Genomic DNA, 57,233 nt, shown 5'->3' on the forward strand with positions numbered 1-57,233 from the left:
AAGGCGGGGAATACGCCAACTTGTGGGAGCGTCAGACGGGTGCCTACCTGGAATAATGTTGTCCCTCGGATGCTTTCTCCGGTATTGCGCAAAACTTAGTATCCTGTTTGGATTTCATGGTTGAGCGATCGCGCGGTAATGCTGCGCCCTTTTTACCTGTGCGGTTCCTTATAGTGTGGAATCTATGAATATGGGAGAGACAGACAGATGTAGCGTTCTCGAGCGAAAGCCTTCGCCTGCCCTCGGTGCGGTGTTCGGCGCCAACGTTCGTTGCCTTCGTGTGGCCTCGCTGATCACGAAGGTGGATTTCGCCAAACGTTGCGGGGTGGGGCGCCCTTACCTCGACAAAGTCGAGCGCGGGGAGGCGAACCCGACGCTTGAATACCTTGAGCGTTTCGCGGTGGCTCTTGGCGTGGACCCCCTCTGTCTGCTCACGTCACAGCCTGTGCGTTGCCGCGATGACGCGAACTCTGCAGATTACGTACGAGAATGACACTTGCGTGTTCGGATGAACTTGCGAATCAACTTTTCCCTGCCGTCTATCGTGATTTTGGGAAACCGTGCGCTGTGCCAATTACCGAGCCTTCTTCTTGGCTTATAATCTTGTGGTTTGACGGATGGCGCATTCGTGCGCTTTGCATAGGAACCGATCGGGAAAGGCTGGGCCGCTTTTATGGCGAGCAATTACAAGAAAACGATGAACCTGCCTACTACCGACTTCGCGATGAGGGGCAATCTCCCGAAAAACGAGCCCAAGCGCCTCGCGGAGTGGGAAGAGGATCATGTATACGAGAAGCTGCAGGAGAAGAACAAGGACGCTAAGCCCTTCGTCCTGCACGACGGCCCCCCGTACGCAAACGGACCCATTCATCTTGGCCACGCGCAGAACAAGATTTCGAAGGACATCATCAACCGCTACAAGGCGATGCGCGGTTTCCGCACTCCCTATGTGCCCGGCTGGGACTGCCACGGTCAGCCGATCGAGCACAAGGTCGAGACCATGCTCGGTACCGAGAAGTTCAACCAGCTGCCCACCGAGAAGGTCCGCGAGCTCTGCCGTAAAATGGCTGTCGAACAGGTCGACACGCAGCGCCAGGGCTTCAAGCGCCTGGGCGTGCTCGCCGAGTGGGATAACCCCTATCTCACCTATGTGAACGACTACGATGCCACCGACGTCGAGATCTTCAAGGCCATCTTCGATCGCGGCGCAATCTATCGCGGTCGCAAGCCAGTCCACTGGTGTTCGCACTGTCACACGGCGCTCGCCGAGGCGGAAATCGAGTACGGCGACGAGGTCAGCCCCGCCATCTTCGTTCGCTTCGAGATGACAACGGTGCCTGCGGGCCTCGAGGCCTGGGAAGGCAAGCTCTGGGTCGACATCTGGACCACCACCCCCTGGACTCTGCCCGCCGACGACATCGTCATCCTGCATCCCGAGGCCGATTACGTCGCGGTCGTCCATGACGGCAAGGCGGAGATCATGGCACGCGCGCTCGTGGAGAAGGATTGCGCGAAGTTCGGCTACGGCGAGGTCGAGCTTGTGCGCGGCGCCGACGGTGAGCCTTGGAGCATGACCGGCATCGAGCTGGCACACAACAAGTACAAGCAGCCCATCTTCGGCGATCAGGGCGTTGAGGGCGAGTTCGTCTACGCCGATTACGTCACCTTGGACGACGGCACCGGCATCGTCCATGGTGCTCCCGGGCACGGCGTCGACGACTATCTTGTCGGCATGAAGTTCGACATTCCCGTGGTCATGCCCGTCGACGACGACGGTCGCTTCTACAAAGGCGACGAGATGGGCACGGGCGGCCCCTGGTCCGGCATGGAGGTCAACGAGGCCAACCCGAAGATCATCGAGTGGCTGCGCGAGCGCGGCACGCTCATCCTTCACGAGGACATCAACCACAGCTATCCGCACTGCTGGCGCTGCAAGCAGCCTGTCATCTTCCGCGCCACGAGTCAGTGGTTCGTCTCGATGGACAAAGCGCTCGACGACGGCCGCACGCTGCGCGAGGAGGCGCTCGAGGAGCTCTCGAAGGTCGCGTTCTACCCGCCCCATGCCGTGAAGCGCATCGGGTCGATGGTGGAGGGCCGTCCCGACTGGTGCATCTCCCGTCAGCGCAATTGGGGCGTTCCCATTCCTGCTTTCACCTGCGAGGACTGTGGCGAAACGGTCGTGAACGACTCGACTCTCGACGCCGTTATCGCACTGTTCCGCAGCAAGGGCTCCGACTGTTGGTTCACCGACGACCCCGCAAGCTACCTTGGCGACGCGTGCGTCTGCCCCAAGTGCGGCGGCCATCACCTGAAGGTGAACAAGGACATCCTCGACGTGTGGTGGGACTCGGGCGTTTCGCACACCGCCGTGTGCAAACATCGCGACAACCTCGAGTTCCCGGCAGATATGTACCTCGAAGGCTCCGACCAGCACCGCGGTTGGTTCATGAGCTCGCTCATGACCTCGGTGGGCGCGTACGGCACAGCTCCCTACAAGGCGGTCGTCTCGCAGGGCTTCACGCTTGACGGCCAAGGCCGCAAGATGTCCAAGTCGCTCGGCAACGTTATCGACCCGAACAAGGAATGCGACACCCGCGGTGCCGACGTCATGCGCCTGTGGGTCTCCTCTGTCGATACCTCCAACGACGTCACGTGCGATGGCGAGATCCTCTCCCACGTCGGTGAGGCGTATCGCAAGATCCGCAACACGCTTCGCTTCCTGCTCGGCGAGATCGAGGGCCGCTTTGACCCCGCGACCGATGCCGTGGCGACCGAAGAGCTGGCCGGCTACGACAAGCTCGCGCTTGCCCGCCTGTGCCAGGTGCACGAGATCGTGACGGAAGCCTACGAGGGCTATCGCTTCAACGTGGTGTACCGCAACCTCTACGATTACGTGACCGAGCTTTCCAACGGTTACTTGAACGCCACCAAAGACCGCGTCTACTGCGGCCAGGCGGACGGTCAGGAACGTCGCAGCGCTCTTACCGTTTGGGCTCAGATTCTCTCGATGCTCGTGCACGATTTGCAGCCGATTCTCGCGTTCACCTGCGACGAGGTTATGGCGTTTTTGCCCGAGTCTCTTCGCGACGGTCAGACCCGCGCGGCGCTGCTCGACTGGTACGAGGCTCCTTGGTCCGCCGAGGAAGCCTCTGCGATGCTTTCCGCCTACAACCAGCTCGCAACGGCGCGCGACGTCTTCACCAAGGCTTTTGAGGAAGCGAAGGAAGCGGGCGTCGTGACGGAGGGCACGAGCCAGGCGGCTTTCGCCACGCTCACCCTTCCCGCCGATGCCGCCACTGCATTGGCCGATGTCGACCTCGCCGAGGTCTTCGTCTGCGCGGCGGTGGAAGTCGTCTCGGGCGAGGGCTTCTCCTGTGCCGTCGCTCCTGCGGTAGGCGAGAAGTGCCCGCGCTGCTGGAACGTGCGCGAGCTCGGTGGCAACGCCAATCATCCGCATGTCTGTGAGCGCTGCGGCGACGTGCTCGACTCGATCGGCTTTTCCGAGGAGGACTAGCGCTTGAGCGCCGACAAAGATTTCGAGAACGGGCGGACCGTGCGCGCAGTTGCGCGGCGGTTCGCCGTGTTTATCCCCATCGTGGTGGTGTGGCTTGTCCTTGACCAGGCATCGAAGTTGTTCTTCAACGGCTCATACCATGCGGGACAGGTGATTTCCGACCCGATTCTCGGCATATTCCGCTTCCATCTCGTTTACAACACGGGCGGTGCCTGGAGCATCTTCTCGGGCGCCACCTGGGCTCTTGGCGCGTTCTCGCTCGTGGTTTGCATCGCGCTCACAGCCTATCTTGCGCTTACCCCGCAGCGCCCGAACTCTGGCGAGCTCATCGGGATCTCGCTTGTCGTCGCGGGCGGCATCGGCAACGCGATCGACCGCTTCACGCTTGGCTTCGTCGTCGACTTCATCGAGCCGACGTTTATCGATTTCCCTATCTTCAACGTTGCGGATATTGGTGTGACCTGCGGAATCATATTGTTCATCGTGTCGCTTCTCGTCCATGAGCGCACCGAGGCGAAGCGCGCGGTGCGTGGAAGCGAAAATGGGGGTGGGGAATAGATGGCGCGCATGCTGAGTTATTCCGCCACGGCGCTCGATGCGGGGGAGCGGCTCGACTCGCTTCTCGCCGCGCGCGCATGCTTTGCGAGCCGCAGCGCCGCCGCGCGGGCAATCGAGTCGGGCAACGTCTTCGTGAACGGGGCCAACGTTGCCAAGAAGTACGCAGTCGCTGCGGGTGACATGATCGTGTACCAGGAAGAGGAAGAGGTCGAGGCGGGCCCGGTAACAGGACAGCCAATCGACCTTGACATCCGCTTCGAGGACGACGACCTTATCGTGCTGTCCAAGCAGGTCGGGCTTGTGTGCCATCCGTCTGTCGACCACACCGATGGGACGCTCGTGAACGCGCTCATCTACCATTGTGGGGTCGACCACCTCTGCAACGTGCAGGGCGAGGACGACCGCCTCGGCATTGTGCACCGGCTCGATCGCGACACGTCGGGGCTTATGCTCGCCGCGAAGACCGATGCGGCTGGTTATGCCCTTATGGAGGATATCCGCGATCGCGCGGTCGATCGCCATTACCTCGCGCTCGTTCACGGCGTGATCGCACCGGACACGGGTATGATCGACGCGCCGATCGCTCGAAGCGCCAACGAGCGAACGCGCATGGCCGTGCGTGATGTGCCTTCTGCCCGCGACGCCGTCACCACGTTTCGCGTACTCGAGCGCTTCGAGCCGCGCCAGCACGACGACGGGTACACGTTGATCGATTGCAAACTGTTCACGGGGCGCACGCACCAGATTCGCGTTCACATGCAGTATGCGAAGCACCCGCTCGTGGGCGACCCTGTCTACACGGCGAATGGGCCGAAGGATACGCGTGCTCAGCTTGGGCTCAAGCGGCAGTTCCTCCATTCGTTTAAGATCCGCTTCACCCACCCCGAGACCTCCGAGGTGCTCGAGTTCGCAGATAACCTGCCGCGCGACTTGGCAGAGGTGCTCAGTGTCCTGGCCGACCGAAGTCGCGGCTTGACCGATGCCGGCCATGAAGTGGCCGCCCTCTTGGCGGACGCCCCTCACCCCTCGATCGAGGGCGAGCTACCCGAATAGGAGTGATGCGTTATGGCGTTGCATGGCAAAGAGAAAGTTGGCGTGCTTCTCGTGAACACCGGGACGCCGTCGGCGCCTGAGCCGAAGGCCGTCAAGCGCTACCTAGCACAATTTCTCATGGACAAGCGCATCGCGCCCATGAATCGTTTCATCTGGTGGTTCATCCTCCATTTGGCGATCCTGCCGAAGCGAAGCGTCGCATCGGCCGAGAAGTACCGACAGATTTGGACGCCCGAGGGGTCGCCCTTGCTCGTAACGCACACGGCGCTCGCCGCAGCGCTCGAGGCGCGCCTTGAAAGCGAGGGCTTCGACGCTCCCGTTCGCATCGCGATGAGTTACGGCGAGCCGCCCGTCAAGAAGGCTCTCCGTGAGTTTCGCGAGCTCGAATGCGACAGCATCGTCGTGCTGCCGCTTTACCCGCAAACCGCGCACAGCACGACGCTCTCCGTGAAGGACTCGGTCGCTCGCGCGGTGCGCCGTGCGCACTGGAAGGGCGACACGACGGTCGTGGAGGGATATGCCGAGCATCCGAGCTATATTCGCGCGCTCGCCGCCTCGATCAAGCATGCCGGGTTCGGCCAGCAGCCAGGCGACCGCCTCGTGTTCTCGTTCCACTCCATTCCGCTTGTCGACATCGAAGACGGGGACACCTACGAGCTGCAAACGGGGTCTACAAGCTTACATGTTGCCGATGAGCTGGGCCTCGATCGAAAAACATGGACGATAAGCTACCATTGCCGCTTCGACAACGCGCGCACGTGGCTGTCTCCCTTCACGAAGGACACGCTCGCTCGTCTGGCCGAGGTCGATGATGGGCGCACATTCATCGTCTGCCCTGGTTTCTCGGTCGACTGTCTGGAGACGCGCTTCGATGTGGAAATCGAGTTCGGCGACTTGTATCGCGAGAGCTTGCTCGCGGCGGGCCATCCGGCGGACGACTCCCGCTTCGTGTACGTCCCTTGCTTGAACCGGAGCCGCGCGCACGTGCGGGCTCTCTGCGATGTTTTGAAACCGTATCTTGGGGAAGGAGAGTGACATCATGAATGATACCTGCCAAGCGAAGACAGACGATAGGAAGCCCGAAGACGCCGCAGCGCCGTTGGTGCTCCTCGGTGTCACGGGATGCATTGCCGCCTATAAATCCTGCGAGGTTTTGCGCGGGCTTCAAAAGGCGGGCGTGCGCGTGAAAGTCGTGATGACGAAGAACGCCTGCGAGTTCGTTGGGCCGACCACCTTCCGCGCCCTGACGCACGAGCCTGTCGCCATCGATACCTTCGGTGACGGTCCGGGGGACCCAATCCATCACGTCTCGCTTGCCGAGGAGTGCGATTTGTTCCTTATCGCCCCTTGCACGGCCAATGTGCTTGCGAAGATGGCGGCAGGAATCGCCGATGATTTGCTCTCGACGACCGCGCTTGCCTGCACGGCGCCGATTACTGTGGCGCCCGCGATGAACGTGCATATGTACGAGGCTGTGGCGACGCAGCACAACATGCAGGTGCTCGCCTCGCGAGGGGTGCACTTCATCGAGCCCGGCGAAGGCTATCTCGCCTGCGGAGACGTTGGTCGTGGCCGCCTGGCCGACCCTGCCGACATCGTCGCGAGCGTTCTTGGTATGCTCGGGCGCAAAAAGGATTTGGAAGGGAGGCACGTCGTTGTGACAGCCGGCCCTACCGTCGAGCCGATCGACGCCGTGCGGTTCATTTCTAATCCCTCGACGGGCAAGATGGGCTTCGCGATTGCCGAGGCTGCCCTTGAGCGCGGTGCCGTGGTCACGCTTGTTACGGGTCCTGTTTCCCTTGCGGACGTTCCTGGTGCGAAGATGGTGCGCGTGGGCACGGCCTGCGAGATGAAAGCTGCCGTCGACGAGGCGTTCCCGTCTGCCGATATCGCCATTTTCTCCGCGGCGGTGTCCGATTTCCGCCCGCGCACGGTATCCGACCGCAAGCTCAAGAAGGGCGCCGACGATGAGGCGCTCGCGCATATCGAGCTTGTCGAGAACACTGATATCCTCGCCTCGTGCGGGGCTGCGAAGCGCGAAGGCCAGGTGGTCGTGGGGTTCGCTGCTGAGACGAACGACGTTGTTGGCAACGCACGCAGCAAGCTTTCCCGCAAGAAGGCCGATTTCATCGTGGCGAACGATGTTTCGCGCGGCCAGGGCTTCGGTGCCGATTCGGACGAGGTGGCTTTTGTCTCGGCTTCGGGGGAGGATCATCTTCCTGAAATGGGCAAACGCGAACTCGCCGATCGAATTCTCGATAAAGCCCTAGAATTCTTGAAATAGGGGCTTGAAACCTATCGAAGGTAACGGTATTATAAACAAGCTGTCTTAAGCGGATGGCAAACAAATGAATCGGGTTGTGGCGCAGTTTGGTAGCGCACTTGACTGGGGGTCAAGGGGTCGCAGGTTCAAATCCTGTCAACCCGACCAGCTTACACAAGCGGGTCAGAGGATAAGTCTTCTGGCCCGCTTTTTTCCATTTCTGCAATTGCTACCTCAGCGATAGCCCTTTTACCGACTGATTTCGACCTGCACTCCAAAGGTGCAGGTCGAATAGCCTCCTTTTTACTAGAGTAGACGTCACGCGAGTCTCGCGTTCGCCTTCCCCGTTTGCGCTTGGAGCAGGAAGGTCACTATTCAAGTAAAGGAGTATGCGATGGAGCTAATTGCCTCCCTCATTGTGGTGCCCGTAGTTGCGGCATTGCTGCTTCTCGTGATCAAGAACGACCGCGCGCGCGATGCGATCGCCATTGCCTTCGCCGCGCTCATTGCGGTGCTCTCGATCGCGTTTGCGGTGGTGTTCGCAGGCCCCGGTACCTATGAGTTCGCCCTGCCCGCCGAATGGGGGCATCCGCTTTCCCTGGTGAACCTTGCCATCGACCTGACTGTCGCTATCTTCGTCGTGTGCTATGCGGTTCGCTACAAGCGCCCGTTCGCACTGGGCTTGGCGGCGCTGCAGATCGTCGTGGCGCTGTGGTTCGAGTTTGCCGTTCAGGCAGGGGCCGAGTTCTCCATGACGATGCGCGTCGATGCGCTCGGCGTGATTATGGTGCTTATCATCGGCATCGTTGGCTCGGGTATATGCGTGTATGCTCTGGGCTACATGAAGGACTTCCAAGCTCACGAACTGCACGAGAACCCCCAGGCGCGCGATCGTCGCCCGTGGTTTTTCGCCATCATGTTCGCATTCCTTTCCGCCATGTTCAATATCGTGCTTGTTGACAACATGGCGTGGATGTACACGGCTTGGGAGGTCACCACTCTGTGCTCCTTCCTGCTCATTGGTTTCACGAAGTCCGAAGAGGCCATCAACAACGCCTTCCGCCAGATCGTGATGAACCTGCTTGGTGGCGTTGCGTTTCAGTTCTCCCTTGTCTATCTGGGCGTTTTCGGCCTGCCGCTTTCGTTCTCGATGTTCGTCGAGCTCGGTGCCGCCTTCCCTGCGCTCGTCATGCTCCCAGTCACCTTGCTCGCGTTCGCGGGCATCACGAAGGCGGCGCAGATGCCCTTCCATACGTGGCTTCTCGGCGCGATGGTGGCTCCGACACCGACCTCTGCGCTTCTGCACTCATCGACCATGGTCAAAGCGGGCGTGTTTCTGCTCGTGAAGCTCTCGCCGATCTTCGCGGTGAGCTTGGTACCCTCCGTGATGGTGGTGCTCGTCGGCGGCCTCACGTTCGCGCTGTGCTCGTTCATGGCTATCTCACAGAGCAATGCCAAGCGTGTGCTCGCGTATTCCACCATTGCTAACCTCGGCCTCATCACCGCATGCGCGGGTGTGGGAACCCCCGAGGCCGTTTGGGCGGCAATCCTGCTCATCATCTTCCATGCAGTTGCGAAGAGCCTGCTGTTCCTGTGCGTCGGCACCGCCGAGCACCATATCGGCAGCCGCAACATCGAGGATATGGACCTACTCTTCGAGCGCATGCCGCGCCTTGCCCGCTTCATGATGCTCGGCATCATGTGCATGTTCGTGGCGCCTTTCGGCATGCTTATCGCGAAGTGGGCGACACTCGTGTCCTTCGTTGAAACGGGCAACGTCGCGCTCATCATCCTGCTCGCATTCGGTTCCGCTGCAACGTTCATGTTCTGGGCGAAGTGGCTCGGCAAGCTCTCGGGAATCGCGGGCGAGCCGCAAAACGTCGAGCTTTCGGTGCATAAATCCGAGTGGGCGGCGCTGCTGTTGATGGCGGGGCTGGTATGCGTGACGTGTGTTCTGCTCCCAGTCATGTCGTCGGGGCTCGTCGTTCCCTATATCCAGACCGCGTTCCACTACGGTGGGCAGGACATCTCCGACGGGAACCTTTGGATTGCTGCGATCTGCGCGGTGCTCGTCATCCTTATGCTCTTCGCGGGGCTTGGCCGTTCTTCTAAGCAGAAGAAGGTTGACGTCTACCTTGCGGGTGCTTCGGCGGACAACGCGGCGCGCACGTTCCGCGGGTCTCTCTCCGCTCCGGTTGAGGCCACGTCGCGCAATATGTACCTCGACGGCGTCTTCGGCGAGGCTCGCATCGCCCCGATCGGGTCGGGCGCATGCATCGTGATCATGGTTGCGGCGATTGCTTGGGCGGCTGCTATGCTGCCTGGCTTGTTGTAGGAAGGCGAGGCTTCTCATGACGATCATCGTTACGGTCATCGGCATCATCGCATTTGCGATTGCGGGCCCTATCATCGGTTGTTTGCTCGCGGGACTCGACCGCATCATCTCCGCGCGCATGCAGGGACGCGTCGGGCCGCCGCTTTTGCAGCCCTATTACGACGTGCGCAAGCTTTTCTCCAAGGAAAACGCTTCCGTGAACACGTCCGAGCACGCCTACATCCTGTTCGCGTTCATCTTCACCCTGGTGGCGGGCGGCGTGTTCTTCTCGGGCGGAAACCTGCTTCTGAGCGTGTTCCTCGTGACGCTCTCCTCGCTGCTCTTCATCGTGGCTGCTTATTCGTCGCGCTCGCCGTACTCTGAAGTGGGCGCCGCGCGAGAGACGCTGCAGGCGATGGCGTACGAGCCGATGCTCTATCTCATGTGCGTCGCGTTCTTCATGGCGTCGGGGTGGTTCGACGTGGCGGGCGTCTTCTTCCTCGATGCTCCCGCGATTACGACGGCATGGCTCGCGTTTCTTGGTTTTTTGTTCGTGCTCACGATCAAGCTGCGCAAGTCGCCTTTCGATATCTCCATGTCGCACCATGCGCACCAGGAAATCGTTCGTGGTGTCACGACCGAGATGAGCGGCCCTACGCTGGGTTTGGTGGAAGTGATGCACTGGTGCGAGAACGTGCTGTTCATGGGTTGGGTCGCGATGTTCTTCGTCTGGTCGAACCCGCTCTCGATTATCCTTGCGATCGTTGTCGTTCTCGCGGTGTACTTCCTCGAGATCTGGATCGATAACAACTTCGCCCGCGTGAAGTGGCAGCTCATGCTGAAGTCCGCATGGCTTGTCGCGCTCGTCGCCGGCGGCTTGAACGTGGCCGTTCTGGCCTACCTGTAAGGAGGCTCACTTATGGCTTACAACTCGAAATCACCTTGGGTCATCCACTACGATGCCTCAAGCTGCAACGGCTGCGACATCGAGGTGCTCGCGGCGCTCTGCCCGGGCTTCGACGTCGAGCGCTTCGGCATCATCAACACCGGCAACCCCAAGCATGCCGACATCTTCCTCGTCACCGGCAGCGTGAACGAGCAGAACATCAAGGTTGTCCAGGAGATTTACGACCAGATGCTCGAGCCGAAGGCGGTCGTTGCCTGCGGCATCTGCGCGTGCTCGGGCGGCGTCTTCCACGACTGCTACAACGTGCTCGGTGGCGTTGATAAGGCGATCCCCGTCGACGTGTACGTGCCGGGCTGCGCCGTCCGCCCTGAGGCGATAATCGACGGCGTTGTGCAGGCGATCGGCATCCTCGACGAGAAGGCGAAGGCTATGGCGCAACAGAAGAAGGGGGCGTAGGACCCATGGAATTCTCCTCTGAGTTCATTCCGCTCAAGCTGGCAGACGTGCCGGCGCTTTCCGACCGCATGAAAAGCGAGCACGCGCGCTTCGTGCAGATCCTCGCGGTAAACACCGATGCGGGCGTCGATCTGGTCTACTCGTTCATGAAAGACGATGGCGCGCTCAGCAACTACGAGGTCAAGGGCGTGAAGAAGGCTGATGTGGTGCCCTCCATCACCGGCAACTTCCTCGCGGCCTTCGTGTTCGAGAACGAAATCCACGACCTGTTCGGCGTGACGATTGAAGGCATCGCCATCGATTTCGGCGGCAAGTTCTACCAGCTTGCGCAATCCGAGCCGATGACTATCATCTCGCCTGCTCAGAAGGCTGCTCGCGAGAAGGCCGCCAAGGCTGCGGAAGCCAAGCGCGCCCGCGCTGCGAAGGTGGCCGAGACCGAGTACGCAGCCGATCACCCCGATGCCATGAAGCAGATGAAGCAGAAGGTCTCGGGTATCGACCCTGCGCAGATGGCCGATTTCGAGGAACGCTTCGCGGGCACCGACCCCGAGAAGCTCGCGCGCATCAAAGCGGCGTTCGCGGCAAAAGCGGCAAAGGCTGCCGAGGTTGAGCAGTCCCGCGAGAGCAAGCGCGCCACCCGCGCGGCGGAGCTCGAGAACCTCGATCCCGAGAAGGCCGCCAAGGTCCGTGCGGCCCTCGAGCGCAAGAAGAAGGCTGCCGAGGCGAAGCGTGCCGTGGGTTCCACCAACGTCGAGCGCGACGCCGAAATCGAGGCCAAGCTCGCACAGCTCGATCCCGAGCGGGCGGCAAAGGTCCGCGCTGCCCTCGATGCGAAGGCACGCCAGGAAACCGCCGAGCGTGCGGCGAATACCGGAAAGGACGGTGAATAGCGATGGGCAAGGCAACCGTCATCCCCTTCGGTCCGCAGCATCCCGTGCTGCCCGAGCCGCTTCACCTCGATCTCGTTGTTGAGGACGAGAAGGTGCTCGAGGCGATTCCACAAATCGGCTTCGTCCATCGTGGCCTCGAAAAGCTCGTCGAGACCCGCGATTACAACCAGTTCATTTTCATTGCGGAGCGCATCTGCGGCATCTGCGCGTTCGGCCACTCCATGGGCTACGCCGAAACGGTTGAGAGCCTTATGGGCGTCGAGATTCCCAAACGCGCCGAGTACCTGCGTGTTATCTGGCACGAGCTCTCGCGTATCCACTCGCATATTCTGTGGCTCGGCCTTGCCGCCGACGCCTTCGGCTTCGAGAGCCTGTTCATGCATTGCTGGCGCCTGCGCGAGCGTGTCCTCGATATCTTCGAGAAGACGACGGGAGGCCGCGTCATCTTCTCGGTCGTGAAGGTCGGCGGCGTCGTGCGCGACATCGATGCGGCGCAGTTTGCTGAGATCAAGCGCGTGCTCGAGGGCATCAAAGACGACTATCGCCAAATTATGAACGCCTTCCTGAAGGACTCGTCGGTCAAGAACCGCACCGTCGGGGTGGGGCATGTGAGCCACGAGGACGCCCTCGCGCTTTCCATGGTGGGACCTTTCGCCCGCGCTTCGAACGTGAACTACGATGTGCGCATGCTCGGCCGCGGCGGTTACGCGGAGCTCGCCGACTTCTGTCCTATCCTCGACGACCAGGGCGATTGCTACGCTCGCTGCAAGGTTCGCGCGCTTGAGGTGCTCCAGTCGATCGACATCATCGAGGAGATGATCTCCAAGATTCCCGAGGGCGACATCTCGGTTGCCGTGAAGGGTTCTCCGGTTGCCGGCTCCGAGGCGTCCAACGTCGTCGAGCAGCCGCGCGGCGAGTGCTACTACTACGCCCGCGGCAACGGCACGAAGAACCTCGAGCGTATGCGCATGCGCACTCCGACCTCGCAAAACCTTGCGGGAATGACCGCAGCGCTCAAGGGCTGCGATCTGGCTGACGTGAACAACATCATCCTCACCATCGACCCCTGCATCAGCTGCACGGAAAGGTAGAAGAACATGGGTGGATTCAAACTGGGAAAGATAACGCTCGGCTCGCTGTTCAAAAAGCCTGAGACCGTGCTGTATCCTGTGGAGAAGAAGGAAACCCCCGCAGGACTTAAGGGCCATATCGTCAACGATGTCGATGTCTGCATCCTGTGCGGCATCTGCCAGCGCCGCTGCCCCTGCGCTGCCATCGTAGTGGAGAAGCCCAACCGCAAATGGACCATCGACAAGTTCCGCTGCGTCCAGTGCGGCACCTGCGTGCTCGAGTGTCCGAAGCACTGCCTGTCGATGGAGCCCGGATGGCCGGCGCCTTCGAAGGAGATGTACATCGAGTCCTTCGATGTTCCCGAACATGCCAAGCCGGTGAAGAAGGTAAGCTAAGAGCAGCATTCTCGTCCCGCTCATCGGGCGAAGGCTTCCGACTGCTCGCCTCGAAGGGACCCTGAGGGGTCCCTTCTCGTTTTGCGTTGATTCCGCTGTTCTCGGGGCTTATCCGTGAACCGAGCGGTATAGTCGGGCCTGTCGGCAAGAACGGCGCGCGATGCGCTACGGACAGTGGAAGGTTGCGAAACGATGGGTTTCTTCGATAGCGCGCAGGACGTGATAGACAAGGGAGTTTCGGCCGCGAAGGGCGTCGTCTCGGGTGTCGCCGTGGAACAGCAGCCGTTCATGAAGGGCTTTGCGCGCCTGTGCGCCGATGGCTGGGAGCAAGGTTGGCACGAGCGCAACGGCGGAAACCTCACGTACCGCATGACCGATGGGGAAGTGGCGGACTGCCGCCCGTTCTTCTACGAGAACCCTTGCAATTGGATCCCCTTGGGCGTTCAGGCCGACAACCTTCGCGGTGCGTTCTTCGCCGTGACGGGCGCGGGGCGCTATATGCGCAACGTTCCCCTCGACATCGCTCGCAATGTGGGGATCGTCGAGATCAACGCCGAAGGAGACGCGTGCCGTATCGTGTGGGGCCTCAAAGATGGCGGCATGCCTTCCTCGGAATTCCCCTCGCATTTCATGATTCATTCGGTTCGCGTGGACGTGACCGCAGGCTCGTCCCGCGTGCTCTACCATGCCCACCCGGTAAACGTGGTCGCGCTCACCTCCGTAATGCCGCTCGACGCTCGCGCTATCACGCGTGCACTCTGGAAAGTCATGACGGAGTGCATCATCGCTTTTCCGAAAGGCGTTGGCGTAGTTCCGTGGATGGTGCCGGGAGGATCTGAGATCGCGATGGCGACAGCAAAGCTCATGGAGACTTTCGATGCGGTCATTTGGGCACAGCACGGTCTGTTCTGCTCGGGCGCTGATTTCGATTCCGCGTTCGGTCTCATGCACACCATCGAGAAGGCGGCGGATATCTATGTGAGGGCGCGCCTGCTCAACGGGGGCGGCGATTTTGCGAACACCATATCCGACGACGGGCTTCGCGCCATCGCCCGGGATTTGAGGCTGGATGTAAACGAGACGTTCCTCGATTAGGCTTTTTCCAGCCGGGCTTTGGCGCACAGTGAGCAATTCGCGATCGAATAAACGTGCTGGCAACATCTCCGTGGGGAATCGGCGAAGTGTTTCGCTTCAGATAATGCAGGGCGCTATAATAATTCGCTGCAATTAACACGACTGACCCGCTGGGGCTTTATTTACTGGGGGCTTGGCTTATATGGCGAAGATGATAGACAAGGCCGCGAAGAACGACCTGACACCCGAGGAAGACGAGGTGCTCGACACCATCTTCACCATTCCAAATCTCATTTCGACGATTCGCCTGTGCATGGTTCCGTGCTTCATTGTTTTGCTTCTGACCGGCTACGACATCCTTGCGACGGTTCTTTTCGCCGTGGCGGCGGGAACCGACTGGATCGACGGGCAAATCGCTCGCCGCACGCACACGGTCTCGAAGCTTGGCCGACTGCTTGATCCCGCCGTCGATCGCATCCTCATGATCTCAGGCGTTGTGTGCCTACTTGCCGTCGGGCGCCTGCCGCTCTGGGTCGTCGTCTTGGTCCTTGGCCGTGATTTGCTGCTTCTCATCGGCGGGGCGTATCTGCTCAAGAAGTGGCGCATTCGCGTTGCGGTTATCTATCCTGGGAAGGTGGCGACAACGTTTTTGTTCGTCGGATTTGCAGCGCTCCTTCTCAACTGGCCGGTGCTCGCCGGCATGGGGGTCGTTCCCTTCTCGTGGCTTCCCGGCTTCTCCTCGGACCCCTACTCGTGGGGTATCTGGTTCGTCTACGCAGGCCTTATCGTCGGTGCGTTCACTACGATCTATTACGTCGCGGCGGGGTTGCTCAAGCTATCTGCTGCGAAGCGTGAAATGCGTGCCGAATAACGCTTTGAGGCGCAGGAAATCTAGTTTTGCCGCCCTTTTCCTATGACGGGGTAGGCACAAACGCTACACTGTACGAGTTAACCCTAGCTATCGGGTCAAATTTGCATCCAATAGCTTGGTGGCGTGGGCAAGGGCGCGTATGCGCTAGGCAAGACAAGGAAGGACTTGAGGTGTTTTTTCAAGAAGAAATCGAGACTATGCCGCGCGAACAGCTGCGCGAGCTTCAGCTCGAGCGAATGAAGAAATCGATCCGTCACGCGTACGACAATGTCGATTTCTATAAGAAGTCCTTCGCCGAGGCAGGTGTCACGCCCGACGACCTGACCTGCCTCGAGGATCTCGCGAAGTTCCCGTTCGTCGTCAAGCAAGATATGCGCGACGCCTACCCGTTCGGCTTGTTCGCCGTTCCGAAGAAAGACGTCGCCCGCATCCACGCATCCTCCGGCACCACCGGCCAGGCGACGGTCGTGGGGCATACCGCAAATGACATTAAGAACTGGGGCGACTGCTTCGCCCGCGGCATCTACATGGTAGGTGGCACCGCGGATTCGACCGTTCAGGTGTCCTACGGCTATGGCCTGTTTACGGGCGGTCTCGGCGCGCATTATGGCGCGGAGGCGGCAGGTTGCTCGGTTATCCCGACCTCTTCGGGCAACACGAAGCGCCAGATCCAGATGATGGTCGATCTCGGCACCGACATCCTGTGCTGCACGCCTTCCTATGCGCTTTATTTGGCCGATACGGCTATCAACATGGGCTATGATCCTGTAAAGGATTTCAAGCTCTCCGCCGGCATCTTCGGCGCCGAGCCTGCCTCCGAGAATATGCGACAGGAAATCCGCGACAAGCTCGGCATCCGCTACTGCGATGTGTACGGCCTGTCCGAGGTCATGGGTCCGGGCGTCGCGATGGAATGCTCCGAGTCCCATGGCTTGCATCTGGCGGAAGATCATTTCTTCGCCGAGATCATCGACCCTGAGACGCTCCAGCCGGTGCCTGACGGCACGTATGGCGAGCTTGTGTTCACCACGCTTACGCGCGAGTGCTGCCCGCTTGTGCGCTATCGCACGCGCGACATCACCCGCATCATCAACGAGGAGTGCGCATGCGGGCGCACCCATCGCAAGATCGACCGCATCATCGGCCGCTCTGATGATATGATGATTATCCGCGGTGTGAACGTGTTCCCGTCGCAGATCGAGCAGATCATCACCGGCTTCGACGAGATCACGGCCCACTATCAAATTGTGCTCACCGACAACGGACCGCTTGACAAGGTCACGCTGAACGTCGAGACGGTGCCCGAGTTCCCGATCGACGAGATCCGCAAGCTCGAGGATTTGAAGGCGCGCCTTGGTGCCGAGCTCAAGAGCAACCTGCAGATTAAGGTCGATATCAAGATCGTCGAGCCGAAGTCTATCGAGCGCAGCGAAGGCAAAGCCAAGCGTGTCATCGACTTGAGAGAAGGGAAGCACTAATGATTTCTCAGCTGACTGTTTTCCTGGAGAACGACAAGGGTCGCCTCGCTTCTGCATGTCGCGTGCTGAGCGATGCGGGCGTGAACCTGCATGCCTTAAACCTCGCCGACACAGCTGACTTCGGCGTCGCCCGCGTGCTCGCCGATACGCCCAACGCCGCCGCCGAAGCGCTTCGCGCGGCTGGTTATCGCGCGACGGTCACCCCGGTTCTCGCTGTTCGCGTTCCCAACGTGAAGGGTGGGCTTGCGACGCTGCTCGAGTTTTTGGACCAGCAGTCCGTCAACATCGAGTACGGCTACTGCTTCTCCGTCAATCCCGAAATGGCGATCGATGTGCTGAAAATTGGTGAAGCGGAAGGCATCGAGGCCAAGCTCGAAGCGGCTGGCTTCGCAACCGTATCCCCGGAAGAGGTTTACCAGCTTGATTGCTAGCTCTCGTCATATCGCGCGCAGCGCCCGTGCCTCCTTCGGGGCGCGGGCGCTTTCCGCGCTTTGCGCCTGCGTTCTCGCAGTCTCGCTCTCGTTCGCCCTCATGCCCGCCACCGCTTTCGCCGGCGTCGCGAAAACCGATGTTGTCGCTGGCGAGACCGTTGAGTCGCGCGGGCTTGCCGTCTCTCAGTGCCCAAGCATCGATGCGACGTATGCCTATGTTGTCGACGGCAACGGCACGGTGTATTTCGAGCGTAACCCGGACACACAGACGCATATCGCATCGGTGACTAAGATTATGACGGCGATTGTTGCTCTGGAGAACTCCCAGCTCACCGACCAGGTGACGGTTAGTGCTCAGGCAGCCTCCATCGGCGAGTCCTCCGCGTCGCTCAAAGAGGGCGACGTGCTTTCCATGGAGGACGCCATCAAGGCGCTTCTCACCTCGTCGGGCAACGACGCGGCGATCGCTATTGCGGACACTGTCGGTGCGAAGCTTGGAGGCGAGGGCGGCGCACAGGCGGCATTCGTTGCCGCGATGAACGCCAAGGCGGCGGCTCTCGGATGCGCGAACACACTGTTCGCGAATCCCCATGGGCTCGACTTCAACCAGTATGCGGGCGATATGCACAGTACGGCCCGCGATGTGGCAACGATGTCCGCCTACGCGATGAAAAGCCAGACGTTCCGCGATATCGTCTCGAAGGACAAGGCGACGATCACGGTCACGCGCGGGGGAGTAGCAACTCCGCTCGAGCTGGAATCGACCGATGAGCTTATCGGCGTCTACGAGGGTGCTTGCGGCATAAAGACGGGATTCACCTCGCTCGCCGGGGAATGTTTTGCGGGTGCCTGCAACCGCGATGGGCTCGACTTATATGCAATCGTGCTCAACTCGTCAAGCGAGCAGCAGCGCTTCACGGACGCGAAGACGCTTTTCGACTGGGTATACGCCAATAGTGTGAACTACCCGTATGCCCATGCGAGCGAAACGGCTACGATGTCCTGGGGTTCTTCCACCAAGGAAGTTCCCGTCGTTGCCGAGGTCGCGCATGGCGATTGGACGGATAAGACGATCAAAGCGACCTTCTCCGAACCAGACGGCTCGGTCGACGTGTTCTCGCTCAAAGGCAACGTGAGCTGTACAATGAGTTTCGACAACGTGAGCGGGAATGTGCATGAGGGCGACAAAGTTGGTAGCGCTGTCTTCAAGCAGCACAACGAGGCGATTGCCACGGTCGACCTTGTCGCGTGCGAGGACGTTGCGGCGCCGAATCCTCTTGAAGCTGCCGGTATTTGGGTGGGCAGGCTTCTGTCTCATTTCACCGGGAGTCAGACCGTTGCAACGTCCGTTGACTTGAACGACACCCCGCTTATCAACGACAGAACGAAGACCACGCTTTAATTCGCTAGACTTTCATAAGCAAGACGAAAGAAGGACAAGCATTATGACTGAAACATGCCCCGTTTGCGGTGCAACTCTTAGCTCGGGTGCTTCCGCGTGTCCGACCTGCGGATTCAAATTGCTCGGTACGACGCAGAGCTTCAAGCCGTTCTCCGTCGAGGGCGGGGAAGTGCCTGCGGCGGAGCATCCGCAGCATCAGTTCGTTCTGAGGGTTGTGAAGGGCCCTCAGATCGGGATGGTCTTCAAGCTGGGCAACGCGCCGATGAGTGTGGGCCGCAGCCCGCAGTGCGACATCTTCCTAAACGATATGACGGTCTCGCGCAGCCATGCCGTGGTCGAGCCGACTGGGGATGGCTATACGATCACCGACGACAGCTCGTTTAACGGGGTGTGGGTCAACAACGACAATGTCGAGGCGCGCGAGCTTCACGAGGGCGACGTGGTGCAAATCGGAGCCTTCTGTCTCGTCTATCGGGAGGAATAGGCGCATCGACGCATAAGGCGAGATTTACGAGAGGGAATTTCACATGGAATTGCTAAGCGGAAACGAGGCCATCGCGCAAGGGGCCTGGGAAGCTGGCGCGCGCATCGGCGTCGCATATCCGGGCACCCCTTCGACCGAGACGCTCGAGGCGTTCGCGAAGAAGGACGGCGTCTACGCCGAGTGGTGCGTCAACGAGAAGGTTGCCGTTGAAGTGGGCATCGGCGCATCTGCCGGCGGCGCCCGCGTTCTTTCGACCATGAAGCACGTCGGCGTGAACGTCGCGGCGGACCCGCTGTTCACGGCTGCGTATACCGGCGTCGGCGGAGGGTTTGTCGTGCTGGCTGCCGACGACCCCGGCATGTACTCCTCGCAAAACGAGCAGGATTCCCACTACTACGCCTGCGCGGCGCATATTCCCATGCTCGACCCCGCCGATTCCGCCGAGGCGCTCGCGTTCACGCGCGACGCGTTCGAGCTTTCCGAGCGATTCGACGTGCCCTTCTTCATCCGCTCGTCGGTTCGCGTCTCGCATACGAAGACGCCGGTCGAGGTCGGGTCCCGAAAAGAGGTCGAGCCCGCTCCCTACGAGAGCAACCCTGCGAAGTGGGTCATGATGCCCGCGTTCGCGAAGCCGCGCCGCAAGGTGCAGCTTAAGCGCATCGAGGAGCTCACCGAATGGGCCGAGACCTGTACGTACAACCAGGTCATAAGGCGTGGCGACAAGATCGGCGTCGTGTGCGCCGGCGCGGTCTCCCAGCATGTGCTGGAAGGTCTGCCGGACGCGTCGGTGTTCAAGCTCGGATGCACGTGGCCTCTTCCCGAGAAGGCGCTTCGCGCGTTTGCCGAGAGCGTTGAGGCGCTCTACGTCGTCGAGGAGGCGTCGTGCTACTTGACCGATGCCGTCTCTGCGCTTGGGATCGACGTCGCGAGCTTCCCTTGCCCCCTGCCGCGCGACGGCGAGCTCTCGGTCGGGCTCATCCGCGCCGCTTTCGGTTTCCCCGAGCCCGCGCACGCTGCCGCCCAGGCAGACGTTCCGGGCCGCCCACCTGCGCTGTGCCCCGGCTGCCCGCATCGCCTCGTCTTCAAGGAGCTCTCGCGCTGCAAGGCCATCGTGACGGGCGACATCGGCTGCTACACGTTGGGCGCTTTGCCGCCGCTTTCCGCAATGGACACCTGCGTTGACATGGGCGCATCCGTGTCGATGGCCCACGGCTTCGAGCTTGCGTTCGCGGGTCGCGAGCATCGTCCCGTTGTCGCCGTGATCGGTGACTCCACGTTCGCGCATTCCGGCCTCTCGTCGCTCATCTCGACGGTTTACAACAAGGGCGCGGGCACCGTCTGCATCCTCGACAACCGCACGACGGCCATGACCGGCCGCCAGGGCAACCCGTTCAACGGCGAAACGCTCCAACACCGCCCCTCGCGCGAGCTCGATATGGAAGGCGTCTTGAAGGCGCTTGGCATCGAGGACGTTCGCACGGTCGATCCGCACGATGCGAGGGCCGTCCGTCGCGCCCTGAAAGAGGCAACTTCCGCTACCGATACGCTTTCGGTGATCGTCTTCAGGGCCCCGTGCGTTCTGCTCGAGCGTCATCGCGAGCCCGCATATGAGGTCTCTTCCCAGTGCACTGCATGCGGCGCGTGCATCACGCTCGGCTGTCCCGCGATTTCCAAGGACGAGTCGACCGGACAGGCGGTTATCGATCGCGACATGTGCATCGGCTGCGGGCAGTGCGCGCAGTACTGCGCACGCGGCTTCATCGTTCAAGATTAGGAGGAGATCCGATGAGTTCGAATACGAAAACGGTTCTTCTTTGCGGCGTCGGCGGTCAAGGCACGATTCTCGCCGCCGATTTGCTTGCCCGTGCTGCCGAGGAGAGCGGGCTCGATGTGAAGGTTTCCGAGATCCACGGCATGGCTCAGCGCGGCGGCGCGGTGACCACCGTCGTGCGATTCGGTGATAAGGTCCAGTCCATGATCGCCGATTTGGGCTCGGCGGACTGCGTCGTGTCGTTCGAGACGACCGAGGCGCTTCGCAACCTTCCCTATGTGAAGGAAGGTGGCAGCCTCTTTGTGAACGACGAGTCGATCAAGCCGCTTCCCGTCGCTACGGGGCGCGCCTCCATGCCCGAGCATGCGCGCGAGCGGTTGCGCGATGCGGGGGCCATGCTCATTCCCGCAACCGAGCTTGCCCGCAAGGCGGGCACCACGAAGGCTGCCAACGTCGTGCTGCTCGGTGCGCTCTCTCGCGCCCTCGGCTTCCCGACAGAGGTGTGGAACCGGGTCATCGCCGCGCGCGTTCCCGAGAAGTATCTCGATGTCAATCTCGAGGCGTTCAAGCTGGGTGCCTCGTTTTCCGCGGAATAAGCGAGAAGGAGTGGTCTTATGAGCGTTTCCCAAATCAGCGTCTTCATCGAAAGCGAGCCCGGCCATCTGGTTCGCGTGCTCGATTCCTTCGTCGAGGCGGGCGTCAACGTTCGCGGCTACAGCGCTTCCGATACCGGCGATTACGGCATCGTGCGCTTCATCGTCGATGATCCCGATGCGGCGCTCGCGGTGCTTCGCGACCAGAACGCCGCCTGCGCGAAGTCCGAGGTACTCGTGCTTCGCTTGGAGGACACGCCCGGCGAGCTCGCGCGCGTTATGGGAATCATCGCCGACTGCCACATCAACGTAACGTACAGCTATTCGCTCATCAGCACGTATATCGTCCTCTCGGTGAACGATGTCGCTGCCGCCGAGAGGATGCTCGAAAGCGAGCCCGTTGAGCTTCTGGGCCAGGAAGATCTTGCGCATCTCGTTGCGTAACTGCTGAGGAAAGTTGTGATGATAGTGAACAGTACCGCTGAAGAGATATTCGACCCCTCCGTGAAAGGCGCTGCTCTCAAGGCTGCTGCTGCGGGGAATTTCGACGTGCTTCCCATGTTCGACCGCGCCATGGAGACCTCGAGCCGCGAGCGTATCCGCGCAATCCAGCTTGAGAAGCTGATCGCGCAGGTTGCCTACACCTACGAGAACGTGGCGTGGTATCGCGACAAGATGAACGAGATGGGCGTTACGCCCGAGGATATCAAGACGCTCGAAGATATCCGCAAGCTTCCCTTCACCGATAAGAACGCGCTGCGCGAGACGTTCCCCTATGGGCTTTTCGCCCAGCCGCTCGACAAGATCGTCGAGATGCACTCGTCCTCGGGAACGACGGGCAAACCGATTGTCGTTGGCTACACCAAGCATGACATGGCCGTTTGGAGCGATTGCATCGCGCGTCTTGCCAGCATGGCGGGCGTCGTCCCGGGCGATCGCGTGCAGATGGCGTTCGGCTACGGCATGTTCACCGGCGGTTTCGGCCTCCATTACGGCTGCATGAAGCTTGGCTGTACGATGATTCCGGCGGGTTCGGGCAACACCGAGCGCCATATCCAGATGATCGAGGACTACGGTACGACTGTGATCATCGCGACGCCCACCTACGCGCTCCATATTTGCGAGGTGGGGGAAAAGATGGGCTACGATTGGGAGAAGTCGACGTTGCGCGTCGGGCTTTTCGGCGGCGAGCCCTGCCCGCCTGCGCTCAAGGCGGAAATCGAGAACCGCATGCACATCGTGTGCACCGACAACTACGGGTTGACCGAGGTCATGGGGCCGGGCGTGTCGGGCGAGTGCCTTGCTGAGCGCGATATGCAGCACATAGCCGAGGACCATTTCCTGTGGGAGGTCGTCGACCCGGTGACCGGCGAGCCCGTGCCTGAAGGCGAGATGGGCGAGCTCGTTTTGACGCCGCTCGACAAAGAAGGCATCCCTGTGCTTCGCTACCGTACGCACGACTTGACGCGCGTCGTTACCGAGAAGTGCAGCTGCGGCCGCACGCATGCGCGTATGCAGAAGGTCCGCGCGCGCTGCGACGACATGCTCATCATCCGCGGAACGAACGTGTTCCCGAGCCAGGTCGAGGACGTGCTCGCGGGCATCGAGGGCGTCACGCCGCATTACCTTATCGTGGTCGACAACGAGACCGGCCTTGACCGCATGACGGTCAACGTCGAGCTCAAACCCGAGGCGTTCAGCGACTCCTTCGAGGTGATGGACAACTTCCGCCAGATGGTCGCCGAAAAGCTCAAGGGCACGTTGCTTGTTGGCGTGAAGGTGAAGCTTGTCGAGCCGGGTGGCATCGAGCGCTCGACCGGCAAGACGAAGCACGTGAGGGACCTGCGCAAGTAGCGCTTTTAGCCTTTCCTCGATGCCGGCGGCGTTTGTCGTCGGCATCGTTGTCTTAGGGCCCTGGCTTGCGCGGGGCTTGGGGTTTGTTCTGGTTGTTGCATCATGAGGGAACGAAAGGGGGTTATGCGGTGAGCGAGAAGGTGGTCGGGCGTTTTGCTCCGTCGCCCACGGGGCGCATGCATGCGGGCAACATTTACGCTGCGCTTGTGGCTTGGCTCGTCGCGAAGTCCCAGGGTGGCGATATCGTTCTGCGCATCGAGGATTTGGACCGCGAGCGCTCGAAGCCGAAGTATATCGACGCAGTGCAGCGCGATTTCGAGATGCTTGGCTTGACATGGGATCGCGGCCCCTTCTTTCAGCACAATAGGGACGAGGTCTACGCTGCCGCCTTCGATTCGCTCAAGGAGAGGGGCCTTATCTATCCCTGCTACTGCACGCGCGCAGATTTGCATGCGGCATCTGCCCCTCATCGTGGGGAAAAGCTCGTCTATCCGGGAACCTGCCGGTCGCTTTCCGCCAAGGAGCGCGCGGCGAAGGAGGCTTCGGGGCGAATGCCTGCCATGCGGCTGCGAACACCTGACGAGATCATTTCGTTTCATGACACCATCCAGGGCGATTACTCCCAAAACCTTGAGCGCGATTGCGGCGACTTCCTCGTTCGCCGCTCCGACCAAGCTTTCGCCTATCAGCTCGCCGTCGTCGTCGACGATGCCGCACAAGGGGTGAACAGCGTGGTGAGGGGCGTCGACTTGCTATGCTCGACCCCGCAGCAGATCTACCTTCAGAACCTGCTTGGCCTACCGCATCCCACCTACGGCCACATCCCACTCCTCGTCGCTGAACGAGATCGACGGCTCTCGAAGCGCGATCGCGACGCATCGCTTGATGCCCTGCTTGCGAGGTTCGGCTTCCCTGAGGCGATCATCGGACATATCGCAGGAATCACGGGCCTTGCACCCACGGCGGATCCAGCAAGTCCCGAGCAGCTTCTTTCTTGCTTCTCGCTTAAGAACCTTCATGGTAGAATCCAGATAGCCTGGATTTGATAACCTGTCCGACTAGGGGATAGGCGGCGTTCTCGTCGTCGTATGAAAGAGAGGTTTCATCATGGGATACTCAAAGATTCTCGTAGGTTACGATTGCTCCGACGCTTCGAACCGCGCGCTTGCTGACGCTTATGAGCTCGTCGATCACGGCTTGGCCGAAGGTGTGGTTGTCGTCACGGTCACCGACTTGGCGAAGACGGGTGACCCGGCGTTCAATGCGGCCGCGCGCGCTGCGGGCGTTCTTCTTACCTCCATCGGCGGCGAAGAGGAAGCGCTTTCGAATTTGAAGAAGAACGTCGGTGATCGTGTCATCGGCCATGAGGGCGTCACGACGCTGCGCGTTGCGTTTGGCAAACCGCACGAGCTGATCATCTCGATCGCGAAGGCGGAGGGCTGCGGGCTCATCGTCATGGGAAGCCGCGGCTTGGGCGCTGTCCGCTCGATGTTGGGCAGCGTTTCGACGGCGGTCCTTCGCGAGTCGGAGATTCCCGTTCTCGTGACGAAGTAACGCCTTCCCACGTAGCTGTTTGCGGTATGATACTCGCCCTGCGTTCCGATGCCAACCTTCGGGATGCAGGGCATTTTTATGCGACGGGAATACGAGCACTCGTACGCGCTGCCGCCAATACGACAGAGGTGTTGACGCTGGTGGCGGCCTCTACGCTGGTGGCTGCCTCTTCCCTTAGGCGATGAAGGCGATGGCGCTGCTTGCAAAGATCGCGGCGGCGTAGAACGATCCGAGCGCGATGTTCACGCTGCAGATCTGCGCCATGGCACCGATGCGCGTTGGGGGCGCGAGGGGATTAGCCAAGAGCGCCTTCAGCAAAGGATAGGAAGCTAACAGCGCGAACACCAAGATGATCGCACCGCGCGGGAAGAACACCGCAACAACGACTACGATCGCGGCGATCCAGCAGAAGACGAGCGCGTGGTAGAGCTTGCGAGCACGCTGCCGGCCGAGCAGCGTGGGCAGCGTGCGGCGGTTCGACTCGATGTCTTTCTCGATGTCGCAGGTGTTGTTCGTCATCATGATGAGCCCGATTCCGATGATCGTCGGAATCGACCAGACAAGCACGACGAAATCGAGATGCCCCGTGAGGACTTGGTAGCACGCGAGCGGAATGAGCCCACCCATGACGAACCCGCTTACCACTTCTCCGATGGGAAGGTAGGAGATAGGCGTTTTGCCAGCTGAATAGGCGATGACGATCACCGCGCCGATGATTCCAAGGACAAGCGGGATCCATCCGGCGCAATAGATGACGTAGACGCCGATCGCGAAGGCGGCGACGAGCAATCCAATTGCCAGGCGAAGCGCCGACGCGGGGTTGATATGGTTGTACACGAGCACAGCGTCGGTTATGTCGACATTATCCTCTTCGCTGTCTGCGCCTTTGATGAAGTCGTAGTAGTCGTTGAAGGTGTTGACCGAAGCCTGCATGAGGATGCAGATGGCGAGCAGCGCGCACACCATAAGGACGTCGAGGGCGGGGGAGTGCACGACCGCGCAGCTTGTGGCGACGAGCACGGGCAGAATGGATGCGGGCCATGTGTGCGGAGCAGCAAGCTCGACAGCCATCTTCAACGTGAATCTCTCGTAGGGTTGCTGGTCTTTGCTTGAAGCTGATTCGGTCATTGTCTCGTTTTGCCCTTCTTGATATCTCAACGCGCCGCAATGCGCTACCATACTAAGAGGTATTCTACCGTTTTTTAGAAGGTGTGCTCGTTATGCGTCTGAATGTGCCCATATCCGTTCGCTACGGCGAAACCGATATGATGGGAGTCGTCTATCATGCCAACTACATCCTCTACTTTGAGGATGCTCGTGAGAAATATCTTGCTGAGCTAGGATTTCCCTATGCGGACTTGGAAGCGCGGGGACTTATCTCTCCCGTCCTCCATGTCGAGTGCGACTACGGCGAGTCCGTTCGATACGGGGACAAGGTTGTTGTGCAGCTGGCCGTCACCGCGCTCAAACCGACGAAGGTGCAGTTTCGCTACAAAGTCTTCGATGGAGAAGCGCTCGATTTCGACGTGGCGAAGCCGTTTGCGACAGGAATGAGCGAGCATTGTCTTATTCGGCGCGACGATTTCAAGCCGGTGAGCATGAAAAAGGCGGTACCGGAGCTTTACGAGCGCTATAAAGCGGCGCTTGAGCCAGATTATCAATGAGAATAACGGCAACGTTTGAAAGGGAGATTTCTCATGATTGAACTCGATGATTCCAAGACACTGTTTTCGTTCGACAAGGATTTGGAGCCGGTGCTGAACGTGCCGTCGGGCGAGACGGTGCGCATTCGCACGAAGGACTGCTTCGGCAACCAGCTACAAGGCCCCGAAGATCAACTGAGCGAAATCGACTGGGAGGCAATCAACCCCGCCACGGGCCCGATTTATGTCGAAGGCGCTGTTGCGGGTGGCACGCTGAAGGTTCATATCGACAATATCGAACTCGATGCGCAGACAAGTTCTTGCACCGGAAAAGACGAGGGTGTTTGCGGCGACCGCTTCAGTGACTGGGCGACGCATTTTTGCAAGGTCGAGGACGGCAAGGTCGTGTGGGATGAGCGCCTGAGCATCCCGCTTGCCCCGATGATTGGCGTCATCGGTGTTGCCCCCGAAGGCGAGCCGGTCAACTGCGGAACGCCGGGCAAGCACGGCGGCAACATGGACAACACCGCTATTGCCGCAGGTGCGACGCTGTATTTCCCCGTTGCCGTCGATGGTGCGCTGTTCGGTTGCGGTGACATGCATGCTGTCATGGGCGATGGCGAGGTGAGCGTGTCGGGCGCGGAAGTTGCCGGTTATGCGACGGTGACGCTGACCGCGTTGCCCGAGCTTTCGGTCCCGAACCCCCTGATCGAGAACGAAACGCATTTCGGCATCATCGTTTCCGCCGAATCGCTCGATAAGGCTGCCGAACTCGCGGTTCAGCAAATGGTCGACCTGCTTGCATCGCGTACCAACGAGTCGGAAGCTGACCTGGTCATGCTGCTCTCGCTTGTGGCCGACGTACGTGTCTGCCAGATGGTCGATCCCGAGAAGACGGTTCGCTTCATGGTCCCGAAATACGTGCTCGACGCTATTGGCTTCTCCTTATAAGGAGTGAACAAGGGTGCTTCCAAGCCCGCCGGGAAGGCCTTAAAGCCGCTGCTCGCTGCAGTCCTGGCCGTGTCGCTTTGCTCCCTCGTGCCCGCCGAGGAAGCGCAGCCATAGTCCTCGAGCGCGCCTTCGATTGGGGAATCCTAGAGTAAGCCCAGCTTCAAGCGCAGTGATTGCCCCCTTCCTCTTCATCCGAACTCGAAAAGGAAGGGGGGGGGTTTGCCTTCTTGAATGCATGGCTTGCGATTCGGAATGTTTACGTAATGAAAGACCTCGCCAAAAGAATGGGGGAGCCTGTCTGGTCTGTTTAAGCGCCATGGGATACACTTTTCGGTTTTGATAGCGTGAGTTACTCCGGCATCTCGTGGGGGAGCAGAGGCGCGAGGTAGCCTTTGTCAGCGAGCGCGCGCCCGATGGTCTCGAATGCCTCCTCGTCATCGGCTGCGATGAGATGGTAATGGTAGCCTGAGGTCGCGGTGCTCAATGGGGCTGACTTGCCGCTTTCGATGTCGTTGATGAAGCGCGAGATGTCTTCCTCTGTCTCGATGGCGAGCGGGGCGCTCAGAAAACCGTAGGCGCGATGGCTGATTGAGACGTTTACAACGCGCCCGCCTGCGGAAATGATCGTTTCAAGCTCATCTCTGGTTTGCTCGGGATCATGGCGTACCTTGAATGTGCGCTCAAGCGGTTTTTTATCGTCGGAGCATTCGGCTGCATCGGAATTCGCTTTATCTTCCTTCTCCGTCAGCTCGAGGTTTTCACGTGAGTTTTTCTCCAGCACATATCCCTGCGAGGTGCCGACAATGCTCGCCCCCGTTTCGCGTAAAAGCGCAATATCTTGCACGATGATTTGTCGGCTTACACCAAGCTGTTGGGCAAGGATTCCACCGGTCAACGGTTCGTCGCCGTTGTTCAGAAGAAGAAGCAGCGCCTCGCGACGTGTTTGCGCTTTCGATGTCATGATCGCGCCTCGCTTCCGTCAGTTTCTTTGTCAAGCAAGCGCAGGTGCTTCATGGACACATCGAGGATAGGAGAGGAGTGCGTCAATGCGCCGCTTGAAACGAAATCAATTCCCAGGTCGACGATGGAGCTTACATTTGCAGCGTCGATATTGCCCGAGCATTCCGTTTGAGCTTTACCATCGATGAGTGCTATGGCGGCGGCCATGGTGTTGTGGTCCATGTTGTCGAGCATGATGATGTCCGCGGTCGCATCCACTGCTTCGCGCACCTGATCGAGCGTTTCGTATTCGACCTCGATCTTACGCACGAATGGAGCATAGGCGCGAGCTGCTTCGATAGCTGGTCGAATACCGCCAGCTGCGGCGATGTGGTTGTCCTTGAGCATCACGCCGTCGGAGAGGTTATATCGGTGATTGTGGCCACCACCGCATCGCACAGCCTCTTTCTCGAACACGCGCATGTTCGGGGTGGTTTTGCGCGTGTCGACGAGCGTGGTCCCGCTGCCCTCAAGAAGCGCGGCAACCTTTCTCGTGTAAGTGGCGATGCCGCTCATGCGCTGAAGGTAGTTGAGTGCCACGCGTTCGCCCGACAGGAGCGTGCGAACATCACCGAATATAGTTGCTAGCTTTTGACCTGCGACGATATCGCTACCTTCTTCTGCATATCGTTCGACTTTGCTTTCGGGATCGAGAATGGCGAACGTCCGCTCGAACACGTCGAGGCCGCAGAGCACACCGTCGGCCTTCGCGATGAGGTCGACGGCGGCAGGGTGCGCTTCTGGCATGATAGCGGCAGTTGACACGTCCTCGTTGGTAATGTCCTCGGCCAAAGCGGCTCGAATGAGCGGCTCGGCGACGGTAGTCAGTGTTATGGGGTTCATGCGCACACGGCCTCCCTCGTCATGCAGAATTCCTTGTAAGCTTTCGCGTCGGCGCCGATCGGATGCTCGCTGTACGTTTGCGGAAGGGGCGACGGGAGGCGTTCCTTTCGGGCGATATCCCACGCTGCGCGTTGTGCGAACACGAGCGATTCGAGTAGTGAGTTGCTCGCGAGGCGGTTTTTGCCATGCACGCCGTTGCAGCTGGTCTCGCCAACGGCGTAGAGCGAAGGCATGGTGGTAGCGCTGTGCCGATCGACATGCACTCCTCCCATGAAGTAATGCTGTGCGGGAACGACGGGAATCGGTTCTTGCGTTATGTCGTAGCCTTCTGTGAGGCAGTGTTCGTAAATATGATTGAAATGGCCCATGATTTCGTTTTTCGGAACATTGGTAAAGGAGAGCCGCACGTAGTCGGAACCTTCTTTGGCCATTTGCTGTTCGATAGCTGCACTCACCACATCGCGCGGTTGAAGCTCGTCAGTGAATCGCCTTCCTCGTGCATCCAGCAACACAGCTCCTTCGCCACGGCAGGATTCCGAGATAAGGAATGCGCGTCCAGGTTTGGAAGTATAGAGCGATGTGGGGTGAATCTGTACGTAATCGGTATGCTCGAGTGCTATGCCGTGAGCTTGTGCAATACGTAGCGCGTCTCCGGTGAGGCAGGGGAAGTTGGTGGATCGCTCGTACATCCCGCCGATACCCCCGCATGCCCAAACAGTGGCGTTTGCGGAGATGGATACCGTCCGCCCATCGTCGCTGTGCGCGACAACACCTCGACAGCGCTCGCGAGCGTTCTTCTCTCGAGATGCCTGGCGAACACCTCGACTGCTTCGGATGCCAACAACCTCTTCGGTGAGGATATCGTCCATGCAGGTATTTTCGAGGATGCGCACGTTCGCTAATAGCTTTACTGCTGCCAAAAGCTTCGTTGTGATTTCGGCGCCGGTGGTGTCTTGGTGGTAACAGATGCGCGCGCGGCTGTGAGCGCCTTCGCGGGTATAGCGCAGCGACCCGTCATCGTTTTGGGCGAAGTCAACCCCAAAGCTCATCAGGTTGTCGATAACGCTGCGACTCGCGCGAATCATAAGGTCCACGCTATCGCGACGGTTCTCGAAATGGCCTGCTCGCAAGGTATCTTCGAAGAATGACGCGTAATCGTTGGCGTCATACTGCACGCAGATGCCTCCTTGAGCCAACATGGAGTCGCATTCGTCGAGTGTGGTTTTCGCCAACATGATGACGGACAGCTCGCGCGGAAGGTTGAGCGCACAGTACAGGCCCGCAACGCCGCAACCGACGATGACCACGTCGCAGTAGAGATGTTCGATTCGTTCGTCCATGTTGACCTACTTTGCTGCGTATTCGAGCATGCGCTCAAGCGTCAGGCGTGCAGCGGGGGCGAGACTCTCGTCGACGTGCACCTCGTAAGGCTTCGGATTGCGTAGGCAGGCTGCAAGTTTCGGCAGCGTGACCAAATCCATGTTCTCGCAGCGGGGGGTCGTGGTGGGGAAGTGAAATCGCTTGCCAGTGCCAGCGTTTCTGCGGATGAGCTCGCGCAAGATTCCCACAACGGTGCAGATGATGAAGTCTTTTGCGTCGGAAGCGGTTGCGTGTTCGATCATGCCTTTTGTGGAGCCGATGAAATCCGCTTCGGCCAGCACATCCGCCGGGCATTCAGGATGTGCCATTACCACGGCATCGGGGTAGGCTTCCTCAAGATCGATGACCTGCTTTCGACTGATGGTCATGTGTCGTGGGCAATAGCCCTTATTCAGGATGACATGCTTATCGGGAATCTGCTCGGCAACGTAGCGACCTAAGTTCATGTCAGGAATGAACAGCAGGTTGCGCTGCGGCAAGGAGCTGCAGATCTTCACGGCGTTCGAAGAGGTGACGCATACGTCCGACCATGTTTTTGCTTCGGTGGTAGAGTTCACGTAGCATACGACGGCGAGATCGTCGGCGTACTTCGCGCGGATAGAGTCGATGTTGGCCTTGCGGATCATGTGCGCCATCGGGCAGTCCGCAGCAGGTTCGGGCAGGAGCACCGTTTTCTCAGGGTTCAGCAGTTTCGCCGATTCTCCCATGAATTCCACGCCACAGAGTACGATGGTCTGCTGAGGAAGGTCAACGGCAAGCTTTGCCAGCGCGAAGCTGTCTCCAACGTAGTCGGCAACATCCTGCACCTCGGGTGGCACATAGTAATGAGCCAGGATGACAGCATCTCGGCGTGTTTTAAGCCGCTTGATTTCGACCGACAATGCTTCGATGTTGACGGCTGCGCCGTGTTCCGCTGATGCTAGAGCATCTGAGGCGTGCGTTGCGTTTGGCTTGGAATCGCGATTGCCTAGTTCGTTCATGCTTGCTCCATGTTTCGTATCGTTGCTCACGGATTGAGTATGACGTAGCACTTTACACATGACTTGTCATCTGTAAAGTGCACACCTTATCTTCATTTGTTTTAGTTTACATAACGCCTATTATCAATCATTTATATCTAGTATAAGAGCGAATGCATGGTGAATTAGCGAACCCTTGAATGGGCTTTTGATTGAAGCGTGGTTTGGCTAGCCGAAACGCTATCGTTTCTCTAGCCCCAGGTGGACGTAGCTGTTCCTGCGGTGTTTACTGCACCGCCCCCGAAAAGCGTAGTCAGGTTACCGGTCTGTGAGGCTTCGAGCACGGCTGGCATCACGAGCGCCAGCGAAATGACATTAAGGACAAGCGCTATCGTGCAGATAATCAGTGCAATGGCGCCTGGTTTTGCCGCTTGCATGACCTTTTGCGAAAATGCTTGGTCTTGCGGTTGTTCTTTCAGCATGGTATTGATTCTCGAACGAGCTATCAACGAGCATATAAGTCCTGCCGTACTCAGCAAGACTCCGCCGATGATGAGCGAGACAGGTCCAGCGATGTTGGCGAACGTAATCAGTTTCCTCGTTGAGGCGAGTTTCTGCTCTTTTTCTTCGCTATTCCGCACTGCTATCCTTCGTCTCGTAAATTATCAAGTTGTTGACCTGGGGTTTCATATATGAAGCTCTGAGAGCCGTTCTAAGGTACGATCTTGGTTTCTTTGGGCAACTATGCCGTGGAAATCGTTAGCTTTGAACGCCGCTGCTTCCGAATCCGGAGTCGCCGCGCTCGGTTTCGTCCAATGAGTCTCTGCATTCGAAGTTTGCGTTCTCTACCTTCATGATAACGAGCTGAGCAATGCGGTCGCCTTTTTGCGCTTGGAAGGTATCTTTTGGGTCAAGATTGATCAGTGTAACTTTCAGCTCGCCTCGGTAGTCGCTGTCGATAAGTCCCGGCGTGTTGACGATAGATATTCCGTGCTTCACAGCAAGGCCGCTCCTCGGCATAACAAAGCCTGCATAGCCTCTTGGCAGTGCGATTGCGACTCCTGTTGGAACGAGCTTTCGTTCGAAGGGCTTGAGCGAAAAATCTTCGGCTGAGCGCAGGTCTACGCCTGCGTCGCCCTCGTACGCATACCGGGGAACCTCCAAGGTTTCATCAAGCCGCTTAATTGGAACGAGTAACTGTTCTGGCATGATTTATCGCAACTCCTCAAGTGCTTCAGCGAATTCTTCAATGTTTTGAAAGTCTTTGTATACGCTCGCGAACCTGACATAGGCGACATCGTCGAGCTTTGCAAGGCGCTTCAGCGCCATATCGCCAAGTTCTTTCGATCTTATTTCGGTGCGTGAGGTATTGCGAAGCTCGGTTTCGATGCTGTCGATCAAGTCGTCGACCTGCTCTTTTGAAATCGGTCGCTTGGCGCATGCGATAAGCAGGCCCCTAAACAGCTTGTTGCGATCGTAGGCTTCGGACGAGCCATCGACTTTAACGATGACAAGCGGGTTATCGCCCAAGCGCTCGTATGTTGTGAATCGGCGTTGGCATTTCAGGCACTCTCGGCGCCTTCTAATCGATGTTCCGTCTTCGGATGGGCGTGAGTCTACGACTTTTGATTCAAGGTAGCCGCAGGAGGGACAACGCATGCGCATGCTCCTTTAAACTTTACTTCTGTTAAAGGTATCATACCGTATGGATTGTCCGTTCCGGCTTTGATCAGGATGTCCGCACAATTGAAGATGCGGACATCACCAAAAGGTTTCTTACAGGAAAAACAGGATAAACGAAGCGATTGTCATTGCGACGCCGCATGCGATTGCGTGTGACGGCTTCATATCGCTGTGAGAGACGCCGCGTAAGGTTCCTTCTTTGAGGCTTCGCACCATCTTGCGATCATCGAGTGGCGTGGTGAAGAGCGCTTTGAGTTGGGAGAAGTCTGAAGGCTGTGCCGCCGTGCTGTTCTGTTCGAAAGACTCCCAATCGAACTCGTTTTGCGCAATAGCTGGGAACTCGATGATGGTCGCAGATTGCGATTGCTCTGCTGAACTGGGCTTCAGCGCGGCTGATCCGTGTACGGGGTACCTCATTTCGAAATTTCCCATCTTTGTGCCTCCTTGCCCTTGCGTAGAACCTTTGTTCGCGTTTATAATAAATCGAACAAAGGTTCACGTCAATAATTATTTCAAACATTTGTTCGATTTACTGAAAGGACGCACTATGGCCGCCAAAGTGACGAAGCGTCAACAAGCTGTTCTCGATTGCATTGAGGATTGCATTCGGGAAAAGGGCTACGGGCCGACGGTTCGTGAGGTATGCCATGCTCTGGGGCTTTCCTCCCCTTCTACCGTCCATGTCCACCTGAAGGCTCTCGAAGAAAAGGGCCTTATCAAACGAGACCCTTTAAAATCTCGATCGATCTCGCTTACCTACCCTCTTGAGGGCTCATCGGTGCAGGCGAGCTCCGTTCCAGATGTCGTTCAGCCGAGCTTTAGTAAAATCGTGAACGTGCCGCTTGTGGGCGATGTCGCTGCGGGTGTGCCAATTCTTGCTGAAGAGAATATTACCGACACGATTTCCCTTCCGACCGACATTGTCGGTGATGCTCCCTCGTTCCTCTTGTCCGTGCGCGGTGAATCAATGATCGAGGCAGGCATCAACGACGGCGACTATGTGGTCGTTAAGGAGCAGCCGGTTGCCAACAACGGCGATATTGTTGTCGCCATCATCGACGACGGGGCAACCGTGAAGCGCTTCTACAAGGAGAAGGACCATATTCGGCTTCAGCCGGAGAACTCCTCCATGGATCCGATTATCACCACAAATTGCTCTATTGCGGGCAAAGTTGTTGCGGTGTTTCGTCGTTTGTAAGGTAGGGCTGAAAGGCGCTCACGTAGCTCTGGGGGACGAACATCGTGATGACAGTCCCCTGTTCTTCGTGAGTTTCGCTCACGATATGACAGCGTTCATGAGCCTTCGCAACAAGAGCCCCTTTTGCGTAGGGAATGAGGACGCTCATATGCGTATCGGCAGCTGAGGCAGCTTGTGCGATTCGCTTGACGAGCTCCTCAATCCCCTCTCCTGTTGCAGCGGATATCGCAATCGCCTGCGGGTAACGGGACTTGAGAGCGCTAATGTCTTTGTCGCTCAGCAGATCGCACTTGTTGAATACCTCGATTCGGGGAATCGATTGAGCGCCGATTTGCTCGAGCGTCTCGTCGACGGCATCGCGTTGGCCCTCTCGTTCGCTTGAGGAAGCATCAATTACGTGCAGAATCAAATGCGCTCCCGTGATTTCATCGAGTGTCGACTTGAATGCCTCAACCAAGGTCGTCGGCAGTTTTTGAATGAACCCAACAGTGTCGGTGACGGTTATTTCACGCCCTTCGGGCAGCTCGAACTTCCTTGTCGTGGAGTCGAGGGTTGCAAAGAGCTTGTCATAGCTGAGGACATCGGCGTCGCAGAGGCGGTTGATCAGGCTTGATTTACCTGCATTGGTATATCCGGCCAGAGCAACGCGGAACATGCCGCTCGAATATCGTTCCTCGCGCTGCAGCGATCGCACGTCGGCTAAGTGGGCGAGCTCGCGCTTGATGGAGGTAATTCGCTTGCGCACCATCCTTCGGTCGACCTCGAGCTGGCTTTCACCTTCGCCGAAGCGCGATCCGACGCCGCCGCCCATGCGGTTCGAGGCGAGATGCGCCCACATGCCACGAAGGCGGGGGTAGAGATATTGGTTCTGCGCGAGGCGCACCTGAAGCCTGCCCTCTTTCGAGGAGGCGTGGAGTGCGAAGATGTCGAGGATGAGCGCCGTGCGATCGATGATCTTGACGCTCTTATCGACGGTCTTTTCAAGGTTGGATTGCTGCGACGGAGTGAGCTCGTCGTCGAATATGACCAGGTCCGCCGCATATGAGCGAGCAAGCTGGGCAATCTCTTCCGCTTTGCCCGTTCCGACGAACGTTCGAGGGTTGGGCGATTCGAGCTTCTGCGTCGTCTTGGCGACGGTGTCGGCGCCCGCCGTGTCGGCGAGTCTCTCGAGTTCCGCAAGCGAAGATTCGAGGGACCACTTCTGGTTCGGGCGGTCAACGCCGACGAGGATTGCACGTTCCCGCTGTTCCTCGAACGTCGTTTGCGCTCCCTTGGTGAGTACCGAGGCGAACTGCTCCATGCTTACAGGACTACCGTTCCCTCGAATGCCTCGGCGGCAGGTCCTGTCATCATGACATGGTCGTCGTCGGTCCAAAGGATATGGAGCACGCCACCGCGGAGGATAAGGTCGTTTTCGCGCCCAGTGCGCTCGGTCAGCGCGGCAGCGACGCACGTTGCGCATGCGCCCGTGCCGCACGCGAGGGTCTCTCCGCAGCCGCGCTCGTACACGCGCATCTCGATACCCTTATCGCTGATGTGGGCAAACTCGATATTGGCCTTCTCGGGGAATACGGGGTTCGACTCGTAGAATGCTCCGATTTTCTCAAGGTCGAGCGTCGCGAGAGACCTTTCCTCGGAAGTGAACAGGCCTTTCGGCAGTGTGTTGAAGTCGTTGATGAAGGTGATCGCATGAGGGTTGCCCATCGAGACGCAGGTGAAAGCGAACGGCCCCCAGGGTGAGTCGATTTCGATTTCGCGAGCATAGGCCGCGCCCGCTGGAGACGTTGCGTTCGCCTTGGCGTTAACGGGAACCTCGCTCGGCTCGAGGATCGGATGGCCCATATCGACCGTTGCTTGGGTCATCTTGCCCTCATCGTCGACAGTGAAGCTGATCGGCTTCGGTCCTGCGAGCGTATCAGCGACAAACGAGCCGTCGCTCGCCTGCACGTATCCACGGTCGACGAGGAACTTCGCGAAGCAGCGCACGCCATTACCGCACATTTGGGCAAGCGTTCCGTCTGAGTTGATGTAGTGCATATAAGCGGCGCACTCCGGTCGCTCGGAGGGGCGCACAAGAATGACGCCATCGGCACCAATGCCGAAATGCCGATCGCAAAGCCAGGAAACCTGGGACGTGGTCAGCTCGATCTCATTAGAAAGATCGTCCACGAAGACAAAGTCGTTGCCAGCTCCGTTAAGTTTGGTGAATGAAAGCTCCATAGGTGCATGTCCTCTTTCTGTTGGCTTAGGCGCCCATTGTACCAAGTGAGTGTTGCGCTTGTGTTGCGATTGCCTCGGCGTTTCCGGAATCCGCGTCAATCCATGCAATTCGCGTATCTTTGCGGAACCATGTACGCTGTCGTTTTGCGTATCGCCGTGTTGCGGTCTTGATCTGCTCGATGGCTTCATCAAGCGAGATATCACCGTCAAGCGCGGATACGATTTCCTTGTATCCGATAGCCTGAGGTGCGGTGATACCCTGGCGAAAGCCTTTGTCGAGCAATCGTTCAACCTCGCAGACGAGACCACATTCGATCATGTTGTCTACACGCCGTTCGATTCGCTTGTTGAGTATTTCTGGATCGACGGCGAGTCCGATAAACTTGGCAGGAACAGCTTGCGGGATCGATGCGAGATTCTCCTTTTGGATCGCATATGTTGTACCCTCTTCGAGAAGCTCAAATGCCCTGATCACGCGCCTTACGTTGTTCGGGTGGATAACGGACGCGCTTTCGGGGTCGCGCTCGTGTAGCCGCTCCCAAAGCTCATCGGCTCCGTTGTCCTCGTAGTAGGCAGTCCACTTTTCGCGTACGGGGTTGTCGACCTGCTCCCCTTTCGGGAAGTCATAGGCGTCGATTGCCGCGCGGACGTAGAGTCCCGTTCCCCCGACAAGCAGCGCTCTCTTTCCACGTTTGTCGATATCAGAGAAGCATTCTCTTGCATACTGTTGATACAAGGCTGCCGAATACGGCTCCCCCGGGTTCACGAGGTCGAACCCGAAATGGGGAACAAGCCGTTCCTCTTCGGGAAGTTTGCCAGTGCCAATGTCCATGCCGCAGTAAATCTGCATGGAGTCGGCGCTCACCACTTCCCCACCGAGATTTTGCGCAAGCAGCTGCGCAACGTCGGTCTTTCCTGATGCCGTCGGACCAACGACGCAGATGACAGGGCGCATAAGCGGAAGGCTGATGGCCGTCTTCCCCGTTTCGTCGATCATGGCGTTTAGAGACGATCGTCCACGCCCAGCACGTGGCCCGAAAGGTACCATGTCTTAGCGTCGTCGATCTTGACGTTCACGAACGTGCCGGCAAGTTCGCTCGGCGTTATACCCTGCGGAGCGAGCGCGTGCACGGTTTGATTCTTGGGGCTTTTGCCTGCGATCATTCGCTCATCACGCTTCGAGGATCCCTCCACAAGGATAGGGACAACACTTCCGACATCCGGTTGGTTGAGCTCGAATGCGCGCTTTTGGACAAGGTCGACAAGACGATCGAATCGCTCCTGGATAACCTCGCGCGGTGTGGAGTCTTCAATCTGAGCCGCAGGGGTACCTTCACGCTTCGAGTAGATGAAGGTAAATACCTGATGGTAGCCTACCTCTTCCACGAGGCGATACGTGTCCTCGAAATCTTTCGCAGTCTCGCCTGGGAAACCGACGATGATGTCGGTCGACAGGGCGATATCGGGTCGCACGTCGCGAATCTTGCTGATAAGGCGCAGGTAATGGTCACGCGAATAGCGCCTGTTCATTGCTGCGAGAATGGCGTTGGAGCCCGACTGCACGGGAAGGTGGAGCGCAGGCATGAGCGATCGCAACGAACCGAACTTCTCAATAACCTCGTCGGTAAGATCCTTCGGATGGCTCGTTGCAAAGCGAAGCCGTTCGATTCCCGTTTGGTCGACGGCGTCGAGGATGTCGGCAAAACGAGGTTTTCCGTAAAGGTCGCGGCCGTAGGAGTTCACGTTCTGCCCGAGCAGTGTAATTTCTTTCACGCCGGAAGCGACATAGCGCTCGGCCTCGGCGACGATATCCTCAATCGAACGTGATTTCTCGCGACCGCGGACATAAGGAACGATGCAGTAGGAGCAGAAATTGTTGCATCCGATGGTGATGGGTAGCCACGCCGCCCAAGAATGCTCACGGCTTGTCGGGAGCTCGGTCGGGAATTCGGATGAGGCGGCGAGCACCTCGACCTGCTTCCCCTGTCCCTCAATAGCCGCCTCGAGCAAACGTGGAAGCGACCCGAGGTTGTGCGTGCCGAACACGACATCGAGATGAGGAAGGGCCTCAGTGAGCTTCTCCCCGTCGCGCTGCCCGATGCAGCCGCCGACAGCGATGACGCGCTTCGACAGAGGAGATTCTGCACGAAGTGGAATGTTTTTCATGGAGGCGACCTGGCCATAGAGGCGCGTATCGGCTGCTTCTCGGACGCAGCAGGTCATAAAGACCACGACATCGGATTCCTCAACGGTTTCTACCATGAGTGCTCCGAGCGCCTCGAGCATGCCCGCTATGCGCTCGGAATCGTGTTTATTCATTTGGCATCCGAAGGTGTGGATGCAGAACGTAAGCCCATTGATGGGTGAATGCATGCGGTATCAGCGCTCCGTAGGGTTGGCGGTTTTCTGTTCAGCGGCGATGGAAGGTATCACAGCGCCGCGCGGTTCAACGGTGAAACGGATGGCGGTTCGGTATTCGCCATCGATGACGATGTCGGCAAAGGATGGGGCGCATACGATTTCGATGCCCACGGGAGATAGGAAGCCACGCGAGATTGCGATGGCTTTGACCGCTTGGTTCACGGCACCGGCCCCTACCGCTTGGATGTCGACGTGAAGTCCATCCTTGATCATGCCAGCGATCGCTCCAGCGACAGATGCAGGAGAGGATTTCGACGACACTTTTAAGCAGCCGATTGACGGCTGCGATTCCGATGGGGTTGTCACGAGCATTTCCTTGTCGTTTCGTAGTGTGTTTCAGTGGTGGTATTTATGTCACTGAGAGAAATGATAGCAATTACTCATCAGCGTGGCAACCTGCGCAAACGGCTATCTCAGCTTATCGAAGCGCAGGGTGATCTCGATCTTTTGGGGGCCAACCTTCACTTCCGGTGCGCCGAGCGGATCAAGGTAATACCGATTGGCGATATCGAGGAAGGCATCCTTGCAGGAATCCGCGAGCATTGCTTTGTCCTCATCGCAGAGACGAAGCGACCTGCCGTCGCAATTGACGGCTTTCTGACTGGCCGCTTTTGAGGTTTCGGGTGCCTTTTCCTTTGCGGGAATCGCCTGAGTTCTTACGAATTCGGCCAATGGAATGATGGGCTTGATCTCCTCATTTAAGATTCGGCGGGCGGAGCGCTCTGAAAGCGAGAGCCCCAATCCTTCTGCGATTTCGGCGAAGCTTGCCGGATCGGATGCAGTGCAGAGGCGTTTGCATACCGGCAACTCGAGCGGGTCTTTGCAGAAGGCCCGAAGAGCAGGAGAAGTGGTCGCCGCCCCGAATTCGTAGAGCGTGGCGGCGATTTCGGTCGCCGAACCCCAATAAACCGTGCATGCCTTCCTCGATTCGAGGGCGAATTCCGTTGCGGTGCGGACGATGTTTTTCGGTCCTCGCATCGAGTAGGTTCCCGATTCCGTTACTTCGAACGTAGGGAAGGTCGATTGATCGGCGCGTTCTGGAAGTTTGGTGAGGTCGGTTTCGACGTAAATCGCGCTACCGAAATCCTTGTCCGATGTGAGAACCTTCGCCTGCGTCGAGTTCACTTCGATCGAGTAGAGAGCCATTCCCCTGCCGTGGACTCCCCATTTGTCCATGTGGACAGTATCGAGCTTAGAAGTGACGCGCGGTTCGAAGATCTTCTCATGCAAGGCGAGTGGAATGCCGTCTCCATCGTCGAGCATCGTGAGCTTGCGAGTGTCCCCGTCGCGTCCTACCGCAAGGAAAATGGTGCGGGCATGGGCGTCTCGTGCGTTGCGAAGCAGCTCGATAACGATGTCCTCGGTCGATCGAATGTCGTGGGCAGCTTGGCGTCGCTCCGCTTCGGACGTGCGAAGACGAACGAAGCCATCCCCTAAATCGTCTTCGATTCGGAGATGGCTTTCGTCACAGATGGAATCAACGAATTGTTCGAGATCCGATGCGCCCATGTATTATTTTGCGATCCCGATGGCTCGGCTTTCGCGGATGACCACAACCTTGACCTGCCCCGGGTACTGCATCTCGCTCTCAATGCGGTGAGCGATATCGTGAGCTAAGACGACGGTCTGAGCCTCGTCGACAACTTCGGGCTCGACCATGACGCGAACTTCGCGGCCGGCCTGGATAGCGTAGGTGCGCTCGACGCCCTTGTAGGAGTTGGCGATTTCCTCGAGCTTCTCAAGACGCTTGACGTATGCGTCGAGGGTTTCTTTACGTGCACCAGGGCGCGCAGCGGAAACGGCGTCGGCGGCCTGCACGAGCACGTCGAGGACGCTGTTCGGCTCGACGTCATTGTGGTGTGCCTCGATCGCATGGACGATTTCGGGACGCTCTCCGAAGCGGCGTGCAAGGTCTGCGCCGATGACGGCATGGCTGCCCTCGACTTCGTGGTCAACCGCCTTGCCAAGGTCGTGCAGTAAGCCGGCTCGCTTGGCGGGAATCGGGTCGAGGCCAAGTTCGGAGGCCATGACGCCGGAGAGGTACGCAACCTCAAGCGAGTGGTTGAGCACGTTTTGACCGTACGAGGTGCGGTAGCGAAGGCGGCCTAAGGTTCTTACGAGCTCGGGATGCAGGTCGTGAATTCCCGTGTCGAAAGCCGCTTGCTCGCCCGCTTCGCGAACGCGCTGGTTAACGTACTGCTCGGCTTTGCCGAACATCTCCTCAATGCGCGCCGGGTGGATGCGGCCGTCAGCGATGAGGTTCTCCATCGTGACGCGACCGATTTCGCGGCGAACGGGGTCGAAGCATGAGATGGTGACGCACTCGGGAGTGTCGTCGATGATGAGGTTCGTGCCGGTGAGCTGCTCGAACGAACGGATATTGCGGCCTTCTCGTCCGATGATGCGGCCTTTGAGGTCGTCGGACGGGATATGGATCGTCGACACCGTGTTCTCAGCCGAATGGTCGGCAGCCACGCGCTGGATGGCGAGGCTCAAGATCATGCGGGACTTCTTGTCTGCCTCGGCTTTCGCCTGCGCTTCCGCATCGCGGATGATCGCGGCAGATTCGTGAGCAACCTCATCCTTCAGCGAGGTGAGCAGTTCGTTCTTCGCTTCCTCGGGCGTCATGCCCGCGATGCGCTCAAGGCGCTGCGATGCTTCTTGCTCGACTTGAGCGACATCGCGCTCGCGGCGTTCGATCTGGCCCTGCAACGAGGAAATTTGATGCTCCCTTGCGTCGAGCGACTCAACGCGACGATCGAGCGATTCTTCACGCTGGGAGACGCGGTTCTCAGCGGCGCGCACCTCTTTCATGCGCTCCTTGTTCTCCGCTTCGGCTTCCTGCTTGAGTTTGAGAGCCTGATCCTTTGCTTCGAGGACCGCCTCTTTGCGCATCGTCTCGGCTTGTCGTTTTGCGTCAGCAATCATGTCGTCGGCCTCTTGAGCAGCTTTCTTCGTCGAGGCGTTGATTACGTAGCGGGTGATGACGAAGCCGAGAGCTATGCCGACGATTGCGCCGATGATCAGCCATGCAATTCCGGGCATATGCTCCCCCTTCCCTTTTTGGTTTCCAGTAGTCATGACATAAAAAACCCGGACAATGCCGGGCCAAAGCGAAACGCGTATCAAAAGGAGCGTCATATTGGGTTATAGATATATATGAAGTCCCTCATGGGACGCAAATCACTTATGCCTCCATACATAATAGAGGATGTTTGCTGGTCATATAACCCTCAAGGTCAAAAAATGCGAAATTGCTCGCTTAGTCGGCGAAATATTCGCATTCAGGTGCAGCAAGAGACTCGCTCCAGCGTCTCGCGGCGGAAGCGGCGACGTCGCCGCTGTACCCTTTTTGGATGAGCTTGCGATAGGCGCCTTCTCGAAGATTTTTCGATCGCGGTGGCTTTCGGTCCAAAAGGGCAATCGCTCGTTTAAGCTCATCGTTTCCAAATTGCTCGTAGGCGAGCTGCCAAGCTTCTTCGGAAGGCGAGTCGACATCGAGCTGCTCGAGAGCGCGCTCGACGCCGCGGCGACCTTTGCCCTGCGCCAGCTGGGTGCGCATGAAAGCTTCGGCATAGCGCGCGTCGTCGACGATGTGCGCCTCGATTGCGCGCCCAAGGGCGTTCGAGACAGCCTGCTCGCTGAAGCCGTCCTTGATGAGCCGCTCGTGGAGCTTCTTGCTCGCTTGCTCTCGAATGCTTGCGAGTTTCAGTATTTTCTTGAAGGCCTTTGACTCCTCCTCCGCCAAGCCGGTCTCTTCATAAACGGAGGAGGACTCGATTTCCCTGATATTGCGCTTTAGCTGCTCTATGTCGACGAGCGTTGCCATGAACCGCTATTTCTTCTTCGGCTTGGCGACGGGGGTGACTGCATCGGCCTCTTCTGCGGTGCGCGTCGGGATGGGGATTTCGAACGCTTCGCGAACCTTGTTCTCGAGCTCTTCCCTCATCTCGGGGTTTTGGCGCAACGTAGCCTTGGCAGCCTCGCGGCCCTGTCCCAAGCGCTCTTCGCCGTAGGTATACCACGCGCCGCTCTTCTTTGCGACGCCGCATTCGACGGCCATATCGACGATGCAGCCCTCACGGGAGATTCCTTCGCCGTACATAAGGTCAAACTCGGCCTGGCGGAACGGAGGCGCCACCTTGTTTTTGACGACCTTCGCGCGAACGCGGTTACCCACGACCTCGCCGTCCTTCTTAATGCTGTCGATGCGGCGAATATCAATACGCACGCTGGAGAAGAACTTCAGGGCGCGGCCGCCTGTGGTGGTTTCGGGGTTGCCGAACATCACGCCGATCTTCTCGCGGAGCTGGTTGATGAAGATGCAGGTTGTGTTCGATTTCGAAAGGGAGCCTGCGAGTTTGCGCAGCGCCTGAGACATGAGTCGCGCCTGAAGTCCGACGGTGGTGTCACCCATCTCGCCTTCGATTTCGGCTCGGGGGACCAGCGCCGCGACCGAGTCGACTACGACGGCGTCGATCGCACCGGAGCGTACGAGCATATCGCAGATTTCGAGCGCTTGCTCGCCCGTGTCGGGCTGCGAGATGAGCACCTCGTCGATGTCGACACCGAGGCGGGCGGCATACACAGGGTCGAGCGCATGCTCGGCGTCGATGAAGGCGACCACACCGCCCATCGCTTGGGCTTCGGCGAGAATCTGGAGGGCAAGGGTTGTTTTGCCCGATGATTCAGGGCCGTAAATCTCGATGATGCGGCCACGAGGCACGCCTCCGATTCCGAGGGCTGCGTCGAGCGGCAGTGCCCCAGTTGGAATGACGCCGATGTTGAGGTGCTCGCCTCCTTCGCCAAGCTTCATGATCGATCCCCGACCGAATTTCTGCTCGATCTGATCGGTTGTGATCTTAAGCATCTTGGCTTTTTCGTCGTTCATTCCTTCTCCTCCGATTACGGCGATTTCGTCCATGTCATAGCTCCTCATTATACGAACAAACGTTTGTGAGTCAAGACTCGCAGTGGAACTTGCCTCAGCAGAATCGTAACGTCGCATTCTGGCAGAGCTTTTACGAAAACCTTCCCGATTTCTGGCAGCTTATCTGCAGGAAATTAAGCGAAACTCGTCGAAAGCGCACCCTCGATCATGCGCAAAACTTCCCGAACTGTCGCATTGCGAACCTCTTCGCGATTCCCTTCGAAATGGAAGCACATCGCTTCGCAGGCGTTTTGCGTGGAAACCGCGGCCCATACGGTGCCGACCGGCTTGCCTGGCTCTTCCCCACCGGGACCTGCGATCCCCGTCACAGCAACGGCTATGTCGACATCGAGGTTCTTGCGTGCGCCCTCTGCCATCTGCTGGGCGACCGTTTCGCAGACGGCCCCTTCGGTCTTGAGAACCTCCGCGTCAACGCCGAGCTCGCGATGCTTGATGTCGTTCACATAACTCACAATCGCGCCGTGCACGACCTGCGAGCTACCGGGAATCGCCGTGAGAGTGCCCGCGATGAGGCCTCCTGTCAGGCTCTCGGCGCACCCGATGGTCGCACTCTTCTCGCTCGCGCTTTCTATGATGCGACGTGCGATGTCCTCGTTCGTTTCGTTCTTCGCGTTCTCCTCTCGCAGGAGAGCTCGTTCCTTGCTCGTGGTGAGTCCGAGAAGATGGCGCGCCTTTGCGAAATAATCCATCATCGAGATGATGGTGAGTGCGAGCGCTACGATCATGGCGAGCCACGAGAGCACGTAGAGCGGGTTGTCGAAGGGGTTCGGGCTTGTCACGGGGAGGATGGAGTCCTTCACGATGAACAGTACGATTGCAATGATCTGTGTAACGGTCTTCGCCTTGCCATACCAGCTTGCCGCGATGACAACGCCCTTGTCTGCGGCGACCATGCGGATGCCAGACACGATGAACTCGCGTGCCAAGATTATGAGCACCGGCCAAGAAGGCAGGACCCGGAGCTCAACCAGCGCGAGTAGCGCTGCGCAGACGAGAATCTTGTCCGCAAGCGGGTCCATGAACTTGCCGAAGTTCGTCACCTCGCCACGGCTGCGCGCGAGGTAGCCATCAAGCCAATCCGTACATGATATCAGAATGAAGATAAGGGCCGCGATAAGGCTTTTCGTGGTCGATGAAACGCCTGCAATACTGAACCAGGTCGGCCAGGGGGTGATAAGCGCGACGACGAACACCGGGACGAGGCAGATGCGCACGAGCGTGATGATGTTGGATATCGTCCAAAGCTTGTCGGTCTCCCCCGGCTTCAACTCGGTCGACATTACTCGGCCTCCATTTCGTAGAGCAGCGTGTCGGCAATTCGGACACGAACGATGTCGCCCACGTTCCCCTCGGTGAGGTAGGTCTCGCCGTCAACGTCGGGTGCCTGGCACATCGCACGGCCGAACAGCTGACCGTCTTCTTCGATGCCCTCCACGAGCACGTCCATTTCCCGCCCGACGCGTTGCGCGATGCGCGGTGTGCACGATGCGTCTGCAAGGTCGCGCAAGGTCTGCGCGCGCTCGGCCTTGATATCCTCGTCGATCTGGCCAGGCAGCTCGTATGCGGCCGTGCCCTCCTCGCGGGAGTACGCAAAGACGCCTATGTAGTCGAAAAGCCCTTCGGAGACGAAATCGCACAGCTCCTCGAACTGCTTTTCGGTCTCGCCGGGGAAGCCAGCGATCAGCGTTGTGCGCAAGGTGACGTCGGGAATTGCTGCGCGAATGCGCTCGGCGAGTGCCAGATATTTCTCGCGCGAGCCTGCGCGGTTCATGGCGCGCAGAAGCGACTTGTCGATATGCTGGAGCGGAATATCGAGGTAGGAACAGATGTTGTCGCTATCAGCTATGGTCTTGAGCAGTTCGTCGGTAATTCCCTCGGGCTGGACGTACATGACGCGGAACCACGTCGATGGGTAACGTTGCGCAAGCTCGTCCATGAGCGCTGCAAGTGATGACGGTTCCTCGAAGTCCTGTCCCCAGCGGCCGGTGTCCTGCGCGATGAGCACGATTTCCCGTGCGCCCTTTGCAACGTGAGCAGCCACTTCGCGGTCGATGTCTTCCAGTGTGAAGGAGTGGTAGCGCCCGCGAATATAGGGAATCGCGCAATATGAGCAAAAGCGGTTGCAGCCGTCGGAAATCTTCACGTACGCTGAGACGCTTGCGGGCTCGTCATTGGAGTCGTCGTCCGACGCGGTGCGCTCGGGCGAGCCTCCGAACAGGGCATTAAGGATTTCCCCAAGGTCGTCTTCCTTGCTACAGGGGACGAACGCGCAGGCCTCGGTCAGCTCTGCCGCAAGCTCGTCGCCGTAGCGTGCCGGCATGCACCCTGCAACGATAAGCTTGGCGTCTCCCGATGCGACGTTTTCCATGCCCGCTGCCTCGAAGATCGCCTCGAGGCTTTCCTCTGTAGCACTCTGAATGAACGAGCAGGTGTTGATGACGATCGCATCGGCTTTCTCGGGGTCTTGCTCGATTCGGTAGCCCGCGACTTTCGCCTTTGCGCGCATCTTCTCGGAGTCGACTTCGTTTTTGGCGCAGCCGAGCGTGATGAAGGCGACGGAGCGCCCGCCGCCTTGGGTAACTTCCACTGTCATGAACAAGGATTCCTAGCGATAGTTCGTGTACTGAAGCGGTTGGCCGTAGTCTTGGCCTTTCAGGAAGGCGATAACCTCCTGAAGCGTGTCACGGGAAGCCGAGGAGACGCGGAGCTTGTCGCCTTCGATGGTCGCCTTGCACTTCAGCTTGAGGTTGCGGATGTCCTTGCTGATCTTGCTCGCCGTCTCCTTGTCAATGCCGTCGACGATCGTGGCGGAAAGACGCACGCTCTGCCCGGTTGCGGCTTGCGGCTCACCCCACTTCACAGCGGTAAGCTCGATCCCGCGCTTCACGAGCTTGCTGCCGATCACGTCTTTCACCTGGCGGGCGACGAAGTCAGCCGGTGCGTGGATCCCAAGGGTCTTGTTCTGCTTGTCGAGTGTGATTTCAGCGCCCGAGTCCTTCAGATCGTAGCGCTGCGAAATCTCGCGTTTAGCCTGCTGGAAAGCATTGTCGACTTCCTGGATGTCAACGGTCGATACGATATCGAAGCTCGATTCCTTTGCCATGTGGGCCTCCTTGGTTATTCGGATGTACGGGTCGTGCTCTTCGTCGAAGTTGCGTTGCTCGACGAAGAAGAGGTGGTGCTTTTCGTGCTGGATGACGACGTCGAAGTCGACTTCGTAGAATCGCTTGAGGTTGCGCTCGACGACGAGGACGACTGGCCGTGGTCCTGCTGCCATTTCGCAAGAATCTGCGAGAAGTCGACGGTGTAGTCGTACATGCCGTTGCTGTTCTCGGTCAAGTCGACCTTCTCCCCGTCGACGGTGACCTCAACTGCGCTCGAAGCGTCGGAGATGAAGCGCAGCTTAGTCGTGACGTCGAAGGACTTCTCGGCCGGCCCCGTTACCGTCTCGGCGACGGATGCCGAGCTCGAATCGCCCTCGTAGATCTCGATGTAGGCGCTCGAACCCGACGCGACCTTATAGGTGAAAGTGGCCTTCGTCGGCGCGACGGAGGACTGCTGGGTCTGGGGGTCTGAGGTCGAGGTGCTCTCGGAGTCGCCTTGCGCCTGCTTGTTCGACGTATCAGACAAGCCCGTGATGGGCACGGTCGGTGTTTCCTGAGCGGGCTTGGACTCTTTGCCGCCGAACACGAACACGCAGATGATGATGACGATCACGGCGATGACGCCGATGCCGATGAGCAATGGAAGTTTCGGGCGCTGTTGCGTCACGTTCTGCGGTGCCGCGTAGAGGTTGGTGTACTGAGGGCTTCCCGGTGAGAGCGGCCTGCGCGAGGTGTGCACATGGTCGTTTCCGCGAGCTGTTCCTCGTGTGTCGTGCCTGTCGTCGAACATGAGGCGCCCCGATGACCTGCGCGAGGAGTTGTCGGACTGTCGCGAGCTCGAGCCGCGCGATGAGCGCTGTGACCTCATGTTCGGAACGCGCGACGAGTCGTTTTTCATCTTCCCCGTCTCGTAGGCGTTTGCGGCCTCGAGGTACATCCGCGTGATGGTCGTCTGATTGACGCCGACGATGCGCGCGTAGGTGGCGACCATGTTCTTCGCGTATCCGCGAGGCGGCATGCGCGTGAAATCGTTGTTCTCGATTGCGCGAATGATGTCGGCGCGAACGCGCATCTGCCGTGCGATGGATTGGACGTCCATCCCCCGGCGTTCGCGCGCTTCCCTGAGCACAGCGCCGAATGTCGTATTGCTAGCCACCTTCTACTCCTTTGCGGCGTCGTTCGCTTCGAATGCTTTCAGTGTCTCGAGCTCCATGGCATCGACGAGAACCTCGCGCGGCTTGCTGCCGTTGGGCGGACCGACAACTCCATGTTCCTCAAGCATGTCCATTATACGACCTGCTCGCGAATACCCCACCTTCAAGCGCCTTTGAATGTTCGAGGTCGATCCGAGACCCGATGACACGACGATGTCGGCCGCTTCCCAGATAAGCGGGTCGTCCTCCTCCACCGTGCCGCCTGAACCGTCGGGCGACTGCGAGAGGTTCGTCACGATGTTGGTCTTCAAAATCTCGGAGTGGTACTCGGGCTGCCCCTGTTCCTTCAGCGCGTCGACCACAGCGTTGATCTCGTCCTCGGAGACGTAGCACCCCTGGATACGCTGCGGTTTCGCGTACTCGGGCTTGCTGAAAAGCATGTCACCCAAACCGATAAGGTTCTCAGCGCCGGGAGTGTCCAAGACAACGCGCGAATCGATGCCGGATGCCACGTTGAACGCGATGCGGTTCGTGATGTTCGCCTTTATGAGACCGGTCACCACGTTGGTGGAAGGGCGCTGCGTCGCCACGATGAGATGAATGCCCGCGGCACGGGCAAGCTGCGCGATGCGGCTGATGGAGAACTCGACTTCCTTGCCGACGTTCATCATGAGGTCGGCAAGCTCGTCAATGATGATCACGATATAGGGAAGCTGCGTGGCAAGCTCCTCGGGAACGGGCTCCTCGGTCGCCTCCGCGCTCTCAAGAGCCGCATGCACCTTCGCGTTGTATTGGCCGATGTTTCTGGCGCCGACCTTCGAGAAGACCTTCAGGCGGCGTTCCATCTCGGCAACGCCCCAGGCGAGCGCGCTCGCCGCCTCCTTCGCCTCGGTCACGACCGGGACGTAGAGATGGGGAATCCCGTTATAGGGCGTGAATTCGACGCGCTTCGGGTCGATCATGATGAAGCGGACTTCGGCGGGCGTCGCGCGCATGAGGATCGACATGATCATGGCGTTGATGGACACCGATTTGCCGGAGCCGGTCGTGCCGCCAATGAGCAGGTGGGGCATCTTCGCGAGGTCGGTGATGATCGACGTGCCCTCGACGTCTTTGCCGATGGCCATAAGCAACGGGCCGCCATCGGCGTCCTTGAGAACATCGCCTAGGAAGACGGTCTGGCGAGTACGGTTAGGCACCTCGATGCCAACGTAGTTCGTCCCGGGAATAGGCGCGAAGATGCGAACGCCTGGGGCGGCGAGCGCGAGCGCAATGTCGTCGGAGAGCGCCGTGACGCGGCTCACGCGCACTCCTGCAGGAAGGTCTACTTTGAAGAGCGTGACCGTGGGGCCTGCGACCCATCCGACGACGTCGGCCATGATATGGAAGTCGGCGAGCGTTTCCTGCAGGTGGGCAGCCGTGTCTTGGAGCTCGATTTCGGACGCACGGTCCTTCTCGGGGTCGTTGGAGTAGGAAAGCAGGTCCATCGAGGGCAGCGTGAACCCTTCGAGCGGCGTCGGGGCACTTGCGGGCAGTTTCGCGCGCGCCGTCCTCTTGGGCTTGGGCGCCTCTTCTTGCGGTGCCGCTGCGTCGGTGTCAGCCTTTTTGCCGAGCTTTCGCGTGAGCGACGATGACGTGCCCTCGATGGGCTCGATCCTGCGGGTCGGCATCGAGGCAGGTTGAGCCTCTCCCCCATCGGAAGTGCTTGACTGCTGCTCCTCGAGCTCGGCGAGGCGAGCCGCCTTGCGCTCTGCGCGGCCGAGGGCTCGGGTTTTCGCGGAGGAGGACGTTCCCTGTGCGATGGATTCGGGGGTTGCCAGGGGATGCGCGGCGATGACCCGCGTCTCGGCACTGCCGTCGACCTCGGGAGCTTCCTCATCTGCTGTATCGATTCCCTTTGAGTTGCGGCGAATCCTCGCGAAGGGCAACGACGCGTTCGCACCCTCCTCCGCTCGGCGCTTGGCGCCGCTTTCCCTGATTTTCTCAATAAGCTTGGAGATGGAGAAGCCGATGATGCACACGCCGGCAGCAGCGACGCCGACAACGATAACCATCGAGATGACCTGCCCGAATAATGTGATGCCGAGCCAGGCGATGCCCGCTCCGATATAGCCGCCCCGAACGGTTAGCTCATGGTCGTTGAACAGGATGCCCGCAGGGTCGCCCCCCTCAGGCAATGGCGTCGCGAGCGCGAACACCGCGAGCAGCGCGACGAAAACGAGTGCAAGACCCACTGCGACGCGGGTCGGCACGCGTTCTGCTTCGAAACGGATGAGGAAGGTGATTCCGATAGCGAGCAGGAACAGCGGCAGGATATAGGCACCGATTCCGAGCGTGAGATGAAGCGCGCTCGAAATGAAGGAGGTCACGATCGCGTCGGAGCGTATGACGGCTGCGATGAAGAGCACGACGGCCGCGACCGTGAAGGCGATGCCCACGATATCGCGTTTCGCGTACTCGTCGATGAGCTTGCGGGAATCGCGCTCTGCGTCAGCCGCCTTCTGAGCGCGGGGATTGCGTCCCTTGCGGGTGCCTGGCTTCCCAGACCCCGCGCTTTGCGAGCGACGGTTCGCGGCGGTGTTCCTCGACGACGAAGATGGCTTCCGAGCCACTATTGCTCCTAACTGGTTCGTTGATGCTGCGTGTTTGCGAAGCAGGCCCCCGCGTCGCTGGGGCGCAGGGGCATGTTGGGTCGTTTAAATCTCAAGCAGGTTGGCGATAACCATCGGGCGCTGCTTGGTGCGCTCCCACAGCAGGGACAAAAGCGCGTCGCGTGCGGCCTTCTTGGCCTCCTTGAGCGTGGCGTTCTTGCCAAGCGCCTTGCGAAGCGCGCTCTTCACGGCAGCTTCTGCGTCGCGCGCGAGGTAGGCGTCGTCTCCGCCGGTGATGCCGCGCATCTCCACCTGGACCTCGCCCTGCACCTCGTGGCGCGAAAGCGAGACGGCAGCTGCAATGCAGGCAAAGCCCTGCTCGCCGAGTGCGCAGCGCTCGTCGAGGACGTCTTGCGAGGTGTCGCCGACCGATAGGCCGTCGACGTAGACGATGCCGCTCTGGACAACCTCGCCACGATGGACGCCGCGGGGAGTGAGCTCGAGCGATTCGCCGTTCTCGCACAAAAAGATGTTGTCCTTAGGTACGCCGGTTGCTTCCGCAAGGCGAGCGTGGGCGCGAAGGTGCGTCGACTCTCCATGGACAGGCATAAAGGACTTCGGCTGCACGATCGAGAGGACGATCTTGAGCTCTTCAGCACCTGCGTGTCCCGAAACGTGGACGCGCGCACGGCTTTTATCATACACGTCAGCGCCGATCTTCGCGAGCGAGTTGATGACGCGCGTGACGGCCTTTTCGTTGCCGGGGACAGGCGTCGCCGAGATGATGACGGTGTCGCCTTCCTCGATGTCGATCGTCTTGTGCTCGCCGTTCGCGATGCGCGCGAGGGCCGAGAGCGGCTCGCCCTGGCTGCCCGTGCACATGATGACGACCTTCTCGGGCGGGATGCCCTTCAGCTCGTAAGCATCGATGAGGTCCTCGTCGGGAATGTTGAGATATCCCAGCTTGCGGGCGATATCGGTGTTCTGCACCATCGAGCGGCCCGTGACGACGACCTTGCGGCCGTTCGCTCGCGCGGCGTCGCAGATCTGCTGCATGCGGTGGATATGGCTCGCGAACGAGGCGATGATGACGCGCTGCTTCGCCTGGCTGATGATGCGGTTCAGGGTCTTGCCAACCTCGGCCTCGCTCGGCGTGAACGTGGACTTCGTCGCGTTCGTGGAGTCGCTCATCATGAGGTCGACTCCGATTTCGTGGTAGCGCGCAAGCGCACCGAAGTCGAAGTGGACGCCGTCGATCGGGGTCTGGTCGAGCTTGAAGTCGCCGGTGTGCAGCACGTTGCCCGCCGGGCTCTGCAGAAACACGCCCACGGCACCGGGGATCGAATGGTTTACGGCGAAAAACTCCGTCGTGAAGCAGCCCATCTTCACCTGCTGGCCGGGCTTGATTTCAACGAGCTTGGCGTTCTTGATACGGTGCTCGGCGAGCTTTCCCTCGATGAGGCCGAGCGTGAGCTTGGTCGCATAGATGGGAACCGGGCGATCGAGGTCTTTCAGGAGGTACGGAATCGTGCCCGTGTGGTCCTCGTGGCCGTGCGTGATGACGATACCGCGCAGCTTGTCGGCATGCTCAAGCACATAGGTGTAGTCCGGCAGGATAAGGTCGACGCCGGGATGATTGTCGTCGGGGAACATAAGGCCCGCGTCATCGACGATCATGTCATTTCCGCATTCGAACACGGTCATGTTCTTGCCAATGGCGTCAAGGCCGCCAAGAGGGATGATCTTCAGCTTGGCCTTGGGGTCCTTGCCCGCGCTCGACGAACGCTTCTTTTGAGTGGGCTTGCGCTTCTTTTGAGTGCCGTCGCCCGCTTCCCCGCCCTTGGTAAGCTGGGGGCGTTTATGCTCGAGCTTCACATGCTTGTATGTCTTGGTTTTCTTTCCCCTCTCTGCGACACCGTTGTCGGGCTGCCGAGAAGCTGATTCGGTATATTTTTCCTTTTCCATATATTTCCTTTATCACGGTACGCGAACGCCCGCAGGCGCAATTCACCTGCGGGCGTTCGCGCTGATCGATTAAAGGACGCCGACCTCGCGCATGATCGATGCGAGGCGTGCCGATTGCTCGGCGGTGGCGTCGATAAGCGGCAGGCGCACGCCGCCGACGGGGAAGCCGACAAGCTTGAGGGCTTCCTTCACAAGAATAGGGTTCGAGGTTTCGAACAGGCCGTCCATAAGCGGCAGAAGCGCTTCGTGGGCAGCCCATGCCTCGTCCCACTTGCCTTCGGCGCACTTCGTGACGAGCTCTTTCATGCGCTCCGGCGCGACGTTGCCGGTGGTCGAGATGACACCCGCACCGCCGAGGCGCATGACGTCATAGGTTGCGGAGTCGTCACCGGAATACACGCTGAAGCCCTCGGGCGCAGCGGCGGCGATGGTTGCGATCTGGTCCATTTTGCCGGATGCTTCCTTCACAGCGATGACGTTCTCGCAGTCGTTAGCGAGACGCAGCGTGGTTTCAGCTTCCATGTTGACGACGCAGCGGCCCGGGATGTTGTAGAGGATGATGGGCAGCTCCACCGCATCCGCAATGGTCTTGAAGTGCTGGTACATTCCCTCTTGCGGAGGCTTGTTGTAGTACGGGACGACGCACATGAAGCCGTCGACACCGAGTTTCGCGACGTCCTTGGCGAAGTCGACGGTGTCGGCTGTGCAGTTGTCCCCCACGTTGGCGATGACGGAGGCCTTGCCGCCGATCGCCTCGACGACGGCGCGGAAAAGCTCGATCTTCTGAGGGTAGAAGACTGTGGGGCTCTCGCCGGTGGTTCCATTGATGATAAGCGAGTCGTTACCGCCTTCGATAAGGCGCGTGGCAAGTGCCTGCGCGCGGTCGAGGTCGAGTTCGCGCTCATCGTTGAAAGGCGTGACCATAGCGGTGATCAGGCGACCGAAGCGGGGTTCAACGTTCGACATGGGCGTCTCCTTAATTCATGCGTGCGCCTCCCCGCCATAAAGGCAAGGAGGCGAACATATGCTCGATTTATCTATTATGCCAAAGTGCGCAGGGCGGATTACGCCTCATGCATGAAGTTCTCCAAACCTACAATCAGGCCCTCACGAGCACCGACGCTCCTGATACCTAGCAAAACGCCGGGCATATAGGACGCTCGGTCCCAGGAGTCGTGACGGATGGTGAGCGTCTGCCCCATTGATCCGAAGATAACCTCCTGGCTCGCAACGTAACCCATTGAACGAACGGAGTGCACCGGAACACCCGAGACGAGCGCGCCGCGCGCACCTTCAGCTCCTGGAAGCTCCGTCTCTGCTCCGGGTGCCTCGCTCGTGCGGCCGCCTCGCGCAACCGAGATGATCTGCGCCGTGCGCATGGCGGTGCCCGAAGGCGCGTCCTTCTTGTTGCAGTGGTGCATCTCGATGACTTCCGCCTCGGGGAAGTAAGGGGCTGCCGCCTTGGCGAACTCCATCATGAGCACCGCGCCCGTCGTGAAGTTCGGGGCGTAGAACAAGCAGGTCCCGGAAGGAGCGAGCGCGGCGAGTTCGTTGAGCTTCTCATCGGAGAGTCCCGTCGTGCCGACGACGCAATCGATGCCCGCAGGCAGCGCACAGCGAAGGTTTCCCTCGATGACGCTCGGCTGCGTGAAGTCGACGACGACGTCGAACCCGCCGGCAGCCACAGCCTCCTCCATCGAGGAGTAGACCGTGAACGTTGCCCCCTCTTTGGGGAAGGGGTCGATGCCGCAGGCGACTTCCATGTCGTCTGCGGCGTTCACGGCGTCGATGACCGCCGAACCCATGCGGCCGAAGCATCCAGAAACAGCTACTTTAACCATGGTGTCCCCGTTTCTTTCGCAATCGGATAGTGCTAGTTTTTAAGCCTCGTGGCGACGGCGCGGCGTGCGGCCGTTGCTCGAACGCTGGCTGCGACCGGGGCGCATGTCGCGCTCACCACGGTCGTTGTTGCGGTGAGAATGCTCGCGGCCGTTGTCGGCGGAGCCTTCCGGAGCATCGGGCTTGTCGAGGCGATCGAGCGAGATCTTGCCCGTCTTCGGGTCGACTTCGAGAACCTGTACCTTCACAATGTCGCCCAGGGAGAGGACGTCTTCGACCTTGCCCACGCGGCCGTTGGCGACGCGGGAGATGTGGAGTAGGCCGTCCTTGCCCGGCGTGAGCTTCACAAAGGCGCCGAAGTCCTTGATGCCGACGACTTCGCCCTCGTAGATCTCGCCGACCTCGGGCTCCTTTACGATGCCCAAGATCATGGCCTTGGCAGCCTCGCCGGCCTTGCCCTCGACTGCAGCGATGTGGATGGTGCCGTCTTCCTGGATGTCGATGTTGGCGCCCGTCTCCTCCTGGATGCCGCGGACGACCTTGCCGCCGGAGCCGATGACGTCGCGGATCTTGTCGACGGGAATGTGGATGGTCTCGATGCGCGGCGCGGTGTCGCGAAGCTCAGCGCGGGGCTCGGGCAGCTTTTCGAGCATAGCGCTCAGGATGAATGCGCGGCCTTCGTGTGCCTGCTTGAGCGCGCGGGCGAGGATGTCGACAGACAGGCCCTTGGCCTTGTTGTCCATCTGAAGTGCGGTGATGCCCTTCGACGTGCCGCAGACCTTGAAGTCCATGTCGCCGAGGAAGTCCTCGAGGCCCTGGATATCGGAAAGGATGACGACGTCGTCGCCTTCCTTGATAAGGCCCATGGCGATGCCGGAGACGGGAGCCTTGATGGGCACGCCCGCATCCATGAGCGCGAGAGTGGAGCCGCAGGTGGAAGCCATCGAGGAAGAGCCGTTGGATTCCATGATCTCGGAGACCACGCGGATTGCGTAGGGGAACTCGTCCTCGGAGGGGATTACGGGCAGAAGCGCGCGCTCAGCGAGGGCACCGTGGCCGATCTCGCGGCGCTTCGGGGAGCCCATGCGGCCGACTTCGCCGGTGCAGTAGGGCGGGAAGTTGTACTGGTGCATGTAGCGCTTGCCCTCGACCGGCTCGATGGTGTCGAGGCGCTGCCACTCGTTGAGCATGCCGAGCGTGCAGATGGAGAGCGCCTGGGTCTGGCCGCGCTGGAAGAGGCCGGAGCCGTGGACGCGGGGCAGGTAACCGGGCACGATGTGCAGCGGGCGGATTTCGTCCGGGCGGCGACCGTCGGCGCGCTCGCCGGTCTCGATGACCATCTTGCGCATGGCCTTCTTCTCGAGCTTCTTCAGCGCGGCGGCGATATCAGAGCCCCAGCTTGCGCGCTCTTCGTCGGAGAACTCGTTGGTGGTGATCTCGGCCTTCAGATCCTCGACCTTGCCCATGCGCGAGAGCTTGTCGGCATCTTTGAGTGCTGCGGACATGCGATCGAAGTACGGCTCGGCGCGCTCGGCGATTTCAGGAGCGGGGGTATGGAGCTTGTACTCCATCGGGGTGGGATTGACCTTGGCGATGAACTCGGCCTGCTTGTCGCAGAACGCGGCGATCGCTTCCTGGCCGAAGGTCATGGCAGCGAGCATGTCCTCTTCCGAGATTTCCTTAGCGCCCGCTTCGACCATGGAGATGTAGTCCTTGGTGCCGGCGATGGTGAGGTCGAGGTCGGAATTGGCGTCCTCCTCGTAGGTGGGGTTGACGATGAACTCGCCCGTCTCAGCGTTGCGGCCGATCTTGACGCAGGCGGCAGGGCCGTCGAAGGGTGCACCTCCGACAAGGAGCGCAGCCGATGCGCCGCCGACGCAGATGACGTCAGGCTGGTTCTCGCCGTCGCAGACGAGCGTCGTTGCGACGATGTGGACCTCGTTTTTGTAGCCGTCAGGGAAACCGGGGCGGATCGGACGGTCGATCATGCGAGCATTTAAGGTGCCTTTCTCGGAAGGACGCGCCTCGCGCTTCAGGTAGCCGCCGGGGATGCGGCCGACGGAGTACATCTTCTCGATGTAGTCGACCGTGAGGGGGAAGAAGTCGTAGTCTTTCTCCTGCTTGGAGACGACGGCGGTCACGAGGATCGTGGTGTCGCCTTGGGTGACCAGCACGGCACCGGTTGCCTGCTTGGCCAGCTCGCCAGTCTCGAAGCGGTACTGCTTGCCGTACAGCTCGAAGGATTCGACGATCTTTTCCATGTATTCTTTCTTTCTCTTAGCCTCATGCGCCCTATTGCGCCTGAGCTTCTTTGGCTGCGGGGTACTCACATTCCCCCGCCTCCACGAGCGCGCCCGCCGGATGCGATGCGCGACCGCCTTGCATATAGCACGGGGCCC

At 59.4% G+C, this 57,233-nt stretch carries 55 protein-coding genes and 1 tRNA gene (1 of these 56 cut by a window edge); 29 read left to right on the plus strand and 27 right to left on the minus strand.

Going from position 1 to position 57,233, the window contains the following annotated elements; genetic code table 11:
• The 26 genes from Q0I65_RS00765 to Q0I65_RS00885 all read left to right on the plus strand — a co-directional run.
• A protein-coding gene (locus tag Q0I65_RS00765) for an ABC transporter ATP-binding protein (protein WP_296058762.1) crosses the window boundary here: on the plus strand, positions 1-56 show its final stretch. The gene continues 1,732 nt to the left of window position 1, outside the view; only the last 56 of its 1,788 coding nucleotides appear in the window; its start codon lies off the left edge, out of view; the stop codon is at positions 54-56.
• 134 nt (positions 57-190) lie between these two features.
• Positions 191-493, plus strand: coding sequence for a helix-turn-helix transcriptional regulator (locus tag Q0I65_RS09640; RefSeq protein ID WP_366513189.1), 303 nt, complete (start codon positions 191-193; stop codon positions 491-493).
• Positions 494-673: 180 nt separating this feature from the next.
• The gene (gene ileS / locus Q0I65_RS00770) at positions 674-3,514 is read left to right on the plus strand and encodes an isoleucine--tRNA ligase (RefSeq protein WP_296058764.1); all 2,841 of its coding nucleotides are present in this window, start codon (positions 674-676) and stop codon (positions 3,512-3,514) included.
• 3 nt (positions 3,515-3,517) lie between these two features.
• Positions 3,518-4,072, plus strand: a complete 555-nt coding sequence (gene lspA, locus Q0I65_RS00775) for a signal peptidase II (RefSeq protein ID WP_296058766.1) — start codon at positions 3,518-3,520, stop codon at positions 4,070-4,072.
• A complete protein-coding gene (locus tag Q0I65_RS00780) occupies positions 4,073-5,125 on the plus strand; it encodes an RluA family pseudouridine synthase (protein WP_296058768.1) in 1,053 nt (350 codons plus the stop codon).
• Between the two features lie 12 nt (positions 5,126-5,137).
• A complete protein-coding gene (gene hemH / locus Q0I65_RS00785) occupies positions 5,138-6,160 on the plus strand; it encodes a ferrochelatase (protein WP_296058770.1) in 1,023 nt (340 codons plus the stop codon).
• A gap of 4 nt (positions 6,161-6,164) precedes the next feature.
• A complete protein-coding gene (gene coaBC / locus Q0I65_RS00790) occupies positions 6,165-7,409 on the plus strand; it encodes a bifunctional phosphopantothenoylcysteine decarboxylase/phosphopantothenate--cysteine ligase CoaBC (protein WP_296058772.1) in 1,245 nt (414 codons plus the stop codon).
• 70 nt (positions 7,410-7,479) lie between these two features.
• Positions 7,480-7,556: transfer RNA gene (locus tag Q0I65_RS00795), tRNA-Pro, on the plus strand.
• A 226-nt stretch (positions 7,557-7,782) separates the two neighbouring features.
• Positions 7,783-9,723: a proton-conducting transporter membrane subunit gene (locus tag Q0I65_RS00800; RefSeq protein ID WP_296058774.1), complete on the plus strand. Its 1,941-nt coding sequence runs from the start codon at positions 7,783-7,785 to the stop codon at positions 9,721-9,723.
• 16 nt (positions 9,724-9,739) lie between these two features.
• The gene (locus tag Q0I65_RS00805) at positions 9,740-10,609 is read left to right on the plus strand and encodes a complex I subunit 1 family protein (protein WP_296058775.1); all 870 of its coding nucleotides are present in this window, start codon (positions 9,740-9,742) and stop codon (positions 10,607-10,609) included.
• Between the two features lie 12 nt (positions 10,610-10,621).
• A complete protein-coding gene (gene nuoB, locus Q0I65_RS00810; RefSeq protein ID WP_158048566.1) occupies positions 10,622-11,065 on the plus strand; it encodes an NADH-quinone oxidoreductase subunit NuoB in 444 nt (147 codons plus the stop codon).
• Between the two features lie 5 nt (positions 11,066-11,070).
• Positions 11,071-11,955, plus strand: coding sequence for an NADH-quinone oxidoreductase subunit C (locus tag Q0I65_RS00815; protein ID WP_296058777.1), 885 nt, complete (start codon positions 11,071-11,073; stop codon positions 11,953-11,955).
• A gap of 2 nt (positions 11,956-11,957) precedes the next feature.
• On the plus strand, positions 11,958-13,046 hold the full coding sequence (locus Q0I65_RS00820; RefSeq protein WP_296058779.1) for a nickel-dependent hydrogenase large subunit: 1,089 nt from the start codon (positions 11,958-11,960) through the stop codon (positions 13,044-13,046).
• 6 nt (positions 13,047-13,052) lie between these two features.
• A complete protein-coding gene (locus Q0I65_RS00825; protein WP_296058781.1) occupies positions 13,053-13,421 on the plus strand; it encodes a 4Fe-4S binding protein in 369 nt (122 codons plus the stop codon).
• Between the two features lie 192 nt (positions 13,422-13,613).
• Complete coding sequence (gene rhaD / locus Q0I65_RS00830) at positions 13,614-14,516, plus strand: rhamnulose-1-phosphate aldolase (RefSeq protein ID WP_296058782.1); 903 nt, start codon at positions 13,614-13,616, stop codon at positions 14,514-14,516.
• A gap of 181 nt (positions 14,517-14,697) precedes the next feature.
• On the plus strand, positions 14,698-15,366 hold the full coding sequence (locus tag Q0I65_RS00835; protein WP_296058783.1) for a CDP-alcohol phosphatidyltransferase family protein: 669 nt from the start codon (positions 14,698-14,700) through the stop codon (positions 15,364-15,366).
• 170 nt (positions 15,367-15,536) lie between these two features.
• The gene (locus Q0I65_RS00840) at positions 15,537-16,844 is read left to right on the plus strand and encodes a phenylacetate--CoA ligase (protein WP_296058784.1); all 1,308 of its coding nucleotides are present in this window, start codon (positions 15,537-15,539) and stop codon (positions 16,842-16,844) included.
• Positions 16,844-17,275 (plus strand): amino acid-binding protein, encoded by a 432-nt coding sequence (locus tag Q0I65_RS00845; RefSeq protein WP_296058785.1) that lies wholly within the window; start codon positions 16,844-16,846, stop codon positions 17,273-17,275. Before Q0I65_RS00840 ends, Q0I65_RS00845 begins: the two co-directional genes overlap by 1 nt.
• A complete protein-coding gene (locus Q0I65_RS00850) occupies positions 17,265-18,677 on the plus strand; it encodes a D-alanyl-D-alanine carboxypeptidase (protein WP_296058786.1) in 1,413 nt (470 codons plus the stop codon). The genes Q0I65_RS00845 and Q0I65_RS00850 overlap by 11 nt, the downstream gene beginning before the upstream one ends.
• 43 nt (positions 18,678-18,720) lie before the next feature.
• Complete coding sequence (locus Q0I65_RS00855) at positions 18,721-19,161, plus strand: FHA domain-containing protein (protein WP_296058788.1); 441 nt, start codon at positions 18,721-18,723, stop codon at positions 19,159-19,161.
• A 43-nt stretch (positions 19,162-19,204) separates the two neighbouring features.
• Positions 19,205-20,935, plus strand: coding sequence for a thiamine pyrophosphate-dependent enzyme (locus Q0I65_RS00860; protein WP_296058790.1), 1,731 nt, complete (start codon positions 19,205-19,207; stop codon positions 20,933-20,935).
• An 11-nt stretch (positions 20,936-20,946) separates the two neighbouring features.
• Entirely contained in the window at positions 20,947-21,528 is a 582-nt protein-coding gene (locus Q0I65_RS00865; protein ID WP_296058792.1) for an indolepyruvate oxidoreductase subunit beta, read from the plus strand.
• Positions 21,529-21,546: 18 nt separating this feature from the next.
• A complete protein-coding gene (locus Q0I65_RS00870; protein WP_296058793.1) occupies positions 21,547-21,969 on the plus strand; it encodes an amino acid-binding protein in 423 nt (140 codons plus the stop codon).
• 18 nt (positions 21,970-21,987) lie between these two features.
• The gene (locus Q0I65_RS00875; protein WP_296058795.1) at positions 21,988-23,379 is read left to right on the plus strand and encodes a phenylacetate--CoA ligase; all 1,392 of its coding nucleotides are present in this window, start codon (positions 21,988-21,990) and stop codon (positions 23,377-23,379) included.
• A gap of 128 nt (positions 23,380-23,507) precedes the next feature.
• A complete protein-coding gene (gene gluQRS, locus Q0I65_RS00880; RefSeq protein ID WP_296058797.1) occupies positions 23,508-24,425 on the plus strand; it encodes a tRNA glutamyl-Q(34) synthetase GluQRS in 918 nt (305 codons plus the stop codon).
• Positions 24,426-24,486: 61 nt separating this feature from the next.
• A complete protein-coding gene (locus tag Q0I65_RS00885) occupies positions 24,487-24,933 on the plus strand; it encodes a universal stress protein (RefSeq protein WP_296058800.1) in 447 nt (148 codons plus the stop codon).
• Positions 24,934-25,107: 174 nt separating this feature from the next.
• On the opposite strand, the gene Q0I65_RS00890 is transcribed toward Q0I65_RS00885, so the two are convergent.
• A complete protein-coding gene (locus Q0I65_RS00890) occupies positions 25,108-26,061 on the minus strand; it encodes a prenyltransferase (RefSeq protein ID WP_296058802.1) in 954 nt (317 codons plus the stop codon).
• Positions 26,062-26,153: 92 nt separating this feature from the next.
• Between Q0I65_RS00890 and Q0I65_RS00895 the strand changes: the two genes are divergently transcribed.
• Both Q0I65_RS00895 and Q0I65_RS00900 read left to right on the plus strand, forming a co-directional pair.
• Complete coding sequence (locus tag Q0I65_RS00895; protein ID WP_296058804.1) at positions 26,154-26,597, plus strand: thioesterase family protein; 444 nt, start codon at positions 26,154-26,156, stop codon at positions 26,595-26,597.
• 33 nt (positions 26,598-26,630) lie between these two features.
• The gene (locus tag Q0I65_RS00900) at positions 26,631-27,527 is read left to right on the plus strand and encodes an acetamidase/formamidase family protein (RefSeq protein WP_296058806.1); all 897 of its coding nucleotides are present in this window, start codon (positions 26,631-26,633) and stop codon (positions 27,525-27,527) included.
• 349 nt (positions 27,528-27,876) lie between these two features.
• On the opposite strand, the gene Q0I65_RS00905 is transcribed toward Q0I65_RS00900, so the two are convergent.
• The 8 genes from Q0I65_RS00905 to Q0I65_RS00940 form a co-directional block, all read right to left on the minus strand.
• Positions 27,877-28,488, minus strand: a complete 612-nt coding sequence (locus tag Q0I65_RS00905) for a transcription repressor NadR (protein WP_296058808.1) — start codon at positions 28,486-28,488, stop codon at positions 27,877-27,879.
• On the minus strand, positions 28,485-29,369 hold the full coding sequence (gene nadC, locus Q0I65_RS00910; RefSeq protein WP_296058809.1) for a carboxylating nicotinate-nucleotide diphosphorylase: 885 nt from the start codon (positions 29,367-29,369) through the stop codon (positions 28,485-28,487). Before nadC ends, Q0I65_RS00905 begins: the two co-directional genes overlap by 4 nt.
• Complete coding sequence (locus Q0I65_RS00915) at positions 29,366-30,709, minus strand: FAD-binding protein (protein WP_296058811.1); 1,344 nt, start codon at positions 30,707-30,709, stop codon at positions 29,366-29,368. Before Q0I65_RS00915 ends, nadC begins: the two co-directional genes overlap by 4 nt.
• Before the next feature lie 6 nt (positions 30,710-30,715).
• Positions 30,716-31,729 (minus strand): quinolinate synthase NadA, encoded by a 1,014-nt coding sequence (gene nadA / locus Q0I65_RS00920; RefSeq protein ID WP_296058812.1) that lies wholly within the window; start codon positions 31,727-31,729, stop codon positions 30,716-30,718.
• 230 nt (positions 31,730-31,959) lie between these two features.
• On the minus strand, positions 31,960-32,349 hold the full coding sequence (locus Q0I65_RS00925) for a hypothetical protein (RefSeq protein ID WP_296058814.1): 390 nt from the start codon (positions 32,347-32,349) through the stop codon (positions 31,960-31,962).
• Positions 32,350-32,467: 118 nt separating this feature from the next.
• Positions 32,468-32,917 (minus strand): dUTP diphosphatase, encoded by a 450-nt coding sequence (gene dut, locus Q0I65_RS00930; protein WP_296058816.1) that lies wholly within the window; start codon positions 32,915-32,917, stop codon positions 32,468-32,470.
• A gap of 3 nt (positions 32,918-32,920) precedes the next feature.
• A complete protein-coding gene (gene nrdR / locus Q0I65_RS00935) occupies positions 32,921-33,367 on the minus strand; it encodes a transcriptional regulator NrdR (protein WP_296058818.1) in 447 nt (148 codons plus the stop codon).
• A gap of 117 nt (positions 33,368-33,484) precedes the next feature.
• Positions 33,485-33,823: a hypothetical protein gene (locus Q0I65_RS00940; protein WP_296058820.1), complete on the minus strand. Its 339-nt coding sequence runs from the start codon at positions 33,821-33,823 to the stop codon at positions 33,485-33,487.
• Positions 33,824-33,938: 115 nt separating this feature from the next.
• On the opposite strand from Q0I65_RS00940, the gene lexA reads away from it, so the two are divergent.
• Positions 33,939-34,589: a transcriptional repressor LexA gene (gene lexA, locus Q0I65_RS00945; protein ID WP_158048547.1), complete on the plus strand. Its 651-nt coding sequence runs from the start codon at positions 33,939-33,941 to the stop codon at positions 34,587-34,589.
• Here the strand turns inward: lexA and hflX are convergent.
• From hflX to Q0I65_RS01035, 18 genes are all read right to left on the minus strand, one after another.
• Positions 34,549-35,889, minus strand: coding sequence for a GTPase HflX (gene hflX, locus Q0I65_RS00950; protein WP_296058823.1), 1,341 nt, complete (start codon positions 35,887-35,889; stop codon positions 34,549-34,551). The two genes, lexA and hflX, sit on opposite strands and share 41 nt — an antisense overlap.
• 2 nt (positions 35,890-35,891) lie before the next feature.
• On the minus strand, positions 35,892-36,809 hold the full coding sequence (gene dapF / locus Q0I65_RS00955; protein ID WP_296058825.1) for a diaminopimelate epimerase: 918 nt from the start codon (positions 36,807-36,809) through the stop codon (positions 35,892-35,894).
• A 25-nt stretch (positions 36,810-36,834) separates the two neighbouring features.
• Positions 36,835-37,806, minus strand: coding sequence for a tRNA (adenosine(37)-N6)-dimethylallyltransferase MiaA (miaA, locus tag Q0I65_RS00960; RefSeq protein ID WP_296058827.1), 972 nt, complete (start codon positions 37,804-37,806; stop codon positions 36,835-36,837).
• Between the two features lie 5 nt (positions 37,807-37,811).
• On the minus strand, positions 37,812-39,182 hold the full coding sequence (miaB, locus tag Q0I65_RS00965) for a tRNA (N6-isopentenyl adenosine(37)-C2)-methylthiotransferase MiaB (protein WP_296058829.1): 1,371 nt from the start codon (positions 39,180-39,182) through the stop codon (positions 37,812-37,814).
• A 6-nt stretch (positions 39,183-39,188) separates the two neighbouring features.
• Positions 39,189-39,506, minus strand: coding sequence for a stage V sporulation protein S (locus Q0I65_RS00970; RefSeq protein WP_366513193.1), 318 nt, complete (start codon positions 39,504-39,506; stop codon positions 39,189-39,191).
• Between the two features lie 132 nt (positions 39,507-39,638).
• Positions 39,639-40,739 (minus strand): ATP-binding protein, encoded by a 1,101-nt coding sequence (locus Q0I65_RS00975; RefSeq protein ID WP_296058833.1) that lies wholly within the window; start codon positions 40,737-40,739, stop codon positions 39,639-39,641.
• A 3-nt stretch (positions 40,740-40,742) separates the two neighbouring features.
• Complete coding sequence (rny, locus tag Q0I65_RS00980) at positions 40,743-42,275, minus strand: ribonuclease Y (protein ID WP_296058835.1); 1,533 nt, start codon at positions 42,273-42,275, stop codon at positions 40,743-40,745.
• A gap of 217 nt (positions 42,276-42,492) precedes the next feature.
• A complete protein-coding gene (locus Q0I65_RS00985) occupies positions 42,493-43,059 on the minus strand; it encodes a RecX family transcriptional regulator (protein WP_296058837.1) in 567 nt (188 codons plus the stop codon).
• A gap of 6 nt (positions 43,060-43,065) precedes the next feature.
• Complete coding sequence (gene recA / locus Q0I65_RS00990) at positions 43,066-44,121, minus strand: recombinase RecA (protein WP_158048538.1); 1,056 nt, start codon at positions 44,119-44,121, stop codon at positions 43,066-43,068.
• Between the two features lie 173 nt (positions 44,122-44,294).
• On the minus strand, positions 44,295-45,461 hold the full coding sequence (pgsA, locus tag Q0I65_RS00995) for a CDP-diacylglycerol--glycerol-3-phosphate 3-phosphatidyltransferase (RefSeq protein ID WP_296058839.1): 1,167 nt from the start codon (positions 45,459-45,461) through the stop codon (positions 44,295-44,297).
• Positions 45,461-46,774 carry a 30S ribosomal protein S12 methylthiotransferase RimO gene (gene rimO / locus Q0I65_RS01000; RefSeq protein ID WP_296058841.1) on the minus strand — a complete coding sequence of 438 codons (1,314 nt, stop codon included), beginning with the start codon at positions 46,772-46,774 and terminating at the stop codon, positions 45,461-45,463. Before rimO ends, pgsA begins: the two co-directional genes overlap by 1 nt.
• Before the next feature lie 12 nt (positions 46,775-46,786).
• Entirely contained in the window at positions 46,787-47,284 is a 498-nt protein-coding gene (locus Q0I65_RS01005) for a YajQ family cyclic di-GMP-binding protein (RefSeq protein WP_296058843.1), read from the minus strand.
• Positions 47,285-47,298: 14 nt separating this feature from the next.
• Positions 47,299-48,441, minus strand: coding sequence for a helix-turn-helix domain-containing protein (locus Q0I65_RS01010; protein ID WP_296058844.1), 1,143 nt, complete (start codon positions 48,439-48,441; stop codon positions 47,299-47,301).
• Positions 48,442-48,444: 3 nt separating this feature from the next.
• Positions 48,445-51,051 carry a DNA translocase FtsK 4TM domain-containing protein gene (locus Q0I65_RS01015; protein WP_296058847.1) on the minus strand — a complete coding sequence of 869 codons (2,607 nt, stop codon included), beginning with the start codon at positions 51,049-51,051 and terminating at the stop codon, positions 48,445-48,447.
• An 84-nt stretch (positions 51,052-51,135) separates the two neighbouring features.
• A complete protein-coding gene (locus tag Q0I65_RS01020) occupies positions 51,136-52,995 on the minus strand; it encodes a ribonuclease J (protein ID WP_296058849.1) in 1,860 nt (619 codons plus the stop codon).
• A 69-nt stretch (positions 52,996-53,064) separates the two neighbouring features.
• Positions 53,065-53,961 (minus strand): 4-hydroxy-tetrahydrodipicolinate synthase, encoded by an 897-nt coding sequence (dapA, locus tag Q0I65_RS01025; RefSeq protein WP_296058851.1) that lies wholly within the window; start codon positions 53,959-53,961, stop codon positions 53,065-53,067.
• Positions 53,962-54,059: 98 nt separating this feature from the next.
• The gene (gene dapB, locus Q0I65_RS01030) at positions 54,060-54,836 is read right to left on the minus strand and encodes a 4-hydroxy-tetrahydrodipicolinate reductase (RefSeq protein WP_296058853.1); all 777 of its coding nucleotides are present in this window, start codon (positions 54,834-54,836) and stop codon (positions 54,060-54,062) included.
• Positions 54,837-54,875: 39 nt separating this feature from the next.
• A complete protein-coding gene (locus Q0I65_RS01035) occupies positions 54,876-57,095 on the minus strand; it encodes a polyribonucleotide nucleotidyltransferase (protein ID WP_296058855.1) in 2,220 nt (739 codons plus the stop codon).
• Positions 57,096-57,233: the final 138 nt, after the last annotated feature.

This window comes from uncultured Ellagibacter sp., from assembly GCF_934643285.1.
Classification (GTDB): Bacteria; Actinomycetota; Coriobacteriia; order Coriobacteriales; family Eggerthellaceae; genus Ellagibacter.

Excerpts from the sequence above, each read along its gene's own strand:
- Q0I65_RS09640 (WP_366513189.1), top strand. The coding sequence starts at position 191 with ATGGGAGAGACAGACAGATGTAGCGTTCTCGAGCGAAAGCCTTCGCCT.
- ileS (WP_296058764.1), top strand. The coding sequence starts at position 674 with ATGGCGAGCAATTACAAGAAAACGATGAACCTGCCTACTACCGACTTC.
- Q0I65_RS00780 (WP_296058768.1), top strand. The coding sequence starts at position 4,073 with ATGGCGCGCATGCTGAGTTATTCCGCCACGGCGCTCGATGCGGGGGAG.
- hemH (WP_296058770.1), top strand. The coding sequence starts at position 5,138 with ATGGCGTTGCATGGCAAAGAGAAAGTTGGCGTGCTTCTCGTGAACACC.
- coaBC (WP_296058772.1), top strand. The coding sequence starts at position 6,165 with ATGAATGATACCTGCCAAGCGAAGACAGACGATAGGAAGCCCGAAGAC.
- Q0I65_RS00800 (WP_296058774.1), top strand. The coding sequence starts at position 7,783 with ATGGAGCTAATTGCCTCCCTCATTGTGGTGCCCGTAGTTGCGGCATTG.
- Q0I65_RS00805 (WP_296058775.1), top strand. The coding sequence starts at position 9,740 with ATGACGATCATCGTTACGGTCATCGGCATCATCGCATTTGCGATTGCG.
- nuoB (WP_158048566.1), top strand. The coding sequence starts at position 10,622 with ATGGCTTACAACTCGAAATCACCTTGGGTCATCCACTACGATGCCTCA.
- Q0I65_RS00815 (WP_296058777.1), top strand. The coding sequence starts at position 11,071 with ATGGAATTCTCCTCTGAGTTCATTCCGCTCAAGCTGGCAGACGTGCCG.
- Q0I65_RS00820 (WP_296058779.1), top strand. The coding sequence starts at position 11,958 with ATGGGCAAGGCAACCGTCATCCCCTTCGGTCCGCAGCATCCCGTGCTG.
- Q0I65_RS00825 (WP_296058781.1), top strand. The coding sequence starts at position 13,053 with ATGGGTGGATTCAAACTGGGAAAGATAACGCTCGGCTCGCTGTTCAAA.
- rhaD (WP_296058782.1), top strand. The coding sequence starts at position 13,614 with ATGGGTTTCTTCGATAGCGCGCAGGACGTGATAGACAAGGGAGTTTCG.
- Q0I65_RS00835 (WP_296058783.1), top strand. The coding sequence starts at position 14,698 with ATGGCGAAGATGATAGACAAGGCCGCGAAGAACGACCTGACACCCGAG.
- Q0I65_RS00845 (WP_296058785.1), top strand. The coding sequence starts at position 16,844 with ATGATTTCTCAGCTGACTGTTTTCCTGGAGAACGACAAGGGTCGCCTC.
- Q0I65_RS00855 (WP_296058788.1), top strand. The coding sequence starts at position 18,721 with ATGACTGAAACATGCCCCGTTTGCGGTGCAACTCTTAGCTCGGGTGCT.
- Q0I65_RS00860 (WP_296058790.1), top strand. The coding sequence starts at position 19,205 with ATGGAATTGCTAAGCGGAAACGAGGCCATCGCGCAAGGGGCCTGGGAA.
- Q0I65_RS00865 (WP_296058792.1), top strand. The coding sequence starts at position 20,947 with ATGAGTTCGAATACGAAAACGGTTCTTCTTTGCGGCGTCGGCGGTCAA.
- Q0I65_RS00870 (WP_296058793.1), top strand. The coding sequence starts at position 21,547 with ATGAGCGTTTCCCAAATCAGCGTCTTCATCGAAAGCGAGCCCGGCCAT.
- Q0I65_RS00875 (WP_296058795.1), top strand. The coding sequence starts at position 21,988 with ATGATAGTGAACAGTACCGCTGAAGAGATATTCGACCCCTCCGTGAAA.
- Q0I65_RS00885 (WP_296058800.1), top strand. The coding sequence starts at position 24,487 with ATGGGATACTCAAAGATTCTCGTAGGTTACGATTGCTCCGACGCTTCG.
- Q0I65_RS00890 (WP_296058802.1), bottom strand. The coding sequence starts at position 26,061 with ATGACCGAATCAGCTTCAAGCAAAGACCAGCAACCCTACGAGAGATTC.
- Q0I65_RS00895 (WP_296058804.1), top strand. The coding sequence starts at position 26,154 with ATGCGTCTGAATGTGCCCATATCCGTTCGCTACGGCGAAACCGATATG.
- Q0I65_RS00900 (WP_296058806.1), top strand. The coding sequence starts at position 26,631 with ATGATTGAACTCGATGATTCCAAGACACTGTTTTCGTTCGACAAGGAT.
- Q0I65_RS00905 (WP_296058808.1), bottom strand. The coding sequence starts at position 28,488 with ATGACATCGAAAGCGCAAACACGTCGCGAGGCGCTGCTTCTTCTTCTG.
- nadC (WP_296058809.1), bottom strand. The coding sequence starts at position 29,369 with ATGAACCCCATAACACTGACTACCGTCGCCGAGCCGCTCATTCGAGCC.
- Q0I65_RS00915 (WP_296058811.1), bottom strand. The coding sequence starts at position 30,709 with ATGGACGAACGAATCGAACATCTCTACTGCGACGTGGTCATCGTCGGT.
- nadA (WP_296058812.1), bottom strand. The coding sequence starts at position 31,729 with ATGAACGAACTAGGCAATCGCGATTCCAAGCCAAACGCAACGCACGCC.
- dut (WP_296058816.1), bottom strand. The coding sequence starts at position 32,917 with ATGCCAGAACAGTTACTCGTTCCAATTAAGCGGCTTGATGAAACCTTG.
- nrdR (WP_296058818.1), bottom strand. The coding sequence starts at position 33,367 with ATGCGTTGTCCCTCCTGCGGCTACCTTGAATCAAAAGTCGTAGACTCA.
- Q0I65_RS00940 (WP_296058820.1), bottom strand. The coding sequence starts at position 33,823 with ATGGGAAATTTCGAAATGAGGTACCCCGTACACGGATCAGCCGCGCTG.
- lexA (WP_158048547.1), top strand. The coding sequence starts at position 33,939 with ATGGCCGCCAAAGTGACGAAGCGTCAACAAGCTGTTCTCGATTGCATT.
- hflX (WP_296058823.1), bottom strand. The coding sequence starts at position 35,889 with ATGGAGCAGTTCGCCTCGGTACTCACCAAGGGAGCGCAAACGACGTTC.
- dapF (WP_296058825.1), bottom strand. The coding sequence starts at position 36,809 with ATGGAGCTTTCATTCACCAAACTTAACGGAGCTGGCAACGACTTTGTC.
- miaA (WP_296058827.1), bottom strand. The coding sequence starts at position 37,806 with ATGATCGACGAAACGGGGAAGACGGCCATCAGCCTTCCGCTTATGCGC.
- miaB (WP_296058829.1), bottom strand. The coding sequence starts at position 39,182 with ATGCATTCACCCATCAATGGGCTTACGTTCTGCATCCACACCTTCGGA.
- Q0I65_RS00975 (WP_296058833.1), bottom strand. The coding sequence starts at position 40,739 with ATGGGCGCATCGGATCTCGAACAATTCGTTGATTCCATCTGTGACGAA.
- rny (WP_296058835.1), bottom strand. The coding sequence starts at position 42,275 with ATGCCCGGAATTGCATGGCTGATCATCGGCGCAATCGTCGGCATAGCT.
- Q0I65_RS00985 (WP_296058837.1), bottom strand. The coding sequence starts at position 43,059 with ATGGCAACGCTCGTCGACATAGAGCAGCTAAAGCGCAATATCAGGGAA.
- recA (WP_158048538.1), bottom strand. The coding sequence starts at position 44,121 with ATGAACGACGAAAAAGCCAAGATGCTTAAGATCACAACCGATCAGATC.
- pgsA (WP_296058839.1), bottom strand. The coding sequence starts at position 45,461 with ATGTCGACCGAGTTGAAGCCGGGGGAGACCGACAAGCTTTGGACGATA.
- rimO (WP_296058841.1), bottom strand. The coding sequence starts at position 46,774 with ATGACAGTGGAAGTTACCCAAGGCGGCGGGCGCTCCGTCGCCTTCATC.
- Q0I65_RS01005 (WP_296058843.1), bottom strand. The coding sequence starts at position 47,284 with ATGGCAAAGGAATCGAGCTTCGATATCGTATCGACCGTTGACATCCAG.
- Q0I65_RS01020 (WP_296058849.1), bottom strand. The coding sequence starts at position 52,995 with ATGGAAAAGGAAAAATATACCGAATCAGCTTCTCGGCAGCCCGACAAC.
- dapA (WP_296058851.1), bottom strand. The coding sequence starts at position 53,961 with ATGTCGAACGTTGAACCCCGCTTCGGTCGCCTGATCACCGCTATGGTC.
- dapB (WP_296058853.1), bottom strand. The coding sequence starts at position 54,836 with ATGGTTAAAGTAGCTGTTTCTGGATGCTTCGGCCGCATGGGTTCGGCG.
- Q0I65_RS01035 (WP_296058855.1), bottom strand. The coding sequence starts at position 57,095 with ATGGAAAAGATCGTCGAATCCTTCGAGCTGTACGGCAAGCAGTACCGC.